General features: G+C 72.0%; 57 protein-coding genes, 1 tRNA gene and 1 pseudogene (1 of these 59 running past the window's edge). 46 read left to right on the plus strand and 13 right to left on the minus strand.

The window, feature by feature from the left end; genetic code table 11:
* From PKE99_RS25430 to PKE99_RS25445, 4 genes are all read left to right on the plus strand, one after another.
* On the plus strand, positions 1–574 hold a 574-nt coding region (locus PKE99_RS25430), incomplete at its 5' end, for a hypothetical protein (protein WP_271214923.1).
* 148 nt (positions 575–722) lie between these two features.
* Positions 723–1,334, plus strand: a complete 612-nt coding sequence (locus PKE99_RS25435; RefSeq protein ID WP_156068042.1) for a hypothetical protein — start codon at positions 723–725, stop codon at positions 1,332–1,334.
* Positions 1,335–1,875: 541 nt separating this feature from the next.
* Positions 1,876–2,379, plus strand: a complete 504-nt coding sequence (gene nrdR, locus PKE99_RS25440; protein WP_037052543.1) for a transcriptional regulator NrdR — start codon at positions 1,876–1,878, stop codon at positions 2,377–2,379.
* Positions 2,380–2,512: 133 nt separating this feature from the next.
* Positions 2,513–5,416, plus strand: a complete 2,904-nt coding sequence (locus tag PKE99_RS25445; RefSeq protein WP_037052430.1) for a vitamin B12-dependent ribonucleotide reductase — start codon at positions 2,513–2,515, stop codon at positions 5,414–5,416.
* Positions 5,417–5,623: 207 nt separating this feature from the next.
* Here PKE99_RS25445 and PKE99_RS25450 read toward each other — a convergent pair whose 3' ends face one another.
* On the minus strand, positions 5,624–6,628 hold the full coding sequence (locus PKE99_RS25450) for an alpha/beta fold hydrolase (protein WP_037052428.1): 1,005 nt from the start codon (positions 6,626–6,628) through the stop codon (positions 5,624–5,626).
* A gap of 204 nt (positions 6,629–6,832) precedes the next feature.
* Between PKE99_RS25450 and PKE99_RS25455 the strand changes: the two genes are divergently transcribed.
* The gene (locus tag PKE99_RS25455) at positions 6,833–7,291 is read left to right on the plus strand and encodes an NUDIX hydrolase (protein ID WP_037052542.1); all 459 of its coding nucleotides are present in this window, start codon (positions 6,833–6,835) and stop codon (positions 7,289–7,291) included.
* A 49-nt stretch (positions 7,292–7,340) separates the two neighbouring features.
* On the opposite strand, the gene PKE99_RS25460 is transcribed toward PKE99_RS25455, so the two are convergent.
* Together PKE99_RS25460 and PKE99_RS25465 are read right to left on the minus strand one after the other, a co-directional pair.
* Complete coding sequence (locus PKE99_RS25460) at positions 7,341–7,907, minus strand: hypothetical protein (RefSeq protein ID WP_051738158.1); 567 nt, start codon at positions 7,905–7,907, stop codon at positions 7,341–7,343.
* Positions 7,908–8,599: 692 nt separating this feature from the next.
* Positions 8,600–9,403: a transglutaminase-like domain-containing protein gene (locus tag PKE99_RS25465; protein WP_037052427.1), complete on the minus strand. Its 804-nt coding sequence runs from the start codon at positions 9,401–9,403 to the stop codon at positions 8,600–8,602.
* A gap of 76 nt (positions 9,404–9,479) precedes the next feature.
* On the opposite strand from PKE99_RS25465, the gene PKE99_RS25470 reads away from it, so the two are divergent.
* Positions 9,480–10,457 (plus strand): pirin family protein, encoded by a 978-nt coding sequence (locus PKE99_RS25470; RefSeq protein WP_037052424.1) that lies wholly within the window; start codon positions 9,480–9,482, stop codon positions 10,455–10,457.
* A 7-nt stretch (positions 10,458–10,464) separates the two neighbouring features.
* Here PKE99_RS25470 and PKE99_RS25475 read toward each other — a convergent pair whose 3' ends face one another.
* The gene (locus PKE99_RS25475; protein ID WP_051738157.1) at positions 10,465–10,677 is read right to left on the minus strand and encodes a helix-turn-helix domain-containing protein; all 213 of its coding nucleotides are present in this window, start codon (positions 10,675–10,677) and stop codon (positions 10,465–10,467) included.
* Positions 10,678–10,905: 228 nt separating this feature from the next.
* On the opposite strand from PKE99_RS25475, the gene PKE99_RS25480 reads away from it, so the two are divergent.
* From PKE99_RS25480 to PKE99_RS25505, 6 genes are all read left to right on the plus strand, one after another.
* Complete coding sequence (locus PKE99_RS25480) at positions 10,906–11,595, plus strand: transglutaminase-like domain-containing protein (protein ID WP_051738156.1); 690 nt, start codon at positions 10,906–10,908, stop codon at positions 11,593–11,595.
* Positions 11,596–11,628: 33 nt separating this feature from the next.
* Positions 11,629–12,699, plus strand: coding sequence for an MBL fold metallo-hydrolase (locus tag PKE99_RS25485; RefSeq protein WP_037052416.1), 1,071 nt, complete (start codon positions 11,629–11,631; stop codon positions 12,697–12,699).
* A 68-nt stretch (positions 12,700–12,767) separates the two neighbouring features.
* Positions 12,768–13,670, plus strand: coding sequence for a right-handed parallel beta-helix repeat-containing protein (locus PKE99_RS25490; RefSeq protein ID WP_037052412.1), 903 nt, complete (start codon positions 12,768–12,770; stop codon positions 13,668–13,670).
* A gap of 220 nt (positions 13,671–13,890) precedes the next feature.
* A complete protein-coding gene (locus PKE99_RS25495; RefSeq protein ID WP_037052402.1) occupies positions 13,891–14,379 on the plus strand; it encodes a DUF3145 domain-containing protein in 489 nt (162 codons plus the stop codon).
* Positions 14,380–14,425: 46 nt separating this feature from the next.
* On the plus strand, positions 14,426–14,971 hold the full coding sequence (locus tag PKE99_RS25500; RefSeq protein WP_051738155.1) for a nuclear transport factor 2-like protein: 546 nt from the start codon (positions 14,426–14,428) through the stop codon (positions 14,969–14,971).
* A gap of 209 nt (positions 14,972–15,180) precedes the next feature.
* Positions 15,181–15,642 carry a VOC family protein gene (locus PKE99_RS25505; protein ID WP_037052401.1) on the plus strand — a complete coding sequence of 154 codons (462 nt, stop codon included), beginning with the start codon at positions 15,181–15,183 and terminating at the stop codon, positions 15,640–15,642.
* Between the two features lie 22 nt (positions 15,643–15,664).
* On the opposite strand, the gene PKE99_RS25510 is transcribed toward PKE99_RS25505, so the two are convergent.
* From PKE99_RS25510 to PKE99_RS25530, 5 genes are all read right to left on the minus strand, one after another.
* Entirely contained in the window at positions 15,665–16,903 is a 1,239-nt protein-coding gene (locus tag PKE99_RS25510) for a beta-ketoacyl-[acyl-carrier-protein] synthase family protein (RefSeq protein WP_037052400.1), read from the minus strand.
* Between the two features lie 47 nt (positions 16,904–16,950).
* Positions 16,951–17,193 (minus strand): acyl carrier protein, encoded by a 243-nt coding sequence (locus PKE99_RS25515; protein ID WP_037052399.1) that lies wholly within the window; start codon positions 17,191–17,193, stop codon positions 16,951–16,953.
* Positions 17,194–17,239: 46 nt separating this feature from the next.
* Positions 17,240–18,229, minus strand: coding sequence for a beta-ketoacyl-ACP synthase III (locus tag PKE99_RS25520; protein WP_037052398.1), 990 nt, complete (start codon positions 18,227–18,229; stop codon positions 17,240–17,242).
* The gene (locus PKE99_RS25525) at positions 18,226–19,143 is read right to left on the minus strand and encodes an ACP S-malonyltransferase (protein ID WP_037052397.1); all 918 of its coding nucleotides are present in this window, start codon (positions 19,141–19,143) and stop codon (positions 18,226–18,228) included. The genes PKE99_RS25520 and PKE99_RS25525 overlap by 4 nt, the downstream gene beginning before the upstream one ends.
* Positions 19,144–19,294: 151 nt before the next feature.
* Positions 19,295–20,524 (minus strand): PucR family transcriptional regulator, encoded by a 1,230-nt coding sequence (locus tag PKE99_RS25530; RefSeq protein WP_037052396.1) that lies wholly within the window; start codon positions 20,522–20,524, stop codon positions 19,295–19,297.
* A gap of 53 nt (positions 20,525–20,577) precedes the next feature.
* On the opposite strand from PKE99_RS25530, the gene PKE99_RS25535 reads away from it, so the two are divergent.
* A complete protein-coding gene (locus PKE99_RS25535) occupies positions 20,578–21,339 on the plus strand; it encodes a pirin family protein (protein ID WP_051738154.1) in 762 nt (253 codons plus the stop codon).
* A 248-nt stretch (positions 21,340–21,587) separates the two neighbouring features.
* On the opposite strand, the gene PKE99_RS25540 is transcribed toward PKE99_RS25535, so the two are convergent.
* On the minus strand, positions 21,588–21,794 hold the full coding sequence (locus PKE99_RS25540) for a cold-shock protein (protein ID WP_037052393.1): 207 nt from the start codon (positions 21,792–21,794) through the stop codon (positions 21,588–21,590).
* 253 nt (positions 21,795–22,047) lie between these two features.
* Positions 22,048–24,843: a pyruvate dehydrogenase (acetyl-transferring), homodimeric type gene (gene aceE, locus PKE99_RS25545; RefSeq protein WP_037052390.1), complete on the minus strand. Its 2,796-nt coding sequence runs from the start codon at positions 24,841–24,843 to the stop codon at positions 22,048–22,050.
* 223 nt (positions 24,844–25,066) lie between these two features.
* Here aceE and PKE99_RS25550 point away from each other — a divergent pair, with 223 nt between their 5' ends.
* Positions 25,067–25,501, plus strand: a complete 435-nt coding sequence (locus PKE99_RS25550) for a DUF3052 domain-containing protein (protein WP_037052388.1) — start codon at positions 25,067–25,069, stop codon at positions 25,499–25,501.
* Here PKE99_RS25550 and PKE99_RS25555 read toward each other — a convergent pair.
* Positions 25,498–25,908, minus strand: a complete 411-nt coding sequence (locus PKE99_RS25555) for a VOC family protein (RefSeq protein WP_037052387.1) — start codon at positions 25,906–25,908, stop codon at positions 25,498–25,500. The genes PKE99_RS25550 and PKE99_RS25555 overlap by 4 nt on opposite strands.
* 143 nt (positions 25,909–26,051) lie before the next feature.
* Here PKE99_RS25555 and PKE99_RS25560 point away from each other — a divergent pair, with 143 nt between their 5' ends.
* From PKE99_RS25560 to PKE99_RS25655, 21 genes and pseudogenes are all read left to right on the plus strand, one after another.
* Positions 26,052–26,510 (plus strand): peroxiredoxin, encoded by a 459-nt coding sequence (locus PKE99_RS25560; protein ID WP_037052385.1) that lies wholly within the window; start codon positions 26,052–26,054, stop codon positions 26,508–26,510.
* A 33-nt stretch (positions 26,511–26,543) separates the two neighbouring features.
* Positions 26,544–26,615, plus strand: a tRNA-Val gene (locus PKE99_RS25565).
* A gap of 93 nt (positions 26,616–26,708) precedes the next feature.
* Positions 26,709–26,831, plus strand: a complete 123-nt coding sequence (locus tag PKE99_RS25570) for a hypothetical protein (protein ID WP_269323046.1) — start codon at positions 26,709–26,711, stop codon at positions 26,829–26,831.
* A 59-nt stretch (positions 26,832–26,890) separates the two neighbouring features.
* Positions 26,891–28,555, plus strand: a complete 1,665-nt coding sequence (locus PKE99_RS25575) for a tyrosine-type recombinase/integrase (RefSeq protein ID WP_063739857.1) — start codon at positions 26,891–26,893, stop codon at positions 28,553–28,555.
* A gap of 116 nt (positions 28,556–28,671) precedes the next feature.
* On the plus strand, positions 28,672–28,953 hold the full coding sequence (locus PKE99_RS25580; protein WP_156067975.1) for a hypothetical protein: 282 nt from the start codon (positions 28,672–28,674) through the stop codon (positions 28,951–28,953).
* A gap of 124 nt (positions 28,954–29,077) precedes the next feature.
* Positions 29,078–29,203, plus strand: a complete 126-nt coding sequence (locus tag PKE99_RS25585; RefSeq protein ID WP_269323047.1) for a hypothetical protein — start codon at positions 29,078–29,080, stop codon at positions 29,201–29,203.
* A gap of 146 nt (positions 29,204–29,349) precedes the next feature.
* Positions 29,350–29,918 (plus strand): annotated as a pseudogene (locus tag PKE99_RS25590) (NAD(P)(+) transhydrogenase (Re/Si-specific) subunit beta); the annotation flags it as partial.
* 113 nt (positions 29,919–30,031) lie between these two features.
* The gene (locus PKE99_RS39635) at positions 30,032–30,172 is read left to right on the plus strand and encodes an NAD(P)(+) transhydrogenase (Re/Si-specific) subunit beta (protein WP_269323049.1); all 141 of its coding nucleotides are present in this window, start codon (positions 30,032–30,034) and stop codon (positions 30,170–30,172) included.
* A 301-nt stretch (positions 30,173–30,473) separates the two neighbouring features.
* Complete coding sequence (locus PKE99_RS25600) at positions 30,474–30,593, plus strand: LLM class flavin-dependent oxidoreductase (RefSeq protein ID WP_231498376.1); 120 nt, start codon at positions 30,474–30,476, stop codon at positions 30,591–30,593.
* A gap of 389 nt (positions 30,594–30,982) precedes the next feature.
* Complete coding sequence (locus PKE99_RS39065) at positions 30,983–31,714, plus strand: GTP cyclohydrolase II (protein ID WP_156067977.1); 732 nt, start codon at positions 30,983–30,985, stop codon at positions 31,712–31,714.
* Positions 31,711–32,211, plus strand: a complete 501-nt coding sequence (locus PKE99_RS25605; RefSeq protein WP_051738047.1) for a flavin reductase family protein — start codon at positions 31,711–31,713, stop codon at positions 32,209–32,211. Before PKE99_RS39065 ends, PKE99_RS25605 begins: the two co-directional genes overlap by 4 nt.
* Before the next feature lie 388 nt (positions 32,212–32,599).
* Positions 32,600–33,451, plus strand: coding sequence for an alpha/beta fold hydrolase (locus PKE99_RS25610; protein WP_231498377.1), 852 nt, complete (start codon positions 32,600–32,602; stop codon positions 33,449–33,451).
* Positions 33,452–33,500: 49 nt separating this feature from the next.
* Positions 33,501–34,193 carry a Crp/Fnr family transcriptional regulator gene (locus tag PKE99_RS25615; protein ID WP_037051355.1) on the plus strand — a complete coding sequence of 231 codons (693 nt, stop codon included), beginning with the start codon at positions 33,501–33,503 and terminating at the stop codon, positions 34,191–34,193.
* Positions 34,190–35,062 carry an alpha/beta hydrolase gene (locus tag PKE99_RS25620; RefSeq protein WP_037051258.1) on the plus strand — a complete coding sequence of 291 codons (873 nt, stop codon included), beginning with the start codon at positions 34,190–34,192 and terminating at the stop codon, positions 35,060–35,062. Before PKE99_RS25615 ends, PKE99_RS25620 begins: the two co-directional genes overlap by 4 nt.
* On the plus strand, positions 35,063–36,241 hold the full coding sequence (locus tag PKE99_RS25625; RefSeq protein WP_037051259.1) for a CaiB/BaiF CoA transferase family protein: 1,179 nt from the start codon (positions 35,063–35,065) through the stop codon (positions 36,239–36,241).
* Entirely contained in the window at positions 36,238–36,894 is a 657-nt protein-coding gene (locus tag PKE99_RS25630; protein WP_037051261.1) for an enoyl-CoA hydratase/isomerase family protein, read from the plus strand. The genes PKE99_RS25625 and PKE99_RS25630 overlap by 4 nt, the downstream gene beginning before the upstream one ends.
* Positions 36,852–37,610, plus strand: a complete 759-nt coding sequence (locus tag PKE99_RS25635; protein ID WP_231498378.1) for an SDR family NAD(P)-dependent oxidoreductase — start codon at positions 36,852–36,854, stop codon at positions 37,608–37,610. Before PKE99_RS25630 ends, PKE99_RS25635 begins: the two co-directional genes overlap by 43 nt.
* A 17-nt stretch (positions 37,611–37,627) precedes the next feature.
* Positions 37,628–38,422, plus strand: a complete 795-nt coding sequence (locus tag PKE99_RS25640) for an SDR family NAD(P)-dependent oxidoreductase (protein ID WP_037051263.1) — start codon at positions 37,628–37,630, stop codon at positions 38,420–38,422.
* Entirely contained in the window at positions 38,419–39,177 is a 759-nt protein-coding gene (locus PKE99_RS25645) for an SDR family NAD(P)-dependent oxidoreductase (RefSeq protein ID WP_051738048.1), read from the plus strand. The genes PKE99_RS25640 and PKE99_RS25645 overlap by 4 nt, the downstream gene beginning before the upstream one ends.
* Positions 39,174–41,093, plus strand: a complete 1,920-nt coding sequence (locus tag PKE99_RS25650; protein WP_051738049.1) for an oxidoreductase — start codon at positions 39,174–39,176, stop codon at positions 41,091–41,093. Before PKE99_RS25645 ends, PKE99_RS25650 begins: the two co-directional genes overlap by 4 nt.
* Positions 41,090–41,995: a cyclase family protein gene (locus tag PKE99_RS25655; protein ID WP_037051266.1), complete on the plus strand. Its 906-nt coding sequence runs from the start codon at positions 41,090–41,092 to the stop codon at positions 41,993–41,995. The genes PKE99_RS25650 and PKE99_RS25655 overlap by 4 nt, the downstream gene beginning before the upstream one ends.
* Here PKE99_RS25655 and PKE99_RS25660 read toward each other — a convergent pair.
* Positions 41,985–43,247, minus strand: a complete 1,263-nt coding sequence (locus PKE99_RS25660) for an MmgE/PrpD family protein (RefSeq protein ID WP_037051269.1) — start codon at positions 43,245–43,247, stop codon at positions 41,985–41,987. The genes PKE99_RS25655 and PKE99_RS25660 overlap by 11 nt on opposite strands.
* Before the next feature lie 146 nt (positions 43,248–43,393).
* On the opposite strand from PKE99_RS25660, the gene PKE99_RS25665 reads away from it, so the two are divergent.
* The 11 genes from PKE99_RS25665 to PKE99_RS25715 all read left to right on the plus strand — a co-directional run.
* Positions 43,394–44,191 (plus strand): alpha/beta fold hydrolase, encoded by a 798-nt coding sequence (locus PKE99_RS25665; protein WP_037051272.1) that lies wholly within the window; start codon positions 43,394–43,396, stop codon positions 44,189–44,191.
* A gap of 84 nt (positions 44,192–44,275) precedes the next feature.
* Complete coding sequence (locus PKE99_RS25670; RefSeq protein WP_271214924.1) at positions 44,276–45,394, plus strand: LLM class flavin-dependent oxidoreductase; 1,119 nt, start codon at positions 44,276–44,278, stop codon at positions 45,392–45,394.
* Positions 45,395–45,493: 99 nt separating this feature from the next.
* Entirely contained in the window at positions 45,494–46,723 is a 1,230-nt protein-coding gene (locus PKE99_RS25675) for an MFS transporter (RefSeq protein WP_037051277.1), read from the plus strand.
* A gap of 2 nt (positions 46,724–46,725) precedes the next feature.
* Positions 46,726–47,532, plus strand: a complete 807-nt coding sequence (locus tag PKE99_RS25680; protein ID WP_037051280.1) for an SDR family NAD(P)-dependent oxidoreductase — start codon at positions 46,726–46,728, stop codon at positions 47,530–47,532.
* A gap of 5 nt (positions 47,533–47,537) precedes the next feature.
* Positions 47,538–48,506: an NAD-dependent epimerase/dehydratase family protein gene (locus tag PKE99_RS25685; protein WP_037051283.1), complete on the plus strand. Its 969-nt coding sequence runs from the start codon at positions 47,538–47,540 to the stop codon at positions 48,504–48,506.
* Positions 48,503–49,471, plus strand: a complete 969-nt coding sequence (locus PKE99_RS25690) for an NADPH:quinone reductase (protein WP_037051286.1) — start codon at positions 48,503–48,505, stop codon at positions 49,469–49,471. The genes PKE99_RS25685 and PKE99_RS25690 overlap by 4 nt, the downstream gene beginning before the upstream one ends.
* Positions 49,468–51,078, plus strand: a complete 1,611-nt coding sequence (locus PKE99_RS25695) for a long-chain-fatty-acid--CoA ligase (protein ID WP_037051289.1) — start codon at positions 49,468–49,470, stop codon at positions 51,076–51,078. Before PKE99_RS25690 ends, PKE99_RS25695 begins: the two co-directional genes overlap by 4 nt.
* Before the next feature lie 32 nt (positions 51,079–51,110).
* A complete protein-coding gene (locus PKE99_RS25700; RefSeq protein WP_051738051.1) occupies positions 51,111–51,377 on the plus strand; it encodes a hypothetical protein in 267 nt (88 codons plus the stop codon).
* The gene (locus tag PKE99_RS25705) at positions 51,377–53,407 is read left to right on the plus strand and encodes a hydantoinase/oxoprolinase family protein (RefSeq protein WP_037051363.1); all 2,031 of its coding nucleotides are present in this window, start codon (positions 51,377–51,379) and stop codon (positions 53,405–53,407) included. The genes PKE99_RS25700 and PKE99_RS25705 overlap by 1 nt, the downstream gene beginning before the upstream one ends.
* On the plus strand, positions 53,404–55,323 hold the full coding sequence (locus tag PKE99_RS25710) for a hydantoinase B/oxoprolinase family protein (protein WP_037051293.1): 1,920 nt from the start codon (positions 53,404–53,406) through the stop codon (positions 55,321–55,323). Before PKE99_RS25705 ends, PKE99_RS25710 begins: the two co-directional genes overlap by 4 nt.
* Positions 55,323–56,015, plus strand: the 5' portion of a protein-coding gene (locus tag PKE99_RS25715) for an LLM class flavin-dependent oxidoreductase (protein ID WP_051738052.1). It continues 246 nt past the right edge of the window; 693 of the gene's 939 nt are visible here — the first part of the coding sequence; its start codon is at positions 55,323–55,325; its stop codon lies off the right edge, out of view. The genes PKE99_RS25710 and PKE99_RS25715 overlap by 1 nt, the downstream gene beginning before the upstream one ends.

Below are 56,015 nucleotides of genomic sequence, written 5' to 3' on the forward strand. Positions count from 1 at the left end.
GGCCCGCGGGCCGCACCCCGTCCGGCCCGCGCGGAGCTCCCGACGCGCCCGCCGCGCGGTGCCCGGGGCCGGGCGGGCGCGGGGGCCCGCGCCCTCGGCGCACACCCGTCCTCGGGTCCGCGGCTTCCCGGTCGTCGCGAGCGGTTCCACCGTGGCGAACCCGGCAGGTCGGCTGCGTGGCGCTGCGCAGGCGCCGGGGGACGTGCGCCCGGTGCCGGGGGCGGTCCGGCCGACCGTGCGGGTGCAGCCCGGTGCGGTGTCCCCGGCCCGGTACCGGCTCCGGCGTGCCGTGGCGGCCGCCGTCCTCGCGCTGGCCTCCGCCGCGGTCGTCGTCGGCCTCGGGCTCCTGGCCGGTGCCGCGGGCGAGGCGCAGGCCCGGTCGGCCGTGCCCTCGGGCACCGCGGCCGTGACGGTCGAGCCGGGGGAGTCGGTGTGGGACGTCGCTCGCCGGACCGTTCCCGCCGTCGCTTCGGTCGGGACCGGCGCCGTCGTCGAGCGGATCGCGGCGGACAACGCCCTCCCGGTGGACTCGGCGCCGCTGCCCGCCGGGCTCGTGCTGCGCGTCCCGGCCTGACGGGGCGACCGGTCTCCCCGGCGTCGTGACCCCGGTCACGCCGGGGACCGGTTTCTGTCGGTGGTGGTTGATAGGAATCGCACACGCGTTCGACCGGTGGTCCGGGCATCCGGCTCGGGTGGGGTCGGCGCGGGGGTGGGAGGTCGTCATGGATCCCAGGAGTGCGGTGCTCGCGAGGGCGTCGCGGATCGGGGTGTCGCGGGCCGGTGTGTCGCCGGTCGGGGCGGACGGGCCGTCTGCGGCGGTCGAGGAGCCGTCCGGGGTCCCGGTCGAGGCGCCGGGCACGCGGGGCGGTGTCCCTGCCGAGCGGCGGGTCGACCTGCGCCCGGGCGCGCGACCGCAGAGCCGCGCGCGTCCGCAGGGCCGATCGGGCCCCGCGGGTCGCGACGGGGTCGGGCGCGCCCACGCCGTCCGGGGTCGCCCCGGTGCGCCCGAGCGGGTGCCCGAGCGGGTCGTCGGGGCCTACGCGTCCGGAGCCCGGGCACGGCTGGTCCGCCCCCTCGACGGTCCCGCCGTCGTGCCGGGCTGCCGGCCCGTCGCCCGTCCCCGGCCCGCCCTGGCCGACTCGCGCTGCGTCCCTGCGCCGCGTCCCCGCTTCTCCCGGCTCTCGCGCTACGAGCGGACCGGTGGCGCCCGTCGCCTGGCCGGCGAGGCGCGTACCGGTGTGGTCGACCGCGCGCTCGCCGTCGTCGCGGTGGCGCTGGCCTCGGCCACGGTCGTCGTCGTGCTCGGACTGCTCGCCGACCTCGCCGCGCGATGAGCCGCCGCCCCGCGCGGTCGGTCGGGGCGGAAGGCGCGCTCAGCCGTCCCTTTCGGGCGCTGCCGTCGCGGTGTCCGCTGTGGAGGCGCGCAGGGAGCCGGTGGGGCACGTGATCGGTCCTGTGAGTGGCGCGGGTCTCCCGCCGGGCACGGTGAGTGCCGGGTCCACCGACACGCCGGAGGGTGCGACACGCCGGGTCGGAACGGCCGTCGCGTTCCCCGCAGTTCACCGGCGTGTCGCCGATGCGGCGAACGGTCCCGCGCCCGCGCGCCGGGCGATCGGCCGGTCGGCGGCGGCCCGGGAACCAGGTGTGACCTGCGGGCCGTCACGGGGCGTCGCCACCCGGCCACCGGGGCACCCGGGGACGGGTCGCCCGCGGCGGTCGTGAGAGGTTCCTTCCCGATCGGGGGAAGTCCGCACGACCCGCCGCACGGAGATGGCGCGACCCCTAGATGTTGTGGTTACATCCGTGTCGTTCGCCTACAGGTTGGGTTCGGTGCAGGCCGGACCGCCGGGCGCGGTCGAGTCGGGGGAGGTCCGCATGCGGTGCCCGTTCTGCCGTCACACGGACTGCAAGGTGATCGACTCCCGCGAAGTCGACGAGGGCGCGGCGACGCGTCGCCGCCGCTCCTGCCAGGCCTGTGGGAAGCGCTTCACCACCGTCGAGGAGCCGGTGCTCGCGGTGCTGAAGCGCAGCGGCGTCACCGAACCGTTCAGCCGTGACAAGGTCGTGAGCGGTGTACGCCGGGCCTGCCAGGGCCGGCCGGTCGACGAGGACGCGCTGCAGAAGCTCGCGCACCGCGTCGAGGAGGCCGTCCGGGCGGGCGGGACCGCGGAGATCCCCAGCCACGAGGTGGGGCTGGCGATCCTCGGTCCGCTGAAGGAGCTCGACGAGGTGGCATACCTGCGCTTCGCGAGCGTGTACCGCTCCTTCTCGTCCATCGAGGACTTCGAGAAGGAGATCGCCGATCTGCGCAGGGCGGCTGCCGGGGAAGCAGCCGACCCGCGGGACCGGGCCGGACGGGGTGCGGGGCCGGCCGGATAGGGGTCTCCAGGGACCAGTGGGGCCGACCCGGACTACGGAAGTCGAGCCGACCCCGATCTCGCAGGCAGGACACCCGCCGCCGCCCCAGCCGGCGGAGGGTGCAGCACATGGTCGGATGCGAATGAGGGAGAGCATGACGGAGACCGTCGGGGCGGAGTCCGCCGGAAGCGCCGCGAGCACGTCCGGTGCCAAGGGCTCTGCGGGGGGAACGGGTCGGGCCCGGGCCGCGAAGGCCGGGAAGGGCGTCAGGCGCGGTCTGACCGTCGAGCGGCTCCACACGACTCCCGGGGTGCACCCGTACGACGAGGTGACCTGGGAGCGCCGCGACGTCGTCATGACGAACTGGCGCGACGGCAGCATCAACTTCGAGCAGCGGGGCGTCGAGTTCCCCGACTTCTGGTCGATGAACGCCACCAACATCGTGACCAGCAAGTACTTCCGCGGCGCCGTCGGCTCGCCGCAGCGCGAGGCCAGCCTGCGCACGCTGATCGACCGGGTCGTGGGGTCCTACCACCGCGCGGGCGTGGAGCACGGCTACTTCGCCACGGACGAGGACGCGGAGATCTTCGCCCAGGAGCTGACCTGGATGCTGCTGCACCAGGTGTTCAGCTTCAACTCGCCGGTGTGGTTCAACGTCGGCACGGCCTCGCCGCAGCAGGTCAGCGCCTGCTTCATCCTCGCGGTCGACGACACCATGGAGTCGATCCTGAACTGGTACCGCGAGGAGGGCCTGATCTTCAAGGGTGGCTCCGGCGCCGGCCTCAACCTCTCCCGCATCCGCTCGTCGAAGGAGCTGCTGTCCTCCGGCGGCACCGCCTCCGGCCCGGTCTCCTTCATGCGCGGCGCCGACGCCTCCGCCGGCACCATCAAGTCGGGCGGCGCCACCCGCCGCGCCGCGAAGATGGTCGTGCTCGACGTCGACCACCCCGACATCGAGGAGTTCGTCCAGACCAAGGCCAAGGAGGAGGCGAAGATCCGCGTCCTGCGCGACGCGGGCTTCGACATGGACCTGGGCGGCTCCGACATCACGTCGGTGCAGTACCAGAACGCCAACAACTCCGTCCGCGTCACGGACGAGTTCATGCACTCGGTCGAGGGCGGCACCGACTTCGGCCTGCGCTCCCGCACCACCGGCGAGATCATCGAGCGCACGGACGCCCGCACGCTGTTCCGCGGCATCGCCCAGGCCGCCTGGGAGTGCGCCGACCCGGGCCTGCAGTACGACGACACGATCAACGACTGGCACACCTGCCCGGAGTCGGGCCGGATCAGCGCGTCGAACCCGTGCTCGGAGTACATGCACCTGGACAACTCCAGCTGCAACCTCGCCTCGCTGAACCTGCTCAAGTTCCTGGGCGGGGACGGCCGGTTCGACGCCCCGCGCTTCGCCAAGGCCGTCGAGCTGATCATCACCGCGATGGACATCTCGATCTGCTTCGCGGACTTCCCCACGGAGCCGATCGCGGACACCACGCGCAAGTTCCGCCAGCTGGGCATCGGCTACGCCAACCTCGGCGCGCTGCTCATGGCGACCGGCCACGCGTACGACTCCGAGGGCGGCCGATCGCTCGCCGCCTCGATCACGTCGCTGATGACCGGCGCGGCCTACAAGCGCTCCGCCGAGCTCGCCGGCGTCGTCGGCCCGTACGAGGGCTACGCCCGCAACGCCGAGTCGCACCAGCGCGTCATGCGCAAGCACGCCGCGGCCAACGACGGCTACCGCACCTTCCCGGCCAGCACCGCCATCCAGAAGCTGGCCACCATCACGTGGAAGGAGGCGCTCGCCTCCGGCGAGAAGAACGGCTGGCGCAACGCCCAGGCCTCCGTGCTGGCCCCGACCGGCACCATCGGCCTGATGATGGACTGCGACACGACCGGCATCGAGCCGGACCTGGCGCTGGTCAAGTTCAAGAAGCTGGTCGGCGGCGGCTCCATGCAGATCGTCAACCAGACCGTGCGCCGGGCGCTCGACCAGCTCGGCTACCAGGCCGAGCAGGCCGAGGCGATCGTCGAGTACGTCGCCGAGCACGGGCACGTCGTCGACGCGCCGGGCCTGCGCCCGGAGCACTACGAGGTCTTCGACTGCGCCATGGGCGAGCGCTCCATCGCGCCGATGGGCCACGTCCGGATGATGGCGGCGGTCCAGCCCTTCCTCTCCGGCGCGATCTCCAAGACGGTCAACATGCCCGAGGCCGCCTCGGTCGACGACGTCGAGAAGATCTACCTCGAGGGCTGGCGCCTCGGCCTCAAGGCGCTCGCGATCTACCGCGACAACTGCAAGGTCGGCCAGCCGCTGTCCGCGGGCAAGAAGGCCAAGTCGTCCCCGGAGGCCGAGAAGGCCGAGGCCGAGCCGCAGGTCGTCGTCGAGCAGCGGCCGGTGCGCAAGCGCCTGCCGAAGAAGCGCCCGAGCCAGACCGTGTCCTTCACGGTCGCCGGGGCCGAGGGCTACCTGACCGCCGGCTCCTATCCGGACGACGGGCTGGGCGAGATCTTCGTCAAGCTCGGCAAGCAGGGCTCGACCCTGGCCGGCGTGATGGACGCCTTCTCCATGTCGATCTCGGTCGGCCTGCAGTACGGCATCCCGCTGGAGTTCTACGTCTCGAAGTTCTCCAACCTGCGCTTCGAGCCGGCGGGCATGACGGACGACCCGGACGTCCGGATCGCCACCTCGGTGCTGGACTACCTGTTCCGCCGCCTGGCGCTCGACTACCTGCCCTACGAGAAGCGCGCCCAGCTGGGCATCTTCTCCGCGGCGGAGCGCGCGTCGCAGGTGGAGCAGGACTACGGCTCGGGTCCGATCGACACCGATGTGGACCTCGACGCCGTCCGTTCCAGCGTGGACACCACCCCGCCGTCGACCGAGCCGGCCGGTGTGGACCCGGCGCCGGTCGAGGTCGGGAGCTCCACCGAGCTGCTGGAGCTGCGGCTGGGCAAGGCGGCCGACGCACCGCTCTGCCTCACCTGCGGCACCAAGATGCGGCCCGCGGGCTCCTGCTACCTCTGCGAGGGCTGCGGCTCCACCAGCGGCTGCAGCTAGCGGCATCCGACGAACGGCCCCGCTCCCGCACCCGCGGAGCGGGGCCGTCCGCGTTCCGGCCGCACCGTGGACCCATGACGCGCATTCCCACGTCTCCGGAGCGCGTTATGGAACCATAATGCGCTTTCAGAGCCCATCTGGACGCGTTATGGAACCATAATGCGGTATCTGAGCCGTTCTGCGCGCCTTGTGGATCCATACCGCATGCTAGGTGGCGGAGCGCTGGGCGGAGGGTTCGACCGAGGCCACGGTGTTCGGGGTGGCGCGCAGGAGCTGACGCCACTGTTCCGGGCTCCAGCGGGCGGGCTCGGTGCCCGAGAGGAACTCCTCGAGCAGGCCGACGAAGCGGTGCGGGTCGGTGTGGAAGGGGAAGTGCCCGGCGTCGGGAAAGATCTCCAGCCGACTGCCGGGCATCGCCTCGTGGGCGCGGTGCCCGTGCTCGACCGGCACGATCGCGTCGCGTCCACCCCAGACCAGCAGCGTCGGCATGCCGCGGGTGAGGTAGCAGCGGTCGAGCATCGTCACGACCTGGCCGCGCCAGTCGACGACCGCGCGCAGGGTCCGGATGAACGCCGCGCGGGAGGTCCCGTCGGGCAGGGCGTCGACCACCCGGAGCATGTCCGGTGCGTCGCGGCCGAGGCCGGTGCCGAGCACCCGCAGGGCCTCCACGACCGCGCCCACCTGCCACCGCATGGTCGGCAGGCGCAACGCGTGCAGGGCGGCCGTCGCACCCGGCAGCGTCATCGCCCGCAGCACCGGGTTGACCTCGGGGCCGGCGCCGCCGCTGCCGACCAGCACGAGCCGTTCGGTGCGGTCGGGGAACTGGTAGGCGAACTGCATCGCGACGCCGCCGCCCAGCGAGTGCCCGACGAGCGTGGCGCGGCGGACCCCGAGCACGCCGAGGAGGTCGCGGACGCCGTTGGCGTAGGCGGCGACCGAGTAGTCGGCCCGCGGCTTGTCCGAGCGACCGTGGCCGAGCAGGTCGGGCGCGATCACCAGATGGTGCCGCGCGAGGGCCGGGATGACGGTTTCCCACGTCGTCGAGCTGTCGCCGATGCCGTGGATCAGCACGACGGCCGGTCCCGAGCCGGCGACGCGGAAGGCGCGCCGGTAGCCGTGGACGGTGCGGAAGCGCAGGTCGGCGTCGCGCGGCGGCACCGCCCCGAGGCGGCCGCCGGTCGAGCGGATGCGCGGGCGGGCCGTTCCGGCCATGGCGTCACCTCCCGCGGGCTCGCGTCGGGCGTGACGCTAGGCGCGCGGCATTACCGCCGTGTTGCCCCGCGGTGTGCGGCGCCGATCGGGTGGCCTCGTGCGCGTCAGGATCCGCATCCGGGCAGCGGAACGTCCGATTCCCGGGCGTTCCCCTGCCGAACCGTGGATCACGAGGCATGGGTGCGGCGGCCTACGGTGGGGGCCGTGAGTCCGCGCTACCAGCTCGTGCCCGCCGCCTACGTCGTGCTGCGCCGTGAGCCGAACGAGATCCTTCTGCAGCTCCGGCAGAACACCGGCTTCCGGGACGGCTTCTGGGCGACGGCCGCGGCCGGGCACGTCGAGAAGGGCGAGTCCGTGCTGGAGGCGGCCGTGCGGGAGGCCCGGGAGGAGCTGGGTGTCGAGATCGCGCCCGCCGACCTGCGTCCGGTGACCGCGATGCACCGCACCGAGGCCACGGGTGACCCGATCGACGAGCGCGTCGACTTCTTCTTCACCTGCCACCGCTGGGCGGGCACGCCGCGGCTGGTCGAGAGCGCCAAGGCCGCGGATCTCGCCTGGTTCCCGCTCGACGCCCTGCCCGATCCCGTCGTCCCGCACGAGCGGGCGGTGTTCGAGGCGCTGCGCGGCGACGGACCGGCGGCGATCACGACGCACGGATTCTGACGCCCGCCGCCACGCCCGCGCAGCTGCGGACCGCCGCGCGAAGGGCTCGTCACGCCGCGGGATCGAGCACCGGGTCGTCGAGCCGGCGTCGCCAGTGGACGGCGGCGCGCAGGGCGGCGGCGTGCATCTTGCCTGCGGGGGTTCCCGCAGGGAGGCCGAGCCGCGCCGTCGGCCGGGTGCCCGTGCCGCCGAGAACGCGGTCCAGCGCGGCCCGGGTCGGGCGGGGGGAGCGTCGTGAGCGTGGGCAGGGCGCCGAGCGTGCGGAGCTCGACGAGGGCGTGGTCGTCCGCCAGCGCGCGGTCGATCCGGGCGACGAGTGCGGGATCGCGGCCGGCCGTCCGCGCAGCTCCCGCAGGGCCCCGCGCATCCGCAGCGCCGCCGCCCGGTCGCCGATCCGGGTCTCCAGGACCCGCGTGAGCTCGTCGAGCCCCGACCGCGGGATCAGGGCCGCCGCGAGGGCCGGCGCGGTGCCGGCCCCGCCGCGCACGAGCGCGACCGCCTCGGCGATGCCGTTCGTGCCCCAGGCGTCGAGCAGCGCCTCGTGCCCGGTGGCGGCGAGGAACCGGCCGGGGGAGACCAGCATCGCGTCGAGCTCCGCGACGGGGCGGCGGGCCAATCCCGCCAGCGCCGCGAACTCGTCGTACCGCAGGGTCCGGCCGCGCAGGCGAGCAGGCCGGCGACGGGGACGAATCCGCGCGGCAGGCCGTCGAGCCGGGGATCGTCCCACAGCTGAGCGGGCGTCGGGCCGCCCTCGTCGGCCCGCGACAGGACGCCGACGACCCCGAGTGGCCCGCCCCGCCCGACCTGGGCCCGCACCCGGCGCAGGAGCGCGAGGTCGCTGTCGTGCAGCGACCGCAGCAGGTAGACGACGGCGTCGGCCTCACACACGCCGTCGTCCGGATCGAGGTAGGCGAGCGTGCGTGCGGAGACCGCCCGGGAGTTCGACGACGTCCCGGGCGTGTCGATCAGCGTGTACCGCGCCGGGAGGGCCGCGGGCAGGCGACCTCCAGGCCCTCGAGGCACAGCCCGCGCCCGCCATGATCACCGATCCGGTGCGGCTGCGGCGGTCGGGACAACCATCGCTGCACCGCACCCACGATCATGCGGGGCCCACAGCCAGGGCGGGCCGGCCCGCAGCCGACGACGCGACCACTACACGGGCCCCGCACCGCCCAAGATCACCGATCCCGTGCGCCTACGGCGGCCAGGACAACCATCAACGCACCACACCAGCGATCACCCCGCCCAGCAACCACCCCGTGCCCGGCTCCCGTCAGCGCACGACCTCGGAACCCCGAGCCGCACCCCTCACCCCAGCTCCACCACCGCGCCCGGATCCTCCTTCGGCAGCTCGTCGACCACCGCCATGACCTGTATCGACGTCAGCTCGACGACGCCGTGGTGGGTGGTGAGGAAGGCGGTGTCGGCGGCGTCGCGCCCGGTGTGGATCCGCAGCATCGACTCCCGGGGGGCGAGGCCGGTGGCGTCGACCACCACCCACCGCGACCCGGTCCACGCCTCGACGACGGCGTGGAAGTCCATCGGGAACAGCCCCGGCGCGTAGACGGCGACGAGCCGCGCGGGCACGTCGAGCGCGCGCAGCAGCGTGACGACGAGGTGGGCGTAGTCCCGGCAGACACCCTCGCCGAGGAGGAGGGTGTCGACGGCGTCGTCCGTCGGCTTGCTCGACCCGCCGACGTAGGCGAGCCGGTCCCGCACCCACCCCGTCACTGCGGCGATCCGCGCCTCGGCCCCCTCGACCGAGCCGAACTCCCGGCTCGCGGTGGCCAGCAGCCGGTCCGACGGGCAGTACCGGCTGGGTCGCATGGCGAGCAGCCGGTCCATCTCCGCGGACAGCGGCGGCGCCGGAACCTCCTGCCTCCCCTCGACCTGCGCCACGTACTCCACGACCAGTTCGCCGGGTGCGCAGTCGAGCACGTGCGTACGCCCGCCGTGCCCGGCGTCGAGCTCCCGCGGCGGATCGAGGACGGCGTCGTCGAGCGTGAGGGTGAGCCGCTCGGAGGTCGCGCCGCCGGCGACGGCGATCTGCAGCGCCATCAGCGCGGGTTCGGAGACGGTCAGCTGCAGCCGGGCGGTCACGTCGCGTCGCATCGCGGAGAGTCTGTCAGGCCGGTGTGACGCGGGCATGTCGGTGCGTGCCCGTATCGTCACGTTCGGGGGTGGTCGAATGTCCGACGTGACAACCGATCCGCGGGTCACGGTGTGCGAGTCGCGGGCGACCGGCGGGCCGGTGAGCGAGCTGCTGGAGCCGCGGCGGGTGCAGCTGGGGGAGAGCACCGAGGTCCGCCGGCTGCTGCCGAGCCTGGGCCGGCGGATGGTCGGGGCCTGGTGTTTCGTCGACCATTACGGACCGGACGAGATCGCGGCCGAGCCGGGCATGCAGGTGGCGCCGCACCCGCACATCGGGCTGCAGACGGTGAGCTGGCTGCTCGCGGGCGAGGTGCACCACCGGGACTCGCTGGGCAGCGACGTGGTGATCCGGCCCGGCGAGCTCGGACTGATGACCGCGGGCCGCGGCATCGCGCACTCCGAGCAGTCCCCGGACCCGCACTCACCGCTGCTGCACGGCGCCCAGCTCTGGGTCGCGCTGCCGGGGGAGGAGCGCACGGTCGCGCCGCGCTTCGAGCACCACGCCGACCTGCCGCAGGTCACCACGGGGGGCCTGCGCGCGACCGTCCTGCTCGGGGAGCTCGGCGGGGCGCGTTCGCCGGGCCGGGTGCACAGCCCGATCCTGGGGGCCGACGTCCGGCTCGCGGCCGGTGCGGCCACCATGCTGCCGCTGGAGCCGGACTTCGAGCACGCGGTGCTCACGGTGTCCGGCGCCCCGGAGGTCGACGGCCGCGTCGTGGCCCCCGGCACCCTGCTGTACCTGGGCACCGGACGTCGGGAGGTCCCGCTGCGGGCCGAGCCGGAGAGCCGGTTCCTGCTGCTCGGGGGCGAACCGTTCGCCGAACAGCTGGTGATGTGGTGGAACTTCGTGGGGCGCAGCGGCGAGGAGGTCGCCGAGGCCCGGGCCGGGTGGCAGGGGGAGATCGCCGGGGGCGCCGACCACCGCTTCGGCGCCGTCCCCGGGTACGAGGGCCTGCCCCTCGCCGCGCCCGAGCTGCCTCCGACCCCGTTGAAGCCGCGGGGCCGCGAGCGCTGAGCCCGGCTCAGCCCGCTTCGTACCGCGCCGCGGCGATCAGCTCCTCCACCGCGCCCTTCTGCACGCGGAAGGACCGGCCGAAGCGCACCGCGGGCAGCTCGCCGCTGTGCACGAGGCGGTAGACGGTCATCTTGGACACGCGCATCCGCTCCGCCACCTCGGCCACGGTGAGGAACGGAGCGCCGATCACGTCCGGGTGGTCCCGATCCCCTGTAGCCATGCCGTGCGCCCCTCCGCCCTGTCGGCGCCCGACCCTCGTCCGGGCCCGGCGCGCTCACCTGTGGTGTTCCTGTGCGGGAACCCTAGACGACCCAGCGTCACCGTCCGGGTGGTTCCGGGTGTCCCGAACGAGTGGAAACGGTGCGTTCTGCAACGGATCGTCACCGGTGATCGACGCAGTGTGCTCACGGTGCGTCGTCACGCGCGGCGAGCCCCTACGCTGCGACGGGTGAGCGCCAGTGCTGATGCCACCCTCCCGGATCCCGCCCTCCCCGAACACCTCGCGCCCGCGGGCTTCGTCGACTCCGACTCGCCCGAGGTCCGCGCCTTCGCCGCACGCGCCGCCGGCGCGGCGACCGATCCTGTCGAGGTGGCGTCGCGGCTGTTCGAGGCCGTGCGCGACGAGATCTGGTACGACCCGCACCACCTCTCCACCGATCCCGCCGACTACCGGGCCAGTGCGGTGGCCACGGCCCCGAACAACTGGTGCGTGCCGAAGGCGGTCCTGCTGACGGCCGCGGCCCGGGCCCGCGGGATCCCGGCCCGGCTGGGGTTCGCCGACGTCCGCAACCACCTCACCACGCCGCGGCTGCGGGAGCGGATGGGCTCGGACGTCTTCGTCTTCCACGGTTACACCGACCTGCACGTCGAGGGCCGCTGGGTGAAGGCCACCCCGGCGTTCAACGCCGAACTGTGCGCCCGCTTCGGCGTCTCGCCCATCCCGTTCGACGGCCGCTCGGACGCCCTCATGCACGAGTTCTCCGGCGACGGCAGCCGCTACATGGAGTACGTGCACCACCGCGGCGTCTTCACCGACCTGCCGCTCGACCTCATCCTCACCACGTTCGACCAGTTCTACGGGCGGGGGCGGATGACCGGCGGGACGCAAGGTGCGGAACCCGACACCTTCGTCCGATGAGAAATGAACGATCGTTCGACTAGTATCCGGCGGGTGGTAGCTCCGACCGTCACCGACGACGACCCGAGCCTCTCCGGCGCCGACTGGACCGCCGCCGGCGTGTTCCGCGTGGCGGAGGGCGTCTACCGGATCCCCCTCCCGCTGCCGAACGACGGCCTGCGTGCGGTCAACGTCTACGCCGTCGCCGACGAGCGCGGCGGCGACCCCGGCTGGACGCTCGTCGACGCCGGCTGGGCCCTCGAGGAGTCCCGCGCGCTGCTCGACCGGGCCATGCGGGCGCTCGGCTCCGACCTGCGTGAGGTGCGGCGGTTCCTCGTCACGCACTCGCACCGCGACCACTACACCCAGGCGATCACCATTCGCCGCGAGTTCGGGGCCGAGGTCCTGATCGGGGTGGGTGAGCGGGTCAACCTGGAGCGGGTGATCGATCCCGACCACGCGGAGTCGCAGAACTCCGTGCCGCGGCTGCGCCGGGCCGGGGCGCCGGAGCTCGCGGCCGCGATCGAGCGCGCCGGCCGCGACCACGTCCGGGACATGAACGGCTGGCTCCTGCCGGACGGATACCTCGAGGACCGGGCGAAGGTCGTCGTCGGGGAGTCCCGCACCCTCGAGGTGATCGAGACGCCCGGGCACACGCGCGGACACGTCGTCTTCGCCGACGAGGTCAACGACCTGCTCTTCGCGGGCGACCACGTCCTGCCCCGGATCACCCCGTCGATCGGCCTGGAACCGGTGCCGACGCCCAGCCCGCTGTCGGCCTTCCTCACGTCCCTGCAGCTGATCCGCGAGCGGCCGGACGCGGCGCTGCTGCCGGCGCACGGGCCGGTCGGGCGTAGGGTGCACGAGCGGGTCGACGAGCTGCTGGCGCATCACGGCGCCCGGCTCGACGCCTCGCTCGCGGCCGTGCGCGAGGGACGGCACACGCCGCACCTGGTCGCCCAGGCGCTCCCGTGGACGCGGCGGAACCACGCGCTCGCCGACCTCGACCGGTGGAACGCGATGCTCGCGATCCTGGAGACGCAGCACCACCTCGAGGTGCTCGTCGAGCGCGGCGCCCTCACGCGGACGGAGCAGGAGGGCGTGCTGCACTACGCGCTGGCCTGAGCCGAACGGCGCAGGACACGCCGAATCCATTGGGCCATCTGGCATAACTCACCCCGTACTCTCCGTGCATGCTCTCGACCCGGGGCGTGCTCGGTGGGCTCGTGGCGACTGCGCTCGCCACCAGCCTCGCCGTCGGTGCGGGCAGCGGGGGCGAGGTCGCCGTGCCGCCGGCCGCGCCCGTCCCCGTGTGCGCGGAGACGGGGCCCTACGCGCCCCCGCCGCCGGACAGCGTCGGCACCCCGGCCGGGCTGCGGCTCTGCCCCGTCCGCGCCGCCCTGCAGATCCGCACGCCCGGAGCCGTGCTCGACGGGCTGGACCTCACCGGCGGCCTGGTGGTCGCCGCCCCCGGCGTGGTCGTCCGGCGCAGCCGCATCACCGGCGACGGCACGGTCGCGGCCGGCGTCCGGACGCTCGACGGCGGCTCGGTCCGGATCGAGGACACCACCCTGACCGGCGAGTTCACCGACGCCGCCGTCGACGGCCCGGACTGGGTGGCCGAGCGCATCGAGATGACCGCGGTCCGCGCCGACGGGGCCCGGCTCGGCCCCGGCGCCACCCTGCGCAACAGCTGGCTGCACGACTTCGCCCCGCGGCCCGACCGCCCCGTCGACGCCATCACCCTCGCCGCCCCCGAGGGTGACGTGCTGGTCGAGGCCAACCGGGTCCGGCTCGGCACCGGGCCCGGCCTCGGCAGCGCCGTGCTGGTGGACCCGGCCGAGACGGCCCGGCACGAGAGCGCCGGCGACCGCGAGCACCACGCCGAGCGGCGCGGGCCGGTGGTCGTCCGCGACAACGAGCTGGGCGGTGGCCGGTACACGCTGCGGCGGGACGTGGCGGCGGCGCCGCTCGCCTTCCTGCGCATCACGGGCAACCGCTTCCACCGCGACGCCGGCGCCGCCCCGCTGCGGGTCCGGGGTGCCGCGGAGCTGCGGGACAACGTCTTCGTCGACGGGGGAGAGGTGCGGCGATGATCGCGGGGAGGCCCCGGGTGCCCATAGTCGATCGACACTCCCGGCGGCGTGCGACACGCCGTACCCACCGCCCAGTGCTGGCACGCACGGGCGGGATCGGGCAGAGTGATCACGCACAGTTCGATCCCGTCCGGGCCGAAGGACCCGGAACGCCGGCCGACGCCGACGACCGTGGACGTAGGGGAAGACGATCCACGTCTGTCAGAAGCGGAGGTCTGCAGTGAGCACACGCGGCGTGGTCCACGTCCACTCGTCGCCGACTGCGGTCTGCCCGCACGTCGAGTGGGCGGTGTCGGGCGTCCTCGGTACACGGGTGACGCTCCAGTGGAGCGCGCAGCCGGCCGTACCGGGTCAGCTGCGCGCGGAGTTCAGCTGGACGGGACCCGTGGGGAGCGGCGGCGCGCTCGCCGGTGCCCTCCGGGCGTGGCCGATGCTGCGCTTCGAGGTTACCGAGGAGCCCAGCACGGGCGTCGACGGCCAGCGGTTCTGCCACGTCCCGGGGCTGGGGTTGTGGACGGGCCGGATGAGCGCCAACGGCGACGTGCTCCTGGGCGAGGACCAGCTCCGCACGATCATCGCGGACGGGCCGGCGTCGATGCTCGCCGCGCGGATCTCCGACGCCCTCGGCGAGGCCTGGGACGCCGAGCTCGAGGCTTGCCGTTTCGCGGGCGACGGCGCGCCCGTCACCTGGTTGCACCAGGTCGGCTGACGCGCGTCTGCTCCGTCCGGAGCAGCACGCGGGGCACACTGTCCCCGTGCGGAACGCGGTGGCGGTGGGAACGGCCGGGGCGCTCGCCCTGGTGCTGGCCGCGGCGGCGGCCGCGGCCTGGCTGGTCGGCGGGCGGGCGTTCGAGGCGGGGGCGCCCACGGACGCGCCGGCTGCGGTCCCGGCCACGGGGGCCGGTCCCGCGACCGTCGAGCTCAGCCTCGACACCCTGTCCCACCCGCAGCACCTCGCCGTGCGCGAGCGGCTGCAGGCCTACTTCGACGCGGTCAACGCCCACGACCACGCGGCCTGGGCGGCCACCGTCACCCCCGAGCGGGCCGCGACGCAGCCGGCCGAGACCTGGCTGGCGGGCATCCGCAGCACGCAGGACGGCACGATCCGCGTGGACCGGATCGAGGACATCCCGGACGGCGTGCTGGCGCTGGTGCGCTTCACGAGCACGCAGGACGTCGCCGACGCGCCCGCGGACCTCAGGGTCGGACGGATCTGCTGGCGCAGCGCCCTCCCGATGACCGGGGCCGCCCTCGCGATCGGCGCCGGGGCACCGGGCAGCACGCTCTCCCGGCCCTGCTAGGGGCGTCTGGTGGATCACCGTCGGTGGGCTCGGTGATCCGGGCGGCTTCTGGCAAGGCGGAGCCGGGCCCTCATACCGGGCGTATTCGGGCCCGGCGACAACGCAGCCAGGGGCCGTCCGGGCGCCGAGACCGCGGCGGATGATCCACCAGACGTCCCCTGGGGCGCCGGTCGTCCGATTCTGTCGGTGCCGGGTGCCAGGGTGTGCCCATGAGCCGCCACATCCAGGTCACCGTCGACGCCCACGACCCGCGGGCGCTCTCGTCCTTCTGGCGCGAGGTCCTCGGCTACGTCCATCCCGGGCCGCCCGGGGTCGACCTGCCCGAGGGCGCCGACCCGCTGGCCGCCTGGGACGACTTCCTGGCGCGGATCGGCGTCCCGGAGGACCAGCGCAACTCCAGGTCGGCCATCGAGGACCCGGAGGGGCAGGGCCCGCGGGTGTTCTTCCAGCAGGTCCCGGAGGACAAGGTCGCCAAGAACCGCGTCCACCTGGACGTCCGGGCGGCTCCCGGGCTGCAGGGGGAGGAGCGCATGGCCGCGCTGGAGGCCGAGTGTGCGCGGCTCCTCACCCTCGGGGCCACGCGGCTGCACCGTTCCGAGCCCGCGCCCCCGATGAGCGCGGGCTTCCTCGTGATGGCCGACCCCGAGGGGAACGAGTTCTGCCTCGACTGAGGCAGCCGGATGACTCCGTCGCCTACTTCGTGAACAGGAGGCTGGCGTTGTGCCCGCCGAACCCGAAGGAGTTGTTGACCGCCGCGGTGAGCTCCATCTTCCGCGGCTCGCCCGCCACGACGTCGAGGTCCACCTTCGGGTCCTTGTCCTCCAGGTTCAGGGTGGCCGGGATGATCCCGTCCCGCACCGAGAGCAGGGCGATCAGGCCCTCGACCGCGCCGGCGCCGCCGACCAGGTGCCCCATGGACGCCTTCGGCGCGGTGAGCACCGGGTGGTCGCCGAGCGCCTTCTTGATCGCGTTCGCCTCGCCCACGTCGCCGACCACGGTGGACGTCGCGTGGCAGTTCACGTGCCCGACGTCCGAGGGCTCCAGACCCGCGGTGCGGACCGCGTTGAGCATCGCCCGGCCCTGCCCGCCGCCCTCGGGGTCCGGCCCCGTGATGTGGTAGGCGTCCGAGGTCAGGCCGATGCCGGCCAGGGTGCCGTGGACCGTGGCGCCCCGGGCCTCGGCGAACTCACGCCGCTCGAGGACCAGCACGCCCGCACCCTCGCCGAGCACGAACCCGTCACGCCCGGTGTCGAAGGGCCGGGACGCCTCCTGCGGCGCGTCGTTGCGCTGCGAGAGGGTGCGGGCCTGGACGAACCCGGCGACGGTGATCGGCGCGATGCAGGCCTCCGCGCCTCCCGCCACCACGACATCGACCTCGCCCGCCTTGAGCAGTCGCCACGCCCACGCCATCGCCTCGGCGCCGGTCGCGCAGGCGGACGCGGGCGAGTGGACGCCACCCTTCGCGCCGATCTCCAGCGAGATCAGCGCCGCGGGCCCGTTGGGCATCAGCATCGGCACGACCAGCGGCGAGACCTTGCGCAGGCCGTCGGACTCCAGCAGGTCGTCCTGGTCCAGCAGGGTGGTCACGCCACCGATGCCGGTGCCGACGATCACCGCCAGCCGGGTCGGGTCGACCTTCGGGTCCTCGCCCTTCTCGACGGCCAGCCCCGCGTGCGCCCACGCCTCCCGCGCCGCGACCACCGCGACCTGCTCGGCGCGGTCCATCCGGCGGGCCTGCACGCGGGGCAGGACCTCGGTGGGGTCCACGGCGAGCTGCGCGGAGATCTTCACGGGCAGGTCGTGCTTGTCCACCCACTCACCGGTGGTGTGCCCCACGCCGGACTTGCCGGCGAGCAGGGCGTCCCAGGTGGAGGCGGCGTCCCCGCCGAGCGGGGTCGTCGCGCCGTAGCCGGTGACGACGACGTCGGTCATGGAAGGCCTTTCTGGCGAGCGGGCGGGCGGCGGGGCGACCGCCGGACTTACTGGTTCTTCTCGATGTACGAGACGGCGTCGCCGACGGTCTTGAGCTCGGCGAGCTGGTCGTCCGGGATCTTCACGCCGAACTTGTCCTCGGCCTGCACGGCGATCTCGACCATGGACAGCGAGTCGATGTCGAGGTCGTCGACGAAGGACTTCTCGGCGGTCACCTCGGCGGTGTCGATGCCGGCGACCTCCTCGACGATCTCGGCGAGGCCGGACAGGATCTCGGCGGTGTCAGCCACGGGCGTGCTCCTTTATCGGTGGGGGTGGAACTCGGGTGGATCTCGGTCAGGGGACGCGGACGACCTGGCCGGCGTACGACAACCCCGCGCCGAAGCCTACGAGGAGGGCGATCTCGCCGGAACGGATCCTCCCCGCGGCGCGCATGTGGTCGAGCGCCATGGGGATGGACGCGGACGAGGTGTTGCCGGAGTGGACGATGTCGTCGGCCACGCGCATGTCCTCGCGCGCGCCCTCCTTGCGGAGCTTCTTGGCCACGGCCTCGACGATCCGCAGGTTCGCCTGGTGGGGCACCAGCACGTCGACGTCGGCGGGCGTGAGCCCGGCCTTGGCGATCGCGTCGAGTGCCACCGGGGCGATCCGGGTGGTGGCCCACCGGAAGACCGTCTGGCCCTCCTGGTGCAGCTTGTTGGTGCTCTCCTCGAGGATCCGGATCACGTTCGCCATGTCCCCGGCCGAGCCCCACGACACCGGCCCGACGCCGATCTCGTCCTCGCTCCGCGCGCCGGTGACCACGGCCGCGCCGGCCGCGTCGGCGAAGATGATGCAGGTCGAGCGGTCGTCCCAGTCGACCCAGTCGGAGAGCTTCTCCGCGCCGATGACCAGCACGTTGCGGGCCGAGCCGGAACGGACCAGGTCGGCGGCGGCGCCCAGGCCGTAGCAGAAGCCGGCGCAGGCGGCGTTGAGGTCGAAGGCCGCGGGTGCGCTGATCCCGATCCGGTCCGCGGTCTGTGCCGCCGCGTTCGGGATCGGTGCCGTCATGGTGCAGGTGGCCACGATGACCGTGTCGATGTCGGCGGTCGCCAGGCCGGAGTCCTTCAGCGCCCGGGAGCCGGCCTCCACGGCCATGTCGACCAGCGACACGTCGTCCTGGGCGACCCGGCGCTCGACGATGCCGACCCGGTCCCGGATCCACTGGTCGTTGGTCTCCACCCGCTGCGCGAGGTCGTCGTTGGTGACGACGTGCTCGGGCTGGGAGCTGCCGAGGCCGAGGATGCGCGCACCCGGGACGGACGGCGGGAGCCGGAACGTCGTCATGCGTGCTCCTCGATGAGCGCGACGGCCTTCTCCAGGTCGTCGGGGGTCTTCAGCGCCAACGTCTTGACGCCCTTGAGGTCGCGGCGGGCCAACCCCACCAGGGTGCCCGCCGGAGGCAGTTCCAACACCGCCGTCACGCCCAGTTCGCCGAGCGTCGCCATGCAGGAGTCCCAGCGGACCGGGCGGGTCACCTGCGCCACGAGCAGGTCGAGCGCCGCGGCGCCGCCCTTGACGACCGAGCCGTCCGAGTTGGTGAGCAGCGGGCGCGTCGGGTCGGCGGGGTTGAGCTCGGCCGCGGCGGCGCGGACGGCGTCCTCGGCCGGGGTCATGAAGCGGGTGTGGAAGGCGCCGGCGACGGGCAGCACCGCGGCGCGGCGGGCACCCTCCGGCGGCTCCTTCTCCAGCTCCTCGATCGCGGCCTGCGCGCCGGCCGCCACGATCTGGCCGGCGCCGTTGCGGTTGGCGGGGTCGAGGCCGAGGGCCTCGAGCCGGGCCAGCACCACGGACTCCTCGCCGCCGAGGACGGCGGCCATGCCCGTCGGCTCCAGCGCGCAGGCGTCGGCCATCGCGCGGCCGCGGATCGCGGCCAGCCGCACGGCCTCGTCGGGGGTGAGCACACCGGCCACGGCGGCGGCCGCGAGCTCGCCGACCGAGTGCCCCGCGGTGGGCGCGGAGGCGGGGAGGGCGTCGGCCAGCCGCGCCGCGGCCAGCAGCGCGTTGACGACGACCAGCGGCTGGGTCACCGCGGTGTCCTTGATCTCGTCGGCGTCGGCCGTGGTGCCGAGACGGGCGAGGTCGAGTCCGGTGGCCTCCGACCAGGCCGCCACCGTCTCCGCGGCGGCGGGGTCCTCGAGCCAGGGCGCGAGCATGCCGGGGGACTGCGACCCCTGACCGGGCGCGAGCAAGGCGATCACAGCGGTACAGCCAACACTGCGGGGCCGGGGAACGGAACACCGGCACCCACCACGTTGCCCTCCCCGATTTGTGGGTTTCCTCCAACCGTCGGCACGCTACTGACCGGTCACCTCCGCGGACGTCGAGCGGCGTGTGGAGGGTTCTTCCAGGTCAGGGCGGGGTGGGCGTGCTTGCGGGGTCCGCCAGCCGACCCGCGAGGAGGGCGGTCCGGAGCACCAATGCGTCGCGTGGATCCGAGGGTGAGCGGCCGGTGAGTTCACTCACGCGCCGGAGCCGGTAGCGGACCGTGTTGGGGTGCACGAACAACGCGCGGGCGCACGCCTCGAGCGCGCCGCCGCCCTCCAGGTAGGCCGCCAGCGTGCGCAGCAGCTCCCCACCCGCCGCCTCCAGCGGGGCGACGACCGACTCGACGAGCAGGCGCAGCGCGGAGGGATCGCCGGAGACCGCACGCTCCGGGAGGAGGTCCTCGGCGTCGACGGGACGGGGCGCGGCGGGCCAGCCGGGGGCGGCCCGCAGCCCGGCGAGGGCGTCCCGCGCGGAGACGTGTGCGGCCGCGAGGTTCGGCGCCCGCGGCCCGACGACGACCGGTCCCGGCCCGAAGTCCGCCACCAGCGAGGCGACCGGGTGGGCGCCCTCGCGCGGCCGGTCGTCCGGGGCGATGCGGCCGCGGGGCTCGGTCAGCAGCAGCACCAGCCGGCTGCCCTGTACCCCGACCAGCACGGACCGGCCGAGCCGGGTGGCGTGCCGGCGGATCCCGCCGAGGATCTCGGCCGCGTCCCCGCCGTCGGCCGCGGGTGGGCTGCCCACCAGGACCCGGACCGCGGCGACCGGGTCCCAGCCGAGCGCGGCCGCACGGGAGACCAGGGCGTCGTCGGCGTCGCCGCGGACCACGCCGTCGACGACGAGGGCCTCCTGCCGGGCGTCCCACGCGCCGCGGGTCTCGGCCGCGTTGGCGTAGACGGTGGCGGCGGCGAACGCGATCTCCCGGCCGAACCGGAGCACGGCCTCGACGAGGATCCGGTACTCGGCCTCGTCGGCGGCCAGCGGCGGCAGCCGCTCCTCGAACACCTCGGTGGCGATCCGCACCAGGTCGACGGTCTGCCGCAGGGACAGGCGCCGGGCGAGGTCGCGCGGGGCGATCCGGAAGGCCTCGGCGGTGAGCCGGATCGTCTCGTCCGGCTCGCCGAGCCAGGCGACGAAGTTGCTGACCCCGGTCTGCGTGACGAGCAGGACACCCGCGCGCTGGTCGGCGTGCAGCCGCGCGAACCACGGCTGGCCGTCCTCCATCGCGGAGAGGCAGGCCGCGGCGAGGTCGCCGGTGGCCAGCTCGAGGCGGCGCAGGGTGGCCGCGGAGACCGCCCGCACGTCGGACAGGGTCATATGGGGAAGCATGGCACGCCGGGGCGGGTCGGACGCGCCGGAAGGAGGACCTCGTGAGCGGCGGCGACGGGCGGGTGGAGCTGCGCCGCGGCGCGGACCGGGTGCGGACGGTGCACGCGGGTTGCGAGGCCCGGCACGGCTTCTCCTTCGGCGCGCACTACGACCCGGCGAACACCTTCTTCGGGGCGCTGCTCGCGCACAACGACGAGCGCGTCGCCCCGGGCGCGGGCTACGACACCCACGCCCACGACGAGGTCGACCTGGTGACCTGGGTCGTGTCCGGCGAGCTCGCGCACGCGGACTCGCTGGGGAACGAGGCCGTGGTGCGGCCCGGGACCGTGCAGGTGCTGTCCGCGGGCACCGGGGTGGAGCACGCCGAGCACTGCGGCGGGACCGGACCGGTGCGGTTCGTGCAGGCGTGGCTCGTACCGGAGCGGCCGCTGCGCGCACCCGCACTCGCCCGCCGGGACGTCGCCGAAGGGCTGGCCGCGGGGCGGCCGCTCCTCGTCGCGTCGGGCCGGGCCGGCACGGGCACGCTCCCGCTGCGCCGCGCCGACGCCGACCTGCACGCCGCCCGGCTGCCCGCCGGAGCGGAGTGGCCCCTCCCCGAGGCGCCTTACCTGCACGTCTTCCTGGCCGCGGGCAGCGCGGACACCCCCGCCGGAGAGCTGGGCGAGGGTGACGAGCTGCGGGCGACCGCGCCCCTGGTCGGCTCCGCACGCTCCGCCTCCGCGGGCAGCACGACGATCACCGCGGGCCCGGAGGGCGCCGAGGTGCTGGTCTGGGCCATGGGCAGCGACCTACGCCCCGACTGATGTCACCGCCGGGGTGTGAACCGCTCGCCGCGGGGCACAGGGGCCTGAGTCCGAGGGCACGCGGCAGCACCGACCGGCCCCGGACGTCGACGACCGGGGTGACCGCGTGGGGTCACCCCGGCCTCGACGACGTACGGATCGTTCGCTGACACGTGCCGTGCGGGGCTCGCGCCGAGACGGGCGAGGAAAGCGGAACGGGTGCGCCGGTTGGTGGGTGGCGTCCCGACCGGCCGGCCGGGACGGGTGGATCAGCCGATCGGCGTCACCTGCGTGGCCTGCGGCCCCTTCTGGCCCTGCTCGATGTCGAAGGACACGCGCTGCCCCTCGTCGAGGCTCTTGTAGCCGTTGACCTGGATCGCGGAGTAGTGCACGAACACGTCCGCGCCACCACCGTCGGGAGCGAGGAAGCCATAGCCCTTCTCGCTGTTGAACCACTTGACGGTGCCCTCTGCCATTCTTGCTCTCCTCGTACGTGCTCGAGGCTCTCGCCCCGGGAAACGCCGCCCGGCCGCTACTGTCCGCGCCCTGGTCGGGACGCCGATCCACCATCGGAGGGTCGGCGTCGGGCGGAGCCTAGCGTGATTCGCGTCGCTTGCCGAGGGGTCGTGAGCTGTGTATTCGGCCTGGAACGGGACCGAAACACGCGAACGGCCACCTGATCGTCCGGAGGGGGCCGTCCGGGCGACGGCCCACGGCCCCCTCCTCCGATCAGGCGACGCCGGAGTCGGACGTCTGCGGGCCGGCGGCCTGCGGGTCGTCGATCCGGTACTTGGCGGCGGCCTCGGCGGGCGCGCCCTTGTCGACCTCGCCCCGCGCGGCCAGCGACTGCAGTGCGCCGACCACGATGGACTCGGCGTCGACCGCGAAGTGGCGGCGCGTGGCGGGACGGGTGTCGGAGAGGCCGAACCCGTCCGTGCCGAGGGTGACGAACGGCGCCGGCACCCACTGCCGGATCTGGTCCGGGACCGCCCGCATCCAGTCCGAGGACGCGATCACGGGGGTGTCCGTACCGCCCAGCGCCCGGGTCACGTACGGGACCTGCGGTTCGGCGTCGGGGTGGACGAGGTTGTGGTGCTCGGCCTCGACACCGTCGCGGCGCAGCTCGCCCCACGACGTCACCGACCACACCTCGGCGCCCACACCCCACTGCTCGGCCAGCATGTCGCGCGCCTGGACGGCCCACGGCAGCGCGACGCCGGACGCGAGCAGGCGGACCTGCGGCCCGTCCTCCTTGTTCGTGCCCAGGTAGCGGTAGATGCCCTTGAGCACGCCGTCGGTGTCGAGGCCCTCCGGCTCGGCCGGCTGCGGGTAGGGCTCGTTGTAGACCGTCAGGTAGTAGATGACGTTCTCCGGGTCGTCGCCGACCATGCGGCGCAGCCCGTCCTTGACGATGTGCGCGATCTCGAAGCTGAACGCCGGGTCGTACGACACGATCGCCGGGTTGGTCGCCGCCAGCAGCAGCGAGTGCCCGTCGTTGTGCTGCAGGCCCTCGCCGGTCAGCGTGGTGCGGCCCGCGGTGGCGCCGACCAGGAAGCCGCGCGCCATCTGGTCCGACGCCGCCCAGATCGAGTCGCCGGTCCGCTGGAACCCGAACATCGAGTAGAAGACGTAGACCGGGATCATCGGCTCGCCGTGCGTGGCGTACGAGGTGCCCGCCGCGGTGAACGATCCGACCGAGCCCGCCTCGTTGATGCCCTCGTGCAGCAGCTGGCCCTGCTCGGACTCCTTGTAGGCCAGCATCAGCGAGGCGTCGACGGACGTGTAGTGCTGCCCGTGCGGGTTGTAGATCTTCTGCGTCGGGAACATGGAGTCCATGCCGAACGTCCGGGCCTCGTCCGGGATGACCGGCACGAAGCGCGGGCCGATCTCCTTGTCCTTGATCAGCTCGCGCAGCAGCCGCACGAACGCCATCGTGGTGGCGACCTCCTGCTTGCCGGAGCCCTTCCGGACCGCGTCGTAGACCTTGTCGCCCGGCAGCACCAGCGGCTTCGAGGTGGTGCGCCGCGAGGGCACCGGCCCGCCCAGCAGGCGGCGGCGCTCCTTCAGGTACTGGATCTCCGGCGCGTCGTCGCCGGGGTGGTAGTACGGCGGCAGGTACGGGTCCTGCTCGAGCTGCGAGTCGGAGATCGGGATGCGCTGCTCGTCCCGGAACTGCTTGAGGTCGTCCAGGGACAGCTTCTTCATCTGGTGGGTCGCGTTGCGGCCGGCGAAGTGCGAGCCCAGGCCGTAGCCCTTGATCGTCTTCGCCAGGATCACGGTCGGCTGGCCGTGGTGCTCGGTCGCGGCCTTGTACGCCGCGTGGACCTTGCGGTAGTCGTGCCCGCCGCGCTTGAGGCCCCAGATCTGGTCGTCCGTGAGCGGCTCGACCATGGCCTTCGTGCGCGGGTCCCGGCCGAAGAAGTGGTCGCGGACGTACGCGCCGTCGTTGGCCTTGTAGGTCTGGTAGTCGCCGTCGGGCGTGGTGTTCATCAGGTTGATCAGGGCGCCGTCGCGGTCCTGGTGGAGCAGGGCGTCCCACTCCCGGCCCCAGATGACCTTGATGACGTTCCAGCCGGCGCCGCGGAAGAAGGCCTCCAGCTCCTGGATGATCTTCCCGTTGCCGCGCACCGGGCCGTCGAGCCGCTGCAGGTTGCAGTTGATGACGAAGGTCAGGTTGTCGAGCTGGTCGGTCGCGGCCACCTGCAGCATCCCGCGCGACTCGGGCTCGTCCATCTCGCCGTCGCCGAGGAAGGCCCAGACGTGCTGCTGGCTGGTGTCCTTGATGCCGCGGTCGTTGAGGTAGCGGTTGAACCGCGCCTGCATGATCGCGTTCATCGGGCCGATGCCCATGGAGACCGTGGGGAACTCCCAGAAGTCCGGCATCAGCCGCGGGTGCGGGTAGCTCGGCAGGCCGCGTCCCGGCCCGCCGTGGCTGACCTCCTGGCGGAACCCGTCGAGGCGGTCCTCGGTCAGCCGGCCCTCGAGGTACGCGCGGGCGTAGATGCCGGGGGAGGCGTGGCCCTGGATGTAGACCTGGTCGCCGCCGCCGGGGTGGTCCTTGCCACGGAAGAAGTGGTTGAAGCCGACCTCGTAGAGCGTCGCCGACGACGCGTACGACGAGATGTGCCCGCCGACGCCGATCCCCGGCCGCTGGGCGCGGTGCACCGTCATCGCCGCGTTCCAGCGGATCCACCGGCGGTAGGCGCGCTCGGCGTCCTCGTCGCCGGGGAACCACGGCTCACGGTCGGTGGGGATGGTGTTGACGTAGTCCGTGCTGGTCAGCGACGGGACTCCGACGTGGCGCTCGCGGGCGCGCTGGAGCAGCCTGAGCATCAGGTAGCGGGCGCGCTGCTGGCCCGCGTTGTCCAGCGCGGCGTCGAACGAGTCCAGCCACTCGGCGGTCTCCTCGGGATCGATGTCCGGGAGGTGGGCCGCGAGACCGTCACGGATGACGTGGACGCGTCGCGGGCCGCCGGTGCCGTTGCTGGCCGGGTTGTCGCCGCCGGTGGTGCTCTGGCCGGTCAAGGGGTCTCCCTGGGTGGCTCGTACAGGTGTTCGTGCAGTGTGTCGCGTTCCCCGGGGTCGTGCCGGACGGCAGCCCCGGGCGGTACCCCCTATCGTGCCCCTCGCCGCATGATCACGGAACGGCGGTTGCGCGGGGCCGCATGGTCGTGTTCGGATTCCGCATCCGAACCGACTCTCGGTGGCGCGTCGTCGTGCCGCCGTATGCGAGGAAAGAGGTGCACGCGTGGTCGCCGCGGAAGATGCCGGACGGTCGTCCGACATCGCGGGCAAGCTCGGCGTCGAGCCGGGCATGGTCGTCCAGGAACTGGGTTATGACACCGACGTCGACGACGCGGTGCGCGAGGCCGTCGAGGACGTCACCGGCGAGGAGCTCCTCGACGAGGACGCCCAGGAGGTCATCGACGTCGTGCTCCTGTGGTTCCGGGAGGGCGACGGCGATCTCGTCGACACCCTCGTGGACGCCCGGGGCATGATCGCCGAGAACGGCATGATCTGGGTGCTCACCCCGAAGACGGGGCGGAGCGGCCATCTCGAGCCCAGCGAGATCGCGGAGGCCGCGCCCACCGCCGGCCTGGCGCAGACGTCGAACGTCAGCATCGGCGAGGACTGGGCGGGTGCCCGGCTCGTCTCCCCGAAGGCGGGCAAGAAGCGCGCCTAGGACCTGTCCGGGCCGAGGCGGGCCTCCGCCCGCTTCGGCGCGAACAGCTCGACGGGGTTCCCCGACGGGTCCTCGACGAGCACCTGGTCGCCGCCCACCCCCTGCACGAGACCGCCGCGGAAGGCCACGCCCGCCGCGCGCAGCTCCTCGGCGAGGGTGGGCAGGTCGTCGACCTCGAGCGCGAAGCGGTTCCACCCGCCCGGCTCGGGGACGCGGCCGTCGTCGGTCGTCCGGCCGCCGCCCCCGGGCCCGCCGGGCGCGCTGAGGACGAGCCGCAGGTCCCCGCGGGTCAGCATGGCCATCGTCGGGGCCGGGTGCATGGTCTCGGTGAAGCCGAGGTGGGTGGTGTAGAAGTCGATCGCGGCGTCGACGTCGTGGACGATGTACCGGACGCTGACGGTGGCCATGGCGTACCCCCGGTTCGCTCGCCGGCCGGGACCGGGCGTCCCGCCCCGCGCTCCACACCGTAGGCCCTGTGCGGCCTAGTAGGCTCGGTCCGACGTCGCCCGCGTACCGCGGGCACCCGCATGCCTTCGAGGAGAAACGACGCATGGCACCCGAGGTGGGCACCAAGGCCCCGGACTTCACGCTGAAGGACCAGGACAAGCAGGAGGTGAGCCTGTCCTCCTTCCAGGGCGACAAGGCCGTCCTGGTGGTCTTCTACCCGTTCGCGTTCTCGGGCATCTGCACCGGCGAGCTCTGCACCGTCCGGGACGACCTCTCGTCCTTCCAGAACGACGACGTGCAGATCCTCGCGGTCTCCACCGACCCCACCTTCTCGCTCAAGGCCTGGGCCACCGCGGAGAACTACACGTTCCCGCTGCTGTCGGACTTCTGGCCGCACGGCGAGGTCGCCAAGGCCTACGGCGTGTTCAACGAGGGCGCCGGCATGGCCGTCCGCGGCACCTTCCTCGTCGACAGGGAGGGTGTGATCCGCTTCGCCGAGGTCAACCAGCCCGGCGAGGCCCGTGACCAGGAGGGGTGGAAGAAGGCCCTGGCGGCGTTGTAAGGCCGCACCTGGGCGGTCGCCCGCCCCGGTCCCGGGCGCGTAGCTCAGCGGGAGAGCACTCGGTTTACACCCGAGCGGTCGCAGGTTCGATCCCTGCCGCGCCCACCCTCCCTGACCAGGTCAGGAGCCCGCGTGACACGCTCAGCGGTCGCGTGTCGTGACATCAAACGTGACATCAACGCTCTTAGCGTCGGTCTCATGGCGAGCAAGAAGGCCGGTCGGACGCGGACCCGCGGGAGCATCGACGAGCTGCCCAGCGGCGGTCTTCGCGTGCGCGTCTACGCGGGCTGGGACACCGTCACCCGTCGCCGCCACATCTGACGGAGATCATCAAGCCCGGCCCTCGAGCCCGGGCTCAAGCCGAGGCGGCACGCACCCGGATGCTCAACGAGGTCGACGAGCGCCGCAGCCCGCGGACGTCGGCCACGGTCGACCAGCTGCTCGACCGCTACCTCGAGATGATCGACGTCAGCGCGAGCACGCACCTCATGTACACGCGGTACCTGGAGAACCACGTCCGCCCCTTCATCGGCGGACTCAAAGCCGGCGCGGTCGACCCCGACGTGCTCGACTCGCTCTACGCCGAGCTGCGCCGCTGTCGCATCCACTGCCGGCCGCGCAGCCGGCAGATCGACCATCGCACCCCGCGACCGCACGAGTGCGACGACCGCTGCGGGCCCCACGCGTGCAAGCCGCTGTCGAACACGACGATCAGGCACGTCCACCACTTCCTGAACGCCGCCTTCAAGAAGGCCGTCCGCTGGCGCTGGATCGCGACCAGCCCGGTGACCCAGGCGGAGGCACCGCCGCCGAAGCCGCCGGACCCGCGGCCACCGACGCCGGCGGAGGCGGCGAAGCTGATCGAGGAGGCGTCGCTGGATCCGGACTGGGGCGCCCTGGTCTGGTTCACCATGACGACGGGTGCGCGCCGGGGTGAGGTCTGTGCCCTGCGGTGGCGCAACGTGGACCTCGAGCAGGGCCTGGTCGAGATCCGTCGAGCCCTGGCGACCGACGGCCGGAGCAAGCTGGTGGAGAAGGACACGAAGACCCACCAGCAGCGCCGCGTCACGATCGACGACGAGACGCAGGCGGTCCTGACCGAGCACCGGGCGCGGGCGGAGGAAGCCGCGGCGCAGGTCGGCAAGCTGCTGACCGGGCAGGCGTACGTCTTCTCGCAGGCGCCGGACAGCAACGAACCGCTGGTGCCGTCCTCGGTCGGGCAGCGCTACACGCGGATGGCCAAGCGGCTCGGTATCGAGACGCACTTCCACGCGCTGCGGCATTACTCGGCGACCGAACTGATCGCAGCCGGCATGGACATCCGGACCGTCGCCGGACGGCTGGGGCACAGCGGAGGCGGCATTACCACGCTGCGCGTCTACAGCGCCTGGTTGGCCGAGGCCGACCAGCGCGCCGCAGCCGGCATCGCCGCACGGCTACCGGAGCGACCCAAGGCGGCTGCGTCCGCGAGCGAGCGGGCAAAGACAGCGCCCCGACTGCCGTTCGAGAAGGTCGCGTCGGTTATCCGTCAACAGATTCTGTCCGGCGAGCTCGCGCCCGGCGATCAGCTGCTCGCAGTCAACGCCCTGGCCAAGCGGCACGAGGTCGGCGTCGGCACCGTGTACAAGGCGCTGCAGCTCCTCGAGGAGTGGGGCCTGGTCCTACTCAAGAGCGGCGGTCGGCCAGTCGTCCTCGAGACCGTTGACCTTGACGACTCTGCGACGTCGTCCACGTCCGAGGCAATGCTCGTGGCGCAGGAGCCCGAGCCGGAGATCACCGAAGTCGAGCCGGCGCAGCCTGCCCCACCCGCTCCTGCCTCGATCCGGCTCCTCGACTTCGTCGTCCGGCGCCGCGGCTACGTCATCGCCGACTTCTCCGCGGAGGCCGACCCGAGCAGCCCCTCCCAGCTGCGCCAACTCCTCGTCGATGCCGTCCGCCGAGACGGCTGCGACCCCAGCGACCTCGGTGACTTCACCATGGAGGTCGCCGATCCCGAGCTGAAGGAGCGCATACGCAACTTCGTCGCGCCGAGCAGCCCCTCCTGAAGCAGCCCAATCTTGAGCGTTGTGGAGTGATGTGCCGCAGCTGGAGACGACAGCGGTGCCGCGGGGCCGTACCATCCGAACATGCGTTCGACTCGGAGGCGGTGTCCATGCGCAGGATGGCGAAGCCCGTCTACGTCGACTTGCGGTGCATCTACGGGCCGCAGGAGCGACGAAACATCGACATCAGCAAGCCCGGGGTGCTTGACGTCGCCGGCGTCGCGAACGGCGAGCTCCATTCGTGGTTCCGCGGGCTCGAAGCGCGCTGGTACGGGCTTGTCTCGTTCCCCGTCATGTGGGCGTCGCGGAACCCCTCGTTAGGCCTGACGCTGGTGGACCAGCTCGTCCCGGCCGAGGCGTTGAAGCCGCGCCGCTACAACGGCGGTTCGTACCGCCGCTAGAAGCAAGCCCTGAAGAAGTGAGCCGGGCGACGACATCCGCTGGCTCCTCGAGGAAGTTGATCCGGACGTGAGCGATGCGGAGCACACAGAGGAGACGCCGACCATCCGAACCCGTCTTCAGGCGATGCTGTCGGAGGAGCGGATCGCCTCTCACCTCGAGCGGAAGGTGATCAAGCTCGACGGCGTGGTCGTCGACGACCTCGACACTCCGGCTCCGCCGGGAACAAGAATCGTCTTCGGCGGGTCCTGACTGCGACTGTTCTCTGCTCTGCGTGGCAGCTGCGGAGTACTCGTCCGTGGGGTGCCACGGTGCCCGCCCAAACCGCCAGGAATGATGGGCCGACCGACGACCGGCAGAACCACGCGCACATCAGCCCGAACGTCTGGCTGCTGGTCGTGGTCACCGCGCTGGCGCTGCTGCTCGGCCTGCACCTGGTCGCGTCCATCGGGGGCGGGGACATGCCCGTGGTCGTGTCGATGCTCAACTCCTACTCCGGCTGGGCCGCGGCCGCGTCGGGCTTCCTGCTGGGCAACGACCTGCTGATCATCACCGGGGCGCTCATCGGGTCCTCGGGTGCCTACCTGTCCTACATCATGTGCAAGGCGATGAACCGCTCCTTCCTCTCGGTCATCGCCGGCGGGTTCGGCGCCACGGCCTCGTCGGCCGCGACGGTCGAGGGCGAGCACCGGGAGATCGACGCCGCCGGGGTCGCCGAGCTGCTTGCCGACGCCCGCTCGGTGGTCATCACCCCCGGCTACGGCATGGCGTCGCGCAGGCCCAGTACCCGGTCGCGGACCTGACCCGGAAGCTGCGCGAGCAGGGCGTCGAGGTGCGGTTCGGGGTGCACCCGGTCGCCGGCCGGCTGCCCGGGCACATGAACGTGCTGCTGGCCGAGGCCCAGGTCCCCTACGACATCGTCCTGGAGATGGACGAGATCAACGACGATCTCGCCGAGACGGACGTCGTGCTCGTCATCGGCGCCAACGACACCGTCAACCCGGCCGCCGCCGAGGACCCCAAGGCTCGTTCATCGCGGGCATGCCCGTGCTGCGCGTCTGGGAAGCCGGCGACGTGTGAGTGTTCAAGCGGTCCATGGCCACCGGCTACGCCGGCGTGCAGAACCCGCTGTTCCTCCGGGAGAACAGCCAGATGCTCTTCGGCGACGCCAAGGAACGGGTCCAGGACATCCTCGCAGCACTCCCCGTGCCGAGCAGATAGTAGGGCCGCCCGGCGCCGCCGAACAGGATCAGCTCTCGGAAGGCGTCTGCTGCGACGAGGTCGGCACCGGATCACCAGCGAGGTGACCTCTATGCCGATGTCCAGAAGACCCAGGTCACAGTCAACAGCGGCAATCGGGGAGAAACTCGAGCCGTCCGGACTTCGAGGTCTCGAAGGCATCGTCGCCCATGAAGATTGGTCCGCAGCTCCCGGATTCTCCTGGCCAGGCGGGCGCCCACCCTCGCCGCGGTCCTGCGGCGGGTGGAGGTGGACGCCGAGGAAGGGGATCGCGCGGGTCGCGGTGGCCGACCACCTCTGGCAGATCCCGGAGAACGGCGGCCCGGAGGCGACGATGCTCGAGGCCTACACGAGGCTCGGGTACCTCGCAGCCTGCACATCCCGCGTCGAACTGCTGGCTTGAGTTACGGCGGCGCGCCACCGAGCGTCCGCGTTGCTCGCGAAGTGGGTGAGCACACTCGACGTCCTGGGAGGGCCCGGCCGGTCGCGGCCGGCGCAGTGAGAAGTCGACCGACGGCGCGCCGACGCCCGGGCGCCCAGTGGCTTGGAAGGGACGGGAACGCACATGCGACGGATCCGGTCACCGGAGCTGTGCGGACGTGAGGCGGTCCGACGGGTGACGGAGAGCCACACCCGCCGCTGTCGACCACCAACCCACCATCACCGGGCCGGTAGCGCCACCTTCACAGTCAGGCGGGACGCCTCGACCAGGCTGCCCACCGAGGGCGGCACGTTCCAGGTGATTGGCTACCGGGGACTGGCCGACGGTGCCGAGCACGTTGCGCTCATAGCGTGAGGGATCCACGCGGTCCGGGCGAGCCCCCGGTGCACGTCCACGTGGAGTGCCTGGCCGGTGACGTCCTGGGCTCGACCGCCTGCGCGTGTGGTGCGGAGTTGCGAGCGGGGATGGCCGAGATAAGCGCGCTGGGTCGCGGTGTGCTCGTGCACGTCCGGCCGGCGCGCGGCATTCGCGCCTGCGGCTCTTCGCCGCCGCGGACGACCGGGCCCGCACCGACGCCGTCGCGGCGGTCATCCTGCGCGATCTCGGGGTCGAGCTCCCCCGTGCGGCCGGTGGCGGACGCGGATGGTTCCCCGGCCTCGGATGGCGGGCGAGAGGACGAAATGCAAGCGACGGGACGCGGGAGCGGACGGCATGAGCGCAGGGAACCCCCCGGTCAAGTCGGCAACGTGATGTACCCCGTGCGGGACGTCGAGGCGGCGGTCCGGTTCTACCGAGGAGTGAGTGTTCGGCTTCGGCGCCAAGTTCGCCGACGGGGACCGCTACGCGGCCCTCGACGCGGGCGGCATCACCTTCGCCCTCGCCGGTGCCGAGGAGGAGGTGGCGATGGGACGCGCCGCCGCGTCGGTCAAGGTGCCGGACGTGGCAGCGGCCGTCCGCCGTGGAGCATGGCGCGACGGTGGTGGCCGCGCCCGAGCAGGGTCCGCACGAGGTCCGGGCCGTCGTCACGGACCCGTTGGACAACGCCCTCGTCGTCCACGGACCGGTCTAAGGAGGCACAATGATCAGTCTCGAACCCGTCGGCCGTGATCCCGGCGCGTTGCGGAGGACCTTCGCCTGCTTTCCGTCGGGCGTGGTCGCGGTGAGCGCCCTCATCGACGGCGTCCCGGTGGGCATGGCGGCGAGCTCCTTCACCTCGGTGTCGGTGGACCCGCCGTTGGTGTCGGTGTGCGTGCAGGACACGTCGGAGACCTGGCCCCGGCTCCGCGACCGACCGAGGCTCGGGGTGAGCGTGCTGGCCGAGGGACACGACGAGACCTGCCGGAGCCTGTCCCGCAAGCACGGTGACCGCTTCGCCGGGGTGGACTGGGAGCAGACCGGGCACGGTGCGGTCGTCGTGCACGGCTCGACGGCGTGGCTCGACTGCAGTGTGCACGCGGAGGTGCCCGCGGGGGACCACGGCATTGTGCTGCTGGAGATCCACGGGATGAAGGACTCACCGGACGTGCCGCCGCTGGTCTTCCACGGTAGCCGGTTCCGGAAGCTGCTCGCGGAGGTGTAGGCGTGACGGTCGACCTTGAACGCAAGCTGGACGTCCTGCGCGAGCACTGCGCCAACGCCGGACGGGACTACGAGGAGATCGAAAAACCGACTTCTCTGCGATGGAACCCGGCCCCGGTGGCGAGCCCGTCGAGGAGATCCTCAAGGAGCTGGAACGGCTCGCAGGGCTGGGGGGTCGCGCACGCACACACCCGGCTGCCCGGGGCGCCGGAAGGATTGCGAGTCTTCAGCGAGCGAATCACTCGCGAGCCGGGCGGCTCTCTGAGCGACGCACCTGGGTCACAGACTTGGACCGGCGCTCGGCCGGAGAATGGCCGGGACGGACAGGAGGCATCGGCGTGGATGCGAGAGAACTCAGGGTCCGGACCTCGGACGGGGTCCAGCTGTACGTGAGGGACACAGGCAGCGGTGTCCCGATCCTCTTCCTTCACGAGTACGCGGGCGACCACCGCAGCTGGGCCCGCCAAGTCTGCGGCCTCCGCGCCGACCACCGCTGCATCACCTATGCGGCTCGCGGCTACCTCCCGTCGGACGTGCCCAGCTCGGGCTACTCATGGGAGCGGGCGGTGGCGGACGCGGTCGCGGTGCTGGACGATCTCGACCTCGAGAGCGCGCATCTGGTCGGACTGTCGATGGGCGGGTACACGGCTCTGCAGGTGGGGCTGCACCACCCTGACCGCGCGCGGTCGATTCTGGCGGCCAGCGTCGGTTCCGGGTCGGACCCGGCCGTCCGCGCCGCGTACCTCGCCGAGACCGCCGCTGTAGCCGCGCAGCTCCGCGAGCATGGGACGTCCGTCGTGGGGTACGGGATGGCGAACGGGCCCAGCCGGCTGCAGCTGAAGGCTCGCGACGAGGCGGCGTGGCAGGAGATGGTCGACCAGTTCGCCGAGCACTCCGTCGAGGGGCTGGCGCACACCATCGTCGAGATTCAGGGCCGGCGTCCCTCGCTGCACGATCTCGACCTCGCCGCCCTGACCGTGCCTCTCCACGTCGTGGTGGGGGACGAGGACGAGGCCTGCCTGTCGACCGGGCTGCTGCTGAAGCGCACGGCCCCGGCCTGCGGCCTCACCGTGGTGCCGAACAGCGGGCACGTGCTCAACCTGGAGGACCCCGAGGGGTTCGGCGAGCGGGTGCGCGGTTTCGTTCGGGCGGTGGAGGCGGGCACGTGGCCGGTCAGGGACCCTAGGACCAAGGCCGCCTTGCAGTTCGACCTCGGCCGGACCGAGTCCGTTGCCGGGTAGCGTCGTGATGCTCCAGGAGACGAGGTTCGGGGACGAGACGAGGCGGCGGATGAGCGCGGCGACGGACGCGTGGTCGAAGAGCTTCCTCGCCGGGCAGGACCCGGCGATCCGCGACGCGCTGTTGGAAGACAGCCTGGTTGTGACCTACTCGGCCGGAGTGTGCATCTGCCGGGCGGACGAGGAGTACCGGGTCGCGCTGATCCACAGCGGCCGAATCCGGGCGCAGATCACCTCTTGGGACGGCCGTGAGGTCACCACGCGATACATGAGCGTCGGGCAGGTGACGGCGGTCCCGGCCATGATGACCCACGGTGCGCCCGCCTCCCTGCACGCGGTGACGACGTGCGAGGTCTCGCTGCTGAACCCAAACACCTTCCGGCGTCTGATGCGGACGCACGCCGCTCTAGCCTACCAGGTGGCCGTGTACCTGGCCGAGTCCACGTACGAGACGGTGGCCTACTTCGAGGACAACCTCTTCGGGTCCGTGCAGCAACGGGTGAGCAGGCACCTGCTGGAGATGGCCACACTCACGGTCAAGGGCCTTCTGGTGCAGACGGACCAGGCTGAGCTGGCGAGCGCGATCGGGTCGGTGCGGGAGGTCGTCGCCCGGGCGCTGAAGAAGCTCAGCGAAACCGGCGCGATCCGCCGCTCCCGCCGGCAGATCTGGATCGAGGACCCGGCGCTGCTGCGCTCGCTCGCGTCGACGCCGCTCGGCGGCTGGAACGGGACGGGGGAGCGGTGATCTACCGCCTCGACCCCGAGCTGCGCGCCGCCGCGGCCGCGCTGCCGCAGGTGTACCGCACGGACGTCGTCGCGGCGCGAAAGGTCGCGGCGAGCCGGGTCGTGCTCGGCCCGGCCCCGGAGGACGTGACGGTCGAGAAGCACGTCGCCGGTGCCGTCCCGTTGCGGGTTTTCCGCCCGAACCGGTGGACAGGCGGCGCCGTGGTCCACGCGCACGGCGGGGGCTTCATCCTGAGCGACCTCGATGCGACCCACGCCCGGGACGTCGAGATCGCCCGGGAAACCGGCGCGCTGGTCGTCTCGGTGGGCTACCGGCTCGCGCCGGAATGCCCCTTCCCGGCACCCGTCGAGGACGTCCATACCGGACTCGAGTGGGTGCACGCGCAGGCTGGCGTGGACCCGGCTCGGGTGGTCCTGCACGGGGTGAGCGCGGGCGGGGCGTTGGCGGCCTCGGTGGCGCTGTCGACCACGCAGCCGGTCCGGCTGCTGTTCCTGGTCTCACCGGTGCTTGACGACCGGCTCGAGACCGCCAGCAGCCTGCGGTTCACCGACACTCCCGTTCTCACCCGTCGGGACCTGGAGATCTGCTGGTCGGCCTACCTCGGGGACGTCGACCGGACGCCGGAGGGAGCCGCACCGGGGCGATCTAGGGATCTGGCCAGGGTCCCGCCGACCTATGTCTCGGTCGCCGAGTTCGATCCGCTGCGGGACGAGGCCATCGACTTCGCGCGATCGCTGCTCGATGCGGGCATCGGCGTGGAGCTGCATCTGTTCCCCGGCACCTTCCACGGGTCCTTGGCGGTTCGGGGGGCCGCGGTGAGCGAACGTCAACTGTCCGAGGAGATCGCTGTGCTGAGGAGTGTTCTCTAGATGTCCGAGTTCCTGAGTGGCGTCCGGGTGCTGGACGTCACCGGTGCGCTGGCCGGGCCCTACTGCACCACCATCCTGTCCGACCTGGGAGCAGAGGTGATCAAGGTCGAGCCGGTCGAGGGCGACTCGCTGCGACGCAGACTGGTCGGCGACGAGCAGGTGCCGCTGCCGTTCGACCTAATCCACCGCAACAAGCGCAGCATCGCCGTGGACATCAAGTCCGACCGGGGCCGGGACGTCGTCCGGGAGCTCGCGAAGCGCGCCGACGTCCTGGTCGAGAACTTCCGGGTCGGCGCCCTTGCCCGGCAGGGACTGGGCTACGACGATCTCAAGGGGGACTGCCCCGATCTCGTTTACTGCTCGATCTCCGGTTTCGGGCAGTTCGGACCGATGCGGGACGCCAAGGGGATCGACCTGGTCGCCCAGGCCTACGGCGGGCTGCTGAGCGTTACGGGAACGCCGCAGGGGGAGCTCGCGAAGGCCGGCTACCCGATCGGCGACCTCGGGACTGGGATGTGGGGCGCGATCGGGGTCCTGGCTGCGCTCACCCGAGCCCGCGCAGGGCTCGGGGGCGCGCATATCGACGTGTCGCTCGCGGACACGATCGCCGGCTGGTCGCTGTGGGAGGTCGCCGAATTCCTCGGCTCCGGCGAGGCGCCGGGACCGCTGGGCACCGCTCACCGGCTCACCGCCCCGTACGAGGCGTTCACCTGCGGTGACGGTGCGACCCTGGTGATCGGAGCGACCGAGCGGTCGTGGCCGGACCTATGCGCGGTGCTGGAAATCGACCTCTCGGGCGACGTCCGGTTCCAGGGCGAGTACGCGCGGTTCGTCCACCGCGAGGAGCTGGCGTCGCTGCTCGGGGCCCGGTTCGTTGGGGCCCCCCGCGACAGCTGGATCGATCGGCTCCGGGCGGCCGGGGTGCCGTGCGGGCCGGTCAACGACGTCCCGCAGATGCTTGACGACGCCCAGTACGCCGTGCGCGAGATGTTCCCCGGCGACCGCGAGCGGTTCGGGCACCGACGCATGGTCAACACTCCGCTGATTTCGGACGGGGCACCGCGGGCCCAGCGGCGCGCCCCGGCAGTCGGGGAGGACACCGCTGCGCTGCTCGCGGAGATCGGTCTCGACGCGGCGGAGATCGAGCGTCTGCGGCGCGACCACGTGGTGGCCGGATGACCGTCCGGTCGGACGTCCAGGACCGGGTGGCGTGGCTGACCCTCGACCGCCAGGCCAGGCGCAACGCGCTAACCGCCTCGATGTGGGCCGAGCTCGCCGAGCATCTCGACGCAGTGGAGAACGGCGCCGTGGCCGCGGTGGTGCTGGGCGGAGCGGGCGGGGCCTTCTCAGCAGGTGCGGACCTCGACGAGCTCCGCGGTTCCCACGCCGCGGGCCTCCGACACCTCGCGGAACGGACGATTCTGCGAGTGCGGGACCTGCCTGTACCGACGTTCGCACTTATCGAGGGCTCGTGTCTCGGGGCGGGCTGCAGCCTGGCGCTCGCCTGTGACATCCGGGTCTGCGCTCCCTCCGCGCGGTTCGGCATCCCCGCGCTGCGCAACGGGCTGGTCTACGAGGACGTCTACGTCCGGCGGTTGGTCGAGCTCGTGGGCGAGGGCGCGGCGGGGCTGCTGCTGCTCGGCGGCGAGCGGTGGTCGGGAGCCGAGGCGCTCGCGCACGGTCTGGTCGAGCGGTGCGTCGAGGACCCGACGGAAACGATCGAGGCACTGGTGGCTGGCCTGCGGGAGGCGCGGGCCGCGACGGTCGCCGCGACCGTCACGGCGATCCGGTGCGCTGCGAGGAGGATGTCGAAGGCTGGGCAGTGGACCTGAACCTCCGCGGCGCCCGGGCCATCGTGACGGGCGGCTCGCGCGGGATCGGATTCGCCGTCGCCCAGGAGCTCACCGCCGAGGGGGCCCGGGCGAGGCTGGTCGCCCGCCACCCGGGACGGCTCGCGGACACCACGGCCGATCTCCGCCCCGCCGCCGCGCTCGCCCTGCCTACCGACACCACCAACACGGCGGCGGTCGGTGCGATGGTCGAGCGCATCGTGGCCGGCTGGGGTGGGGTGGACGCGCTGGTCAACGCCGCCGAGCCCGCGATCGCGATGACGGGCGACAACGCGATCAGTGCTGATCTCGATACCAATATCCTCTGCTACCTGCGCTGCGCCCGCGCCGTCGCGACGCACATGACCGCCGAGGGCGCCGGACGGATCATCAACGTCTCGGGGTTCAACGCCCGCCGCACCGGGTCGCTCGCCGGCACGATCCGCAGCGGACCGCCGCCGCTCTCACCGCGAAACACGCCGACGAGCTCGGGCCGCGCGGTGTCGGCGGCACGGTCGTGCACCCCGGGCCGCCGTGACCGAGCGGACTCCCCGACGAGCGGCTGCGCGCCGGGCTCGGGGCCACCACCAGCCTGCGGCGGACGATCCGGGCCGACGACGTCGCGGACGTCGTCGTCTTCCTCTGCTCACCAAAGGGCTGCGGCGGTCACCAGGAACGCCGTAGGCGTCGCCGGTGGGAACCGCGGCGATTTCCACTAATGAAGGAGAAGCCAACGATGGACTTCACGGGCAAAGTCGCCCTTGTCACGGGCGGCGGGAACGGCATCGGGCGGGCAGCATGTCTCGCGTTCGGCGAGCGGGGGGCGCGCGTCGTGGTGGTCGACTTCGACACCGAAACCGCGAAGGCGACGGTCGAGGCGATCCACGAGGCGGGTGGTGAGGCGCTGCTCGTGGGCGCGGACGTCACGAGCGCAGCGGACGTGCAGGGCTACGTCCGGGCCTCGCTGGACGGCTACGGCCGCATCGACTGCTTCTTCAACAACGCCGGCGTCGGCGGCACCGTTGCTCCGCTCGCCGAGTACAACGAGGCGGATTTCGACGCGGTGTTCAACGTGAACGTGAAGGGGGTCTTCCTCGGTCTGCGACACGTGCTGCCCGTCATGATCGAGCAGGGCAGCGGCGCGATCGTCAACACCGGCTCGGTGGCGGCGCAGCTGCCCACCCCCGGCATGTCCGCCTACGCCTCCTCCAAGCTCGCCGTGATCGGGCTGACGAAGACCGCGGCCGGCGAGGTCGCCCGTCAGGGTGTGCGGGTCAACGCCGTGTGCCCCGGCCCGGTCGACACCAGGGCCATGCGGTGGCTGGAGGAGCAGATCGCGCCGGACGACACCGACGCCGCCACCCAGCGCGCCCGCGCGGGCATGCCGACCGGCCGCTACTCGACGCCCGAGGAGGTCGCGAACGTTGTTGTGTTCCTCTGCTCGGACCTGGCCTCGAACACCACCGGGGCCCAGTATGTCGTCGACGGCGGTCGCAGCGCCGTCGGTGCGGCCGTCAGGCCTGGGCAGTGATCGCGTTCGTCACGGGCGGCGCGTCCGGGATGGGCGAGGCCGTCTGCAGGCTCTTCGCCGAGCGTGGGGACCAGGTGATCGTCGCGGATCTAGACGGCGCGCGGGCGAAGGAGGTCGCCGCCACCCTGGACGGTGCGTCGGGGTACGCCGTGGACGTGACGGACTCCGCGGCCGTCGACGAACTCGTCGACGATGTCGTCAGCACGCACGGCGGGCTGGATGTGGTGGTGACCGCCGCGGGCGTCGACGACCCCGAGACGAAGGTGGCGTTGTCGGCGCAGATCGACGCCGGCGGGCCGATCCTGCGCACCCCGGAGATCGGCGACGCGGCCTGGCGGAGGCTGCTCGCGGTGAACCTCGACGGTACCTTCTTCACGCTCCGGGCCGCGGCACGCGCCATGCTCCCCGCCCGTCGCGGCGCGATCGTCACCATCGCGTCGGGAGCGGCGTACGAGGCCACCCCTGGCTATCCGCACTACGTCGCGGCGAAGGCCGGGGTGATCTCCCTGACTCACAGCGTCGGCAAGGAGCTGATCGGACACGGCATCCGGGTCAACGGCGTGGCGCCGGGCCTGGTGGACACCCCGATGCTAGGACGCGCTCCCGGCGGCGTGCGGGTCGCGAGCGGACATCCGCACAAGGTCGTCGCACAGCCCGGCGAGATCGCGTCGGTCATCGCGTTCCTGGCCTCCGATGAGGCGGCGAACATCGCCGGTGAGGTGGTCATCGCCAACGGCGGACGGAACACCGCATGACCGGCTTGTTCGCGCCACTCGACATCGGAGGGGTCCGGCTGCGCAACCGGATCGCGCTGCCGCCCATGGGGAGCAGGCACACGCCCGGGGGCCTGGTGTCGCCCGCGGACCTCGAGTGGCACGCCGAGCGCGCGCACGGGGGCGCGGGGCTGGTGATCACGGGCGGGACCCTCGTGCACCCGACGTCGGTGTACCGCGGCGGCGTCGCGGTCAACGGGTGGAGGTCCGAGGGGCTGCTGCGCGAGCGGGCGGAAGCGATCCACGCCGGAGGCGCGAAGGTGTTCGCCCAGCTCGTGCACGCAGGCCGCGAAACCCTCGGCGGCCAACCCGAGCTCGCCCAGGTAGCACCGAGCGCGATCCGTTCGCCCCGTGATCCCTACGTCCCCCATGCCTTGACCACGGACGAGGTCCACACCATCGCGGACTCGTTCGTCGAGTCGGCGCGCGTCCATCTCGCGGCGGGTTACGACGGGATTGAGATCCACGCCGGGCACGGTTACCTGGTCGCGCAGTTCCTGAACGCTGCCGCGAACGCGCGGACGGACGAGTTCGGTGGCGCAACCCCCGTCGAGCGGCTGGCGTTCCTGCGGCTCGTGCTGCGGCGGGTCCGGGCCGAGGGTGCGCCGGTCGGCGTGCGGCTGAGCGCCCGCGAGGACGTCCCGGGCGGTATCGAGCTCGACGAGACCGTTGCCATGGTGCGGGCGCTCACCGAGGAACGGCTGATCGACTACGTCTCCGTCACCCGAGGCTCGCGCAACTCCTACGTCAAGGACCACACCTGGCCCTTCGCCGTCGCCGTGGCCGAGGCGCGCGCGGTCAAGACCGTCACCGACGTCCCGGTTCTGGTCACCGGCAGGATCGTGCGCCCCGAGCAGGCAGCAGCCGTGCTCGCGGAGGGTGCTGCGGATCTGATCGGCATCGGCAGGGGCATGATCGCCGACCCGGAGTGGGTCGCGAAGGCGCAGGGTGTGGTGGCCGGGGCGATCCGGCCGTGCGTCGGGTTCGTGCAGGACTGCCGGACCGCGATGGACGGGGCGTCGTGCGCCGTCAACGCCGCAGCCGGACGTGAGGCCCGGTACGGCACCCGGGTGCTGCGGCCACGCTCCGCCGACCGCGTCGTCGTCATAGGTGGGGGCCCGGGTGGGCTCGAGGCCGCGCGGGTGGCGGCCGAGCGCGGCTGCCGGGTGACAGTGCTAGAGGCGGAGCCGCAGCTGGGAGGCCAGCTCCGCCGAGCGGCACGTGCGCCGCACCGGCGCGAGCTGCTGTCCTTCGTGGACTACCTGGAGTCCGAGCTGGCCCGCCTGGGTGTGGAGGTGCTACTCGGCAGGCCAGCGACGGCCGAGGAAGTCCTGGAGCTGGGCCCGGATCTCGCCGTCGTGGCTACCGGGGCGAGACACGACTCCGCCGAGAACGCGACGAGCGTCTGGGAGCTGCTCGGCGGTGAGCCGCCGCGATCCGGCCGCGCCCTCGTCCAGGACGACGGCACCGGGTTCTGGCCCGCCCTAAGCGCAGCGGAGCTGCTGGTCGAGGCCGGGGTCCAGGTCACCGTGGCCACTCCCGCGGCGATGGTCGGCGCCGCGATCCCCGCCGAGAGCCAGGCGAGCCTGCACGCCCGACTGCGGGGCGCGGGCACCCGCTACCGGCCCTTCACCGTGCTGGAGCGAGTCCTGCCCGGCGAGGTGGAGCTGCGGGACGTCACAACCGGGACGCTCGACCGGTTGCCCGCCGACCACGTCGTCGTGGCAACCGCGCCCGTGTCGCAGGACTCCCTCGCCGCCGAGCTGCGCGCCCGGGACATGCGCACCCGCACCATCGGGGACGCCTTGTCCCCGCGCCGCATCACCCATGCCGTGCTGGAAGCCGACGAGGCGATCACCGCGATGGTCTTCGCCGTAGCGCAGGAGGAACGAGTATGACTCCGAAGTTCAGCGAACTGCCCGTGGCATCCAACGGGCTCCGGTCGGCCTGGGGAGTCTTCGGCCCCGAGGACGACCTCGGCACCGTCAACTTCCTCACACCGAAACGGGTGGCCGCCGCCGCTACGGAGATCCGGACCGGGGAGCGGTTCGGCGTGACCCTCCCGCTCGACCTGCCTGACCCACCCTTCTACGATCGCGAGCCGTTGCAACACACCGTCTTCGAGCTGCCCGGGAACTTCCTCGACGACCGGCTGGACGGCTTCTACCCGCAGGCCTCCAGCCAGTGGGACGCCCTGCGGCACATCAGTGATCCCCGGCTGGGCTTCTACAACGGGCATTCGTCGGAACGGCTCGGGATCGGCGCCCACGCGCGGGGTGGGATCGTCGTGCGAGCCGTGCTGGTCGACGTCGCCCGCAATGGCGGGTTCGACGACTACTCGCCTACTCGGACCCGGGTGATTACCGTGGCCGACCTCGAACGAATCCTCGACGCGCAGGTGGTGAGCCTGCGCGAGGGCGACATCCTGCTGCTGCACACCGGGTACGTCACGGCCTATCTCGCCGCGGACCAGGACACCAGGGTGGCGATGCAGCAGGAGCAGACCGTGCCGGGCCTAGAGGCGAGCCAGGAGACCGCGGAGTTCCTGTGGGACCACCGCATCGCCGCCGTCGCGGCGGACAGCCCCGGCATCGAGGTGCTCCCGCCCCAGCACGACGGGCCGATCCTGCACGCCCAGCTGATCCCCATGCTGGGCATGACATTCGGCGAGTTCCTCGACCTCGGCGCATTCGCCGACGCCGCCGCGGCGGACCGGCGGTACACGGCGTTCTTTGCCGCCGTGCCGCTGAACCTGCCGGGCGGCGTCGGCTCGCCCGCCAACGCGGTCGTCATCCGGTAGCGGTCACCGCCGCGAGCAGGTCGGCCACCGCGGTTTCGCGCTTGTCCAGGTGCGTCAGCGCGGTGTCGACCAGGTCTGACCCGGCCACCCGGCGGGCGGTGCGGTCGAGCTCGGCGCGCTCCGGCGCACCGACCTGGGTGCTGTCGCCACGCAGCTCGACCGTCCGCCCCTCGGCAAGCCGCACCCGCAGCAGGTAGGAGCCCAGCGGCACGGCCTCGTCCGGGACCACGGTCATCGCGCGGACCAGTTCGTCCGTGACCGCCGCCGGCCTGCGGGCGAGGTCCTCCACCACGAAGTCCCCGGTCGCCACAAGGACCGCGACGCAGTACGGGGTGCTCATCAGCCGCCGCGTCGGGGTGTCGAGGCCCTCGGACCGGTCGATGCCCGACGTCGTGGCGAACGCGGGCGCCATCCGGAGCTCGACGGACCGGACGTCGTCGAGGGCTGCCTCGGCCAAGAGCGTGAGCGGCACCTGGTTGATCGCACAAACCGGGAACCGCTTCACACCCAACCGCGTCGCAGCCGTCCGCGGGTCGGCGGAGCCCCGCGTACGTTCGGTCACCCCCAACGACGGGAAGAGCCCCGCCCGGCCCCAGAGCGGCTCCTCCGCCGCCACCCACTCCGCCTCCGACGACCTTGCGGCCTGCCAGGCGAGCAGACCGGCGCTCGCGACCTGGTGGAGCCAGTCCTGCGTGCCCTCGACCCAGGTCTGCTGGGTGCCGTAGGCGCAGGCGGCGGCCCGCGCAACCGCGCGTCGGACCCGGGCGGGCTCCCACCCGAGCATCCGGCCTGCCCCGACGACCGCGGCGATCGGCCCAATCACCGAGGTGGGACGGACCCCGTGCGCGGACACCGCGGGGGAGACCCCGTCGCCGATAAGCTCCGCCGCGGCCATCGCCGCCGCGAAGCCCGCGAGCAGCTCCTCAGTAGTCGCCTCCGCGCCCAGGGCGAGTAGCAGGGGCAGCGCCGTCGTGCCGACGTGCGTCATCGCGCCGAAGTGGGTGTCGTCCTGGCCCAGGGCGTGGATCAGCTGGGCGTTGCGGGTAATCGCCGACGGCTGGTCGACCCGCCTCCCCGTTAGCAGATCGGCGTAAGCCCCGTCCCAGGTCAACGGGTCCTCGAACAGGTGTCCCACCAGCCCGCGGGCACTCGCTGCCACGGCCAGGTCGTGCACCAGGATCACTGTGGCCGCTTCGAGCGCCGCCGCGGGGTACGCGCCGGACGCGAGTCCGACCACCTCATCGAGCTCCATCGCTCACTCCTTCCGTCGATGCCAGGGGTACGGCATGAGCCCCCGCGGGTCCATGACCGAAGTCACGCGCAAGTCGGCGGATCCAAGTCACAGTCACGGCTCGCCGGGACGGCGAGACTTCCTCCATCAACTTGCGAGGAGGCACAGTGCAGACGCTGGATCTGGTGGACGCCCACAGCGGCGTCGAGTTCGGCAATGGGGTCCGCCTCGACGTCCGTCGCGACGGGACCGGGGAGCGGACGGCACTGGTGCTTCCGGGCGCCGAGCGCGCGGTCGAGGACGGCCGATTCCTGGAGGCCCTGGCCGAGGACTTCGCTGTCGTCACCCCGAGCCATCCCGGCTTTAGCCGCTCGCCCCGCCCGGACTGGTGCTCCTCGGTCGACGACTTGGCCTATCTCTACCTGGACTGGCTGGACCGTTCCGAACTGACGGACGTCACGCTCGTCGGGCTGCAGTTCGGCGGCTGGGTGGCGCTGGAAATGGCGGTGCGCAGTTGCGCCCGCATCTCGCGGCTCGTGCTCGTGGACTCCGTCGGGGTGAAGCTCGGCGGGCCGCTGGACCGGGAGGTGGTGGACCTGTTCGCGACCCCGCACGCCGAGCTGGACAAGATCATCTACGCCGACCGGGCCCATGCGCTGGGAGACCTGGCCCTGGCACCCGTGGACGACGTGCTCGAGCTGGCCCGCAACGAGGAGGCGCTGGTGACCTACGGCTGGCAGCCCTACCTGCACAATCCGCGGCTGCTGAACTGGCTCTGGCGGATCACCGTACCGACGACCGTTGTGTGGGGTGACAGTGACGGCGTCGTCGTCCCGGACTACGGCCGCGGCCTGGCCGCCCGGATCCCCGGCGCCTCATTCGACCTAATCGACCGTGCGGGCCACCGGCCGCAAGTCGAACGCCCTCACGACGTGGCGCGGCTGATCGCCAAGTTCGCCGTCTGACCAGGAGGACCTATGCAGTACTGGAGCTTCACCGAGGCCGCCTACCCCGACCTGCCCGAGCCCGAGACGTACCCGTCGATCCGGGTGACCCTGCCCAACGGCGTCATTGACCCCGAGCGGGCCGCGAGCCTGTGGGACCGCTACATCCGGGAGTGGCAGGTCGCCGACGAGTGCGGCCTCAACGTGATGGTGAATGAACACCACTCCACGGCGACGTGCATGACGTCAGTCGCGCCCCTGATCACCGCGGTGCTGGCGCGCGTCACCTCGAACGCCCGCATCCTGCTGCTGGGCAACCCTGTCGCGAACCGGCCGGACCCCGTCCGGATCGCCGAGGAGATGGCACTGGTCGACGTCCTGAGCCACGGCCGGCTCGACGTCGGATTCGTGCGCGGCGTGCCGTACGAGATCAGCGCGACGAACACCAAGCCGATCGGCATGACCGAGCGCATGTGGGAGGCCATCGAGCTCATCACCCGTGCCTGGGCGACCCACGACGGGCCGTTCAACTGGGAGGGCGAGTTCTTCCACCACCGCCAGGTCAACATCTGGCCGCGGCCCTACCAGCAGCCGACCCCGCCGGTCTGGGTCACCGCGGTCAGCCCGAGCAGCGCCACTCGGATCGCCGACCAAGACTACCGGATCGCCACTTTCCTCACCGGGTACGAAGGCGCCCGTACCGTCTTTCAGGCTTATCGGGACCGGCAGGCCGAGGCGGGCAAACCAGTCCCTGCGGACGACAAGTTCGGCTACGCCGCACTCGTCTACACCGGAAAGACGGACGCCGAGGGCCTCGACGGCGCCCGAAAACTGCTCTGGTACCTAACTTCGAACAAGGTGGCCACGGAGTTCCTTTACCCGCCGGGCTACACGCCCTACCCGGTGCGCGCCGCTGGCCTGCGCGCGCACAGCGCGGTCCACGACCCGGCGCTGCTGGCCGATCAGGGCGGCCACGCGAAGAAGGACCTCGCCTTGATGTCCCTTGAGGAGCTCATCGACCGTGGGATCGTCTTCGCGGGCAGCCCTCAGACCGTCTCGAACCAGATTGAGAAGTTCTACTCCGAGGTCGGCGGCTTCGGGAACCTGCTGCTCATGGGCCAGGCGGGCCACATGGAGCATGACGAGGCTGTCCGCGGCCTGGAGCTCTTCGCCGACCAGGTCGTCCCCGCGGTGAACCGCTTGACCGACGCCGCCACAGTCTGACCCCACCTCGATGATCGGAGCACAATGACGTCTCAATCATCCCTGCCAGACAACGTCGCGGCACCACCCACGGAGAACGCAGCACTCTCGCGTCGCTCCGTGGTGGCGGCCGGCACCGGGAACGCGCTCGAGTTCTACGACTTCGCCGTGTTCGCCTCGTTAACCCCGGTGATCTCGACGCTGTTCTTCCCCGCAGGAAACCCGGTCGCCGCGATCCTTTCTACGCTGGCGCTCTATGCCGTCGGCTTCGTGGTGCGCCCGGTGGGGGCCATCCTGCTGGGCCAGCTCGCCGACCGCCGCGGACGCAAGTTCACCCTCTTCCTCGCCCTAACCCTCATGGGCGTGACGACGGTGCTCGTCGGCGTCATGCCGACGTACGCCCAGGTCGGCATCCTAGCGCCCGCACTGCTCTGCCTCGCACGGGTCCTGCAGGGCATCTCGGTCGGCGGCGAGTTCGGGACCGCCGCCACCTACCTCATCGAGCACTCGCCCCGGCACAAGCGCGGGCTCTACGGATCCTTCGCTGTGTTCTCCTCCGCGAGCGGCAGCGTGCTTGGCATCTTCGTCGTGCTGATGCTGACCATCTCCATGACCCAGGAGACGCTTAGCGGATGGGGCTGGCGGCTGCCGTTCCTCCTCGGCTTTCCACTCCTCGCCATCGGCATGTACCTGAGGTTCCGCCTGGCCGAGTCCCCAGAGTTCGAGGAGCTCAAAGCCGAGGGCACACGAGCGCAAAATCCGCTGCGCACACTTTTCCGCGAGCACTGGCGGGCCTTCCTGACGGTGCTGGGAATCAGCGTCGGCTACCAAATCCTCTCAGCCACCATCCAAGGCTTCCTGCTCACCCACATCCGCACCGTCGTGGGGATGCCAGCTGTGCCTGCGCTGACCACGGTGCTGATCGCCGCGCTGTTGGGCCTTGGGATGGTGCTGGTCGTCGGGACCGTGGCGGACCGGATCGAGCGCCGGACGTTGCTGCTCATGGCGTGTGGGCTGGCACTCGTCCTGCCCCTCCCGTGCATGCTGATCATCAGCCTCGGCGGCTTCGGGCCTGTGCTGATCGGGCAGATCGTGTTCTGGATTCCACTCGCCATCTTCGGCGGGGTGGTTTCCGCCGTCTTCGCGGACCTCTTCCCGGCGCAGGTCAGGGCATCCGGCTTCGGCATCGCCTACGGCTTCGGAGTCGCGGGCTTCGCGGGCACAACCCCCTTTGTCGCCACCCTATTGGTCGACTCCTCGGGCACCGTGCTGGCACCGGCCTGGTACGTGATCGCCGCGGCCGCCGTCACTATGGTCGTCGTGGCGACCGCGATGCGGCGGACGACGTGAGCGTGGGTCGGCTGACGGGGCGGACGGCAGTAGTCACGGGTGCGGGCTCGGGGATCGGCGCGGCCACGGCCGAGCTGTTCGCCCGGGAGGGCGCGAAGGTCGTCGTAGCTGATCTCGATAAGGCGACAGCCGCGGCGACCGTGGAGCGGATCCGCGACGAGGGCGGAGCAGCGGAACCCTACGCGGTGGACGTCTCGGACTCCTCTGAGGTCGCCGGACTCGTCGCGTTCACCGTGGACACCTTCGGTAGCGTGGACGTGCTGCAGAACTACGCCTCAAACCGGGGAGTGGTCGCGCAGGACGTCCTGCTTGCCGCCGCCGATCCGGAGGTCTGGCTCCAGCAGCTATCCGTGGACCTGTTGGGCTGCATGCTCACCGCGAAGCACGTCCTCCCGCATATGCTGCGGGCGGGCTCGGGGAGCATCACGAACGCGTCCTCGCTGGTCGCGTGGCTCGCTCTGGAGGCCCGGCCGGCGTACGCCACGGCGAAGGCCGGGGTGATCGGGCTGTCCAAATCCATCGCCGTGGAGTACGGCAGGCAGGGCATCCGGTGCAACGTCGTGGCTCCGGGCCCGATTGTCTCGCCGGGCACCGAGGAGATGTACTCCGAGGAGCAGACGGCGGTAATGCTCGAGCACGTCGCGGCGCCGCGCCTGGGTAGGCCTGACGACGTCGCGCTGGCGGCCTTGTTCCTCGCATCGCCAGAGTCAACCTTCGTCAACGGGCAGGTGCTAGTCGTGGACGGGGGCATGTCGGCGTACGCGCCCATGGTCCCGTCGTTCCGCCGGTTGGCCGGCGGGGAGGAGTAGGCGAGATGCGTGTGATGGTGACCGGTGGCCTCGGGGTAAATGGGGCCTGGGTGGTGCGCGAGCTGCTCGACCGCGGCCACGAGGTCGGCATCTTGGAGGCCCGGGACGACACGTCGCTGATCGACGACGTCAAGGACCGGGTCGAACTCGTCGTCGCCGACGTCCGGGACGCCGGACAGGTGGTCGAGGCGACGGCGAAGCTGGCCCCGGAGGCGGTGGTGCACCTGGCCGCGTTCGTCGATTGCGATCGGGACCCGCAGCTGGCGATCGCGGTGAACGTCGGCGGTACAGCGAACGTCTGCGCGGCGGCCGTCGCCGCGCGCGTGCGCCGAGTCGTCTATACCAGCACGAAGGGGGTGTACGGGCCCAGTGTGGGCGACCGCGGCCATCCCACCTACGCGCCGATCCCCGAGCACGGAAAGCGGGTGTCGCGCGACATCTACCCGATCACGAAGGCCGCAGCCGAGGACGTCCTGTGGTGGTACGGCCGCACGACCGAGCTCGAGGTCGCCGCCATGCGGTTCGCCACGATCTACGGACCCGGCAAGCTAGCCCGGCACGGCGGGGAGGGCTTCGGGCGGCAGATCTCGCTTTACAGCTCGATGCTGGAGCTGCCCGCCGCCGGGCGGCCGTTCGCCGTAGAGCGTGGCGCCGACGAGCGCAACGACCTCGTCTACGTTCTCGACGTGGCGGACGCGATCGCGACGGTCGCCCTGGCCCCGGAGCCTTTGCAGCACAACGCGTACAACGTCACCGGCGGGGAGCCCGTATCGACCGCGGCGTACGCCGCCGCGATCCGGCGTCTGATTCCCGGAGCGGACCTGCGGGTCGGCCCCGGGCTGGACCCCATGGGCATGGGCGCCCCCTACTACACGAGACTCGACGGGAGCCGTATGGCGACGGAATTCGGGTGGCAGCCCCGCTACGATCTGGAGCGCGCGCTGCGGGACTACCGCGATCGGGTCGCTCTATGAGGGCGGCGCTGTACAGACGTCCCGGCCCGGCGAACGAGGTGCTAGAGGTCCTGGACCTGGAGACTCCCGAGCCCGGCCCAGAAGAGGTGCGGGTGCGGATCACCGTCTCGGGCATCAACCCGACGGACTGGAAGACGCGCGCCGGAACGAACCGGCGACGACCCGACGGGTTCCAGATACCCCACCATGACGGCGCCGGAGTGGTCGACGCGGTCGGCCCCGGCGTTATCGGACTGGCTGTGGGCCAACGAGTCTGGACCTACCTCGCGGCCTACCACAACCGTTGGGGCACCGCGGCCGAGTACGCCGTGCTGCCCGCCTCGCGGGTGGTTCCGCTGCCGGACGAGGCCTCCGATGAGCTGGGGGCATGCCTGGGTGTACCTGCGCTGACCGCCGCGCACTGTCTCGGCGGGAGCTTCAAGTCGCTGGAGGGGCGGACCGTACTCGTGGCCGGCGGCGCGGGCGCGGTGGGCCACTTCGCGATCGAGCTCGCCACGTTCGCGGGCGCAGCGGTCGTGACCACCGTCAGCTCCGAGGAGAAGGCGGAGCTGGCACGGGCAGCAGGTGCGGATCATGTGCTGCGCTACGACGAACCGGATGTGGCTCAGCGGATCGGTGACCTGGTTGGCGGGGTCGACCGCGTCGTCGAGGTGGCACCCGGCGCGAACATGGAGCTGGACCTGGCGGTCCTGAACCAGGGCGGCACGATCTCCACCTACGCCGCCGAGCCGGAGCTGGTGCTTGCGGGCGGCCCGCTCATGAGCGGGAATGTGCGGCTGGAGTTCGTGCTGCTCTACGGCGTGTCCGCACACGAGCTCGCCGCGGCGGTGGGGTGGACGGCAGACGCGCTGGCGGCCGGGGCGCTCTCGGCGCTGCCGATCGCGGCCTACCCGCTGGAGCGGGTCGCGGCGGCGCAGGAGCACGTGGAGCAGGGTTTCGTAGGAAAGGTGGTGGTGCGGCCGTGACCGGAGGGCTGATCAGCGCGCTTACGCCGCTGTCCTTCCTGGAGCGCTCCGCAATCGTTTACGCCGAATCACCGGCGGTCGTGTACGGCGAGCGGACCTGGACCTACCGAGAGTTTGCCGACGAGGTGGCCCGCCGAGCGCGGGCGCTGCGTGGGGCTGGTGTCCGCCCCGGAGACCGGGTCGCCTACCTCATGCCCAACGTCCCGGAGATGCTGGTGGCGCACTACGCCGTGCCTCTCGCGGGCGCGGTGCTGGTGGCGGTCAACACCCGGCTTGCGGCGGCGGAGGCGCGCGCCATCCTCGACCATTCCGGCGCGACCCTGCTCGTAGTCGACGCCGCTTTCTCGAGCACGGTGGCCCCGCTGGTCGGATCGCTAGCGACGGTGCGGACGATCGTGGAGGTGGCGGACCCGCTGGGGCCGCCGACCACAGACGGCGTCCCCGGAGCCGTCGCCTTTGCCGACCTGCCCGTGAACGGGACCGGTGAGCTCGTCTGGTCCGTCGAGGACGAGCACACCGCAATTTCGATCAACTACACCTCCGGGACGACCGGTCGTCCCAAGGGTGTGGTCTATACCCACCGGGGTGCGTACCTGAACGCGCTCGGCGGGATGCACCACAGCGACCATGACGCGGGCAGTGTCTACCTGTGGACACTGCCGATGTTCCACTGCAACGGCTGGTGCACACCCTGGGCACTCGTCGCGGCCGGCGGCACCCAGGTGTGCCTGCGCGAGGTGCGAGGGGACGCCGTCTGGGGCCTCATCAAACGCCACGGGGTGACCCATCTCAACGGCGCACCCACGGTGCTCACGACGATCCTGCAGTCCGCAGCGGGGCACGCGCTCGGCCGCGAGCTCGTGGTCACGACGGCGGGCGCGCCGCCCAGCCCGACCGTCATCCTCGGTATGGAGGACATGGGCTTCCGGATCGTGCACGTCTACGGGCTCACCGAGACCTACGGGCCCTACACGATCAATGAGCATCAACGTTCCTGGGAGAGCTTGCCCCCGGAGCGGCGCGCCGTTCTGACGGCACGGCAGGGCGTCGGGATGGTGCAGGTCGACCGGGTCCGGGTGGTCGACCGCGAGCTCAAGGACGTGCCCGCCGACGGCGTGACGATGGGCGAAGTTGTGATGCGCGGCAACACCGTGATGAAGGAGTACTTCCGGGACCCTGAGGCGACCGCGGAGGCGTTCGCGGGCGGCTGGTTCCACTCCGGGGACCTCGGCGTGCTGCACCCTGACGGGTACGTCGAGCTGCGCGACCGGGCTAAGGACGTCATCATCTCCGGTGGCGAGAATATCTCGACCATCGAGGTGGAGCATGCCGTCGCGGCGCACCCGGACGTGCTCGAGGTCGCCGTGCTCGGTGTCCCCGACGAGCGCTGGGGCGAGCGGCCGAAGGCCTTCGTCGTCCCGCGGCCGGGCCGACTTCCCACCGAAGGCGAGCTCATCGCGCACGTGCGGGAGCACCTTGCGCACTACAAGGCGCCCCGCGAGGTCGAGATAGTCGACGAGCTTCCCAAGACCTCGACCGGCAAGGTCCAGAAGTACGAGCTGCGGGAACGGGAGTGGTCCGGCGAGACCACCCGAATCCGCGGATGACCGGCCCACCACCCCCGAAGGAGCGGCGTGGCATGACGACACAGAACCCGACGATCGCACCCCCGCGCGTCGTCGAGCGGGAGGCGGTGACGGCCGACGATCTGGCGGCCCTCTGCGTCGACCTCGCACGAGACTTCCCCGGCTCCACAGCGGCGGACTTCCGGCGCTACCCGGTGCTTAGTGAGGGCGGGTGGTTCCTGGTGGTCAAGCACCAGCCCACTCTGCGTTCAGTGAGCCGAGAACCCTGGGACCTGTTCGGGCCGATCCGGCTCACCTCTCACGGGCTGGACCTCTCGTGATGATCGGGGTGGACGTCGGCGGCACCTTCACCGACGTCGTGGCTGTCGACGGCGGCGAGATCCGGACGATTAAGGTCGCGACTGCGGCGCGCACCGAGGAGGGGGTTCTCGCAGGGGCGCGGGAGGCCGGCGTCGAGCACGCTACGACCTTCAACCACGCCAGCACGCACGGGCTGAACGCGGTGATCACCCGCAGGCTGCCTAAGGTCGCGTTTCTGACGACCATGGGGCACCGGGACATCCTGGACGCCGGCCGCACCTGGCGTCCGGCCGAAGCACTGACCGATGCGCACTGGCGGCGCTCCTTCGGCGACGCCTCCCGTCCGCTCGTACCGCGTTACCTGCGCCGTGGCATCCGGGAGCGGATCACCGCGGACGGCGGGATCCTCATCCCGCTCGACGAGGAGCATGCCCGCGCCGAGCTGGAGGTGCTGAGGGACTGCGCGGTGGAGGGTGTAGCGATTTGCTTGCTCAACGCCTATGTGAGCGCGCACCACGAGGAGCGGCTGCGGGAGCTGGTGGCCGAAGTGCTCGGCGACGTGCCCTGCTCGATCTCCAGCGAGGTCTCGCCACTGGCCAAGGAGTTCGCCCGGTCCTCCACCACCGTCGTGGACGTGTTCATGCGGATCATCTATGACGGCTACACGTCGAGGCTGGACGCCGGTCTGCGCGAGGCCGGATTCCGGGGCGAGCTGAACTACGCCAACTGCGCCGCCCAGCTCGTGGCGGCGGACGTCGCGGTCGAGCACCCGTATCAGATCGTCTTCGCGGGGCCCGCCGCCGGGACCGTGGCGGGCGCCCACTTCGGTTCACTGATCGACGCTCCGAACCTACTGTGCGCGGATATTGGCGGGACCTCGTGCGACATCAGCCTGGTGACAGCGGGTGAGCCCAGTGTCGACACCACCTTCCAGCTCGAACACGACTTGGTCGTCAACGCGCTCTCCACTGAGGTCGTCAGCATCGGCGCCGGCGGCGGGAGCTTGGTGACCATCAGCCCGGCGGGAGAGCTGCAGGTCGGCCCGGGCTCGGCTGGCTCCGTGCCGGGACCCGCCTGTTACGGGCGGGGCGGGGTTGAGCCCGCGACCACGGACACCATGCTGCTCATGGGGATCCTCGATCCCGACGGGTTCGCCGGGGGGCGCATGCGGCTGGACCCCGATCTGTCCCGGCAAGCGTTCGAGGCGCTCGATACCCCGCTGACCTTCGACCAACGCGTGGACTACGCGTTCCGCACGGCTGTGGCGAACGTGGCCGAAGGGCTGTTCAACGTTGCCGTCAAGCACGGCATCGATCCCCGCGACTACAGCCTATTGGCTTTTGGCGCCGCCGGTCCGATGCTGCTTCCCGCGGCGCTGGACTTGATCCACGCAAGGGAGGTCGTGATCCCACCGCACCCGGGCCTGTTCTCCGCACTCGGCCTGGTCAGCTCCGACCAGGTCTACGGGGACAGCCGCAGCTCCTACACGATTCTGGAGCCGGGCGCCGCGGAGTCCATCGAGAAGGTGTACACGCAGATGGAGGAGCGGCTCGCCCAGCGCTTCGGCGACCGCGGCGAGAAGGTTCGGTTTGTGCGAACGTTCGACGCGCTCCTGGTGGGGCAGACCTGGGAGACCCCGTTCGTCGGGATCCCAGATGGCCCGATCACGCCGGAGACCGTACAGTGCATGATCGCGAACTTCCACGACGTCTACGAGCAGCGCACCGGCAACCGGTTCGAGGCGCTGCCCGTGCAGGGCGTGACCTACCGGGTCGAGGCGGTATTCGGTGTGGACAAGGTGGAGTACCCGCGAGTCCCCCGCCGGGAGACCGGTGGGCCGACGCCGAGCGGGGAGCTGCAGCTCCGCTACCTCGGACCGGAGCCGCTGCCTGCAGGGGAGTACCAGCGCGCCGATCTGCGGGCCGGCGATACCTTGGTCGGACCCGCGGTCGTTCGAGAGCCGTTGTCCACCACGTTTGTGCCGCCGGACCACCGGCTCACCGTTGGCGAGTACGGCGAGCTCCACATCCGACTCGAGGAGGCACAGTGACCGCCCTTCGCGACCTGCCCGCCGGCGAGTTCGAGGCCCGCTACGGCGGAGACCGGTTCACTGCTGGCGTCCTCGGCAACCGGATGCGCTACATTGTCGACCACATGTGCGCCGGCCTGCTGAATACGGCGTTCTCCCCAATCCTGCGGGACTGGTACGACTTCGGCGCCACCATCTCCGGCCCGCCCGAGCAGGGCTACCCGGTGAGCGCGGTGAGCAATTCCCTCGCTGTTTTCCTGGGTACTATGGGCGACGCCGTGCGGACCACAATCGTTGAGTACGGGCCGGACGAGGTGGCCGAGGGCGACGTGATCATCGCCAACGACCCCTACCGGATTGGCAACCACGTCAACGACCTGTGCTTCATCCGCCCCGTCTTCCACCAGGGCAGGCTGGTCTCCTTCGTGACAATCCGCGCACACCAGCTCGACATGGGCGGTGTCGTCCCCGCAGGTTTCAGCGCGACGAAGCGGAACTCATACGAGAACGGGCTGGTCATCAGCCCGATGCGGCTCTACGCGCAGGACAAGCCGGTCCGCTCGACCTTCCACCTGATCTTCGACAACGCCCGCATGGCGGCCCTGCTGCATCCGGACATGAAGAGCATCTACCAGGCCCTCCTCCTCGCGGAGCGGCTGATCCTGGAGAGCGTTGAGCGCTACGGCGTGGACGCCTACCTCGGGGCGATCTCTTACACCTGCGACGCCTCCGCCGAGGCAATGAGCACTGCGTTGCGCGAGTCGCTGCCGGACGGGATCTACGAGGCCGAGGAGGGCATGGACGCGGACGGTGTCGACGACACCCTCACCTACAGGCTTCGCATGCGGATCGCGAAGCACGCCGACCGTGTCGAGGTCGACCTGTCTGGAACCTCCGAGCAGGCCCGAACGTCCATCAACGCGTCCGCGCTCGACGCCAAGACTGCGGTCGTTGTCGGGCTGAAGATGCTGCTCGACCAAGCCTCGCCCTTCAACTCAGGATCGTTCCGCGCGGTCGACCTGGTGGTACCGCCCGGCACGTTCTGCAGCGCCACTCCGCCGGATGGCTGCGTGTTCATGTACGGCGAGGTCTCGATGCTCGTCCTCAATGCCGTCTACCGGGCGCTGTCCCAGGTACTGGGGGAGAACGCCGTCGGCGGGGACTTCGGATCAATGATGATGCACAACGCGAGTGGGGTCCGTGACGACGGCACGCCCTGGGCCGCGGTCGGGGACTGCGGCGGCGAGCACGGCCCGTGGGGCGCGAGCCGCGCGGGCGACGGGGACAGCTACTCGGTCAGCCAGCTCGTCAACTGCATCGACCCGGCCACCGAGGCGACCGAGGCGTCCGCGCCGGTGGTGCTGCTGCGCAAGGAGTACGCAGTGGACACCGCGGGCGCAGGAGCGCACCGCGGGGGCGCGGCCGTCCGGCGGGACACCCTGTTCCTGCTCGCAGGTGAGCACTGGTCCAGCCCCCTTCACACCCGCTCACCCAGCGGGACCGGGGTGCACGGCGGCGCCGACGGCGTCGCACAGGCCTGCTGGATGTTCCCTCCGGAGTCCTTCGACGTCGCCGCAGCGCAGGACCTACTGGGTACCGGGCCGGAGGTCTACGCAGGCTCCCAGCCGATCGGCGGCGTGCTGCACCCGGACACGAAGTGCCTGGACCCCGAGGGCGAGTACCACTACTTCGCCTCGAGCCCGCTCTGGCGGACCACACCACGCACCATCTTTCGCTATCAGACGGCGGGTGGCGGAGGCTGGGGAGATCCATGGAGCCGCGATCCCGAGCGCGTGCTGCGCGACGTTCGGGACGAGTACGTGTCGATCGAGGGTGCGCGGCGGGACTACGGCGTCGTCGTCGAGGGCGACCCGGCGCGGTACCCCGAACAGCTGCGGATCGACCACAAGGCCACCGTTCTCCTGCGGGCCCGCTGATGCAGCCCTACGCGGCAGGGAGCGTCGCCCTGGGACTGCACCCTCCAAACGCGGGCGCGCACGACCAGGTCGAGGCCGTGCTTCGACAAGCGGTGGCCGCGGAGTCGGCTGGCTTCGCCGGCGCCACGCTCAGCGAGCACCACGCGGGCTTCCCCGGCTACCTTCCTGCCCCGCTACTGGTCAGCAGCTGGATTCTCGCCGAAACCACCCGTCTGTGGTCCGGCCCGACCCCGACGTTGATCACGGTGCGCAACCCCGCGCTGCTCGCAGAGGAGATCGCCTGGACCGCGGCCCGCTATCCAGGCAGGCTCGGTGTGGCCGTTGCGGCGGGCTACACGCCGGCCGACTTCACCACGCTCGGGCTGAGCCAGGAGGGCCTTGCGCAGCGTTTCGCGGACGGAGTCGCCACACTGCGGCGGACGCTCGCGGGCGAGGGTCCGCTCGCCGCCGATCCCGCGATCGCCGCGCTCGCCACCGGCTCCATACCGCTGCTGCACGCCGCCCACAGCGCCTCCGCCGCAGCGAAGGCGGCGGAGCACGGCACCGGCATCCTGCTCATCGGCTCGGACGACGCCAGCCGTGCCGGACGCCTCACCGCGGCCTACGCCGCGGCGGGCGGGTTCGGCCCACGGGTCTGGATCCGGCGGGTCCACCTCGGAGACGTCCCGCAACGCGTGCTCGACGAGCTGGAG

Source organism: Pseudonocardia halophobica (genome assembly GCF_027922425.1).
Taxonomy (GTDB): Bacteria; Actinomycetota; Actinomycetes; order Mycobacteriales; family Pseudonocardiaceae; genus Pseudonocardia; species Pseudonocardia halophobica.

Coding starts and splice junctions, on each gene's coding strand:
- PKE99_RS25435 (WP_156068042.1), top strand. CDS start 723: ATGGATCCCAGGAGTGCGGTGCTCGCGAGGGCGTCGCGGATCGGGGTG.
- nrdR (WP_037052543.1), top strand. CDS start 1,876: ATGCGGTGCCCGTTCTGCCGTCACACGGACTGCAAGGTGATCGACTCC.
- PKE99_RS25445 (WP_037052430.1), top strand. CDS start 2,513: ATGACGGAGACCGTCGGGGCGGAGTCCGCCGGAAGCGCCGCGAGCACG.
- PKE99_RS25450 (WP_037052428.1), bottom strand. CDS start 6,628: ATGGCCGGAACGGCCCGCCCGCGCATCCGCTCGACCGGCGGCCGCCTC.
- PKE99_RS25465 (WP_037052427.1), bottom strand. CDS start 9,403: ATGCGACGCGACGTGACCGCCCGGCTGCAGCTGACCGTCTCCGAACCC.
- PKE99_RS25470 (WP_037052424.1), top strand. CDS start 9,480: ATGTCCGACGTGACAACCGATCCGCGGGTCACGGTGTGCGAGTCGCGG.
- PKE99_RS25475 (WP_051738157.1), bottom strand. CDS start 10,677: ATGGCTACAGGGGATCGGGACCACCCGGACGTGATCGGCGCTCCGTTC.
- PKE99_RS25490 (WP_037052412.1), top strand. CDS start 12,768: ATGCTCTCGACCCGGGGCGTGCTCGGTGGGCTCGTGGCGACTGCGCTC.
- PKE99_RS25505 (WP_037052401.1), top strand. CDS start 15,181: ATGAGCCGCCACATCCAGGTCACCGTCGACGCCCACGACCCGCGGGCG.
- PKE99_RS25510 (WP_037052400.1), bottom strand. CDS start 16,903: ATGACCGACGTCGTCGTCACCGGCTACGGCGCGACGACCCCGCTCGGC.
- PKE99_RS25520 (WP_037052398.1), bottom strand. CDS start 18,229: ATGACGACGTTCCGGCTCCCGCCGTCCGTCCCGGGTGCGCGCATCCTC.
- PKE99_RS25530 (WP_037052396.1), bottom strand. CDS start 20,524: ATGACCCTGTCCGACGTGCGGGCGGTCTCCGCGGCCACCCTGCGCCGC.
- PKE99_RS25540 (WP_037052393.1), bottom strand. CDS start 21,794: ATGGCAGAGGGCACCGTCAAGTGGTTCAACAGCGAGAAGGGCTATGGC.
- PKE99_RS25555 (WP_037052387.1), bottom strand. CDS start 25,908: ATGGCCACCGTCAGCGTCCGGTACATCGTCCACGACGTCGACGCCGCG.
- PKE99_RS25560 (WP_037052385.1), top strand. CDS start 26,052: ATGGCACCCGAGGTGGGCACCAAGGCCCCGGACTTCACGCTGAAGGAC.
- PKE99_RS25570 (WP_269323046.1), top strand. CDS start 26,709: ATGGCGAGCAAGAAGGCCGGTCGGACGCGGACCCGCGGGAGCATCGAC.
- PKE99_RS25575 (WP_063739857.1), top strand. CDS start 26,891: ATGCTCAACGAGGTCGACGAGCGCCGCAGCCCGCGGACGTCGGCCACG.
- PKE99_RS25580 (WP_156067975.1), top strand. CDS start 28,672: ATGGCGAAGCCCGTCTACGTCGACTTGCGGTGCATCTACGGGCCGCAG.
- PKE99_RS25585 (WP_269323047.1), top strand. CDS start 29,078: ATGCTGTCGGAGGAGCGGATCGCCTCTCACCTCGAGCGGAAGGTGATC.
- PKE99_RS25605 (WP_051738047.1), top strand. CDS start 31,711: ATGATCAGTCTCGAACCCGTCGGCCGTGATCCCGGCGCGTTGCGGAGG.
- PKE99_RS25615 (WP_037051355.1), top strand. CDS start 33,501: ATGAGCGCGGCGACGGACGCGTGGTCGAAGAGCTTCCTCGCCGGGCAG.
- PKE99_RS25625 (WP_037051259.1), top strand. CDS start 35,063: ATGTCCGAGTTCCTGAGTGGCGTCCGGGTGCTGGACGTCACCGGTGCG.
- PKE99_RS25630 (WP_037051261.1), top strand. CDS start 36,238: ATGACCGTCCGGTCGGACGTCCAGGACCGGGTGGCGTGGCTGACCCTC.
- PKE99_RS25640 (WP_037051263.1), top strand. CDS start 37,628: ATGGACTTCACGGGCAAAGTCGCCCTTGTCACGGGCGGCGGGAACGGC.
- PKE99_RS25650 (WP_051738049.1), top strand. CDS start 39,174: ATGACCGGCTTGTTCGCGCCACTCGACATCGGAGGGGTCCGGCTGCGC.
- PKE99_RS25655 (WP_037051266.1), top strand. CDS start 41,090: ATGACTCCGAAGTTCAGCGAACTGCCCGTGGCATCCAACGGGCTCCGG.
- PKE99_RS25660 (WP_037051269.1), bottom strand. CDS start 43,247: ATGGAGCTCGATGAGGTGGTCGGACTCGCGTCCGGCGCGTACCCCGCG.
- PKE99_RS25685 (WP_037051283.1), top strand. CDS start 47,538: ATGCGTGTGATGGTGACCGGTGGCCTCGGGGTAAATGGGGCCTGGGTG.
- PKE99_RS25690 (WP_037051286.1), top strand. CDS start 48,503: ATGAGGGCGGCGCTGTACAGACGTCCCGGCCCGGCGAACGAGGTGCTA.
- PKE99_RS25700 (WP_051738051.1), top strand. CDS start 51,111: ATGACGACACAGAACCCGACGATCGCACCCCCGCGCGTCGTCGAGCGG.
- PKE99_RS25705 (WP_037051363.1), top strand. CDS start 51,377: ATGATCGGGGTGGACGTCGGCGGCACCTTCACCGACGTCGTGGCTGTC.